The sequence below is a fragment of the Nostoc sp. genome (genome assembly GCF_036917935.1).
Classification (GTDB): Bacteria; Cyanobacteriota; Cyanobacteriia; order Cyanobacteriales; family Nostocaceae; genus Nostoc.
The window spans coordinates 1-57,671 of record NZ_JBALEL010000063.1 but is presented as its reverse complement, the minus strand read 5'-3'; the positions used below and the strand labels follow the sequence as shown (position 1 = coordinate 57,671).

Annotated in this window: 48 protein-coding genes, 1 tRNA gene and 2 pseudogenes; 26 read left to right on the top strand and 25 right to left on the bottom strand. The window is 43.3% G+C overall.

The genetic code is table 11. The features are described 5' to 3' along the window. Window positions 1–106 precede the first annotated feature (106 nt). The 3 genes from V7K62_RS27990 to V7K62_RS27980 all read left to right on the top strand — a co-directional run bounded on the left by V7K62_RS27990 (window position 107) and on the right by V7K62_RS27980 (window position 2,362). Window positions 107–265 carry a hypothetical protein gene (locus tag V7K62_RS27990; protein ID WP_334869948.1) on the top strand — a complete coding sequence of 53 codons (159 nt, stop codon included), beginning with the start codon at window positions 107–109 and terminating at the stop codon, window positions 263–265. After that, complete coding sequence (gene mnmA, locus V7K62_RS27985; protein WP_334869946.1) at window positions 228–1,283, top strand: tRNA 2-thiouridine(34) synthase MnmA; 1,056 nt, start codon at window positions 228–230, stop codon at window positions 1,281–1,283. The genes V7K62_RS27990 and mnmA overlap by 38 nt, the downstream gene beginning before the upstream one ends. Window positions 1,284–1,993: 710 nt before the next feature. After that, window positions 1,994–2,362, top strand: a complete 369-nt coding sequence (locus V7K62_RS27980; RefSeq protein WP_334869944.1) for a hypothetical protein — start codon at window positions 1,994–1,996, stop codon at window positions 2,360–2,362. On the opposite strand, the gene V7K62_RS27975 is transcribed toward V7K62_RS27980, so the two are convergent. After that, window positions 2,359–2,988, bottom strand: a complete 630-nt coding sequence (locus tag V7K62_RS27975) for a Uma2 family endonuclease (RefSeq protein ID WP_334869942.1) — start codon at window positions 2,986–2,988, stop codon at window positions 2,359–2,361. The genes V7K62_RS27980 and V7K62_RS27975 overlap by 4 nt on opposite strands. Window positions 2,989–3,181: 193 nt before the next feature. Here V7K62_RS27975 and sat point away from each other — a divergent pair, with 193 nt between their 5' ends. Both sat and V7K62_RS27965 read left to right on the top strand, forming a co-directional pair. Beyond that, window positions 3,182–4,360: a sulfate adenylyltransferase gene (sat, locus tag V7K62_RS27970; RefSeq protein WP_334869939.1), complete on the top strand. Its 1,179-nt coding sequence runs from the start codon at window positions 3,182–3,184 to the stop codon at window positions 4,358–4,360. Window positions 4,361–4,508: 148 nt separating this feature from the next. Next, the gene (locus V7K62_RS27965) at window positions 4,509–6,671 is read left to right on the top strand and encodes a caspase family protein (protein WP_334869936.1); all 2,163 of its coding nucleotides are present in this window, start codon (window positions 4,509–4,511) and stop codon (window positions 6,669–6,671) included. Between the two features lie 18 nt (window positions 6,672–6,689). Here V7K62_RS27965 and hisC read toward each other — a convergent pair whose 3' ends face one another. The 3 genes from hisC to V7K62_RS27950 form a co-directional block, all read right to left on the bottom strand. Further along, complete coding sequence (gene hisC / locus V7K62_RS27960) at window positions 6,690–7,739, bottom strand: histidinol-phosphate transaminase (protein WP_334869934.1); 1,050 nt, start codon at window positions 7,737–7,739, stop codon at window positions 6,690–6,692. 230 nt (window positions 7,740–7,969) lie between these two features. Continuing rightward, a tRNA-Val gene (locus tag V7K62_RS27955) sits at window positions 7,970–8,041 on the bottom strand. A gap of 874 nt (window positions 8,042–8,915) precedes the next feature. Then, a complete protein-coding gene (locus tag V7K62_RS27950) occupies window positions 8,916–9,620 on the bottom strand; it encodes a Uma2 family endonuclease (RefSeq protein WP_334869932.1) in 705 nt (234 codons plus the stop codon). 337 nt (window positions 9,621–9,957) lie between these two features. Here V7K62_RS27950 and fbp point away from each other — a divergent pair, with 337 nt between their 5' ends. From fbp to opcA, 4 genes are all read left to right on the top strand, one after another. Further along, window positions 9,958–11,007, top strand: coding sequence for a class 1 fructose-bisphosphatase (fbp, locus tag V7K62_RS27945; protein WP_334869930.1), 1,050 nt, complete (start codon window positions 9,958–9,960; stop codon window positions 11,005–11,007). A 322-nt stretch (window positions 11,008–11,329) separates the two neighbouring features. After that, the gene (tal, locus tag V7K62_RS27940) at window positions 11,330–12,475 is read left to right on the top strand and encodes a transaldolase (RefSeq protein ID WP_334870010.1); all 1,146 of its coding nucleotides are present in this window, start codon (window positions 11,330–11,332) and stop codon (window positions 12,473–12,475) included. A 142-nt stretch (window positions 12,476–12,617) separates the two neighbouring features. After that, window positions 12,618–14,147 carry a glucose-6-phosphate dehydrogenase gene (gene zwf, locus V7K62_RS27935; RefSeq protein ID WP_334869929.1) on the top strand — a complete coding sequence of 510 codons (1,530 nt, stop codon included), beginning with the start codon at window positions 12,618–12,620 and terminating at the stop codon, window positions 14,145–14,147. 176 nt (window positions 14,148–14,323) lie between these two features. Next, window positions 14,324–15,694: a glucose-6-phosphate dehydrogenase assembly protein OpcA gene (gene opcA / locus V7K62_RS27930; RefSeq protein ID WP_334870008.1), complete on the top strand. Its 1,371-nt coding sequence runs from the start codon at window positions 14,324–14,326 to the stop codon at window positions 15,692–15,694. A 71-nt stretch (window positions 15,695–15,765) separates the two neighbouring features. Here the strand turns inward: opcA and V7K62_RS27925 are convergent, their stop codons facing one another. Further along, a complete protein-coding gene (locus V7K62_RS27925; RefSeq protein WP_442937346.1) occupies window positions 15,766–16,401 on the bottom strand; it encodes a glutathione S-transferase family protein in 636 nt (211 codons plus the stop codon). Between the two features lie 243 nt (window positions 16,402–16,644). Here V7K62_RS27925 and V7K62_RS27920 point away from each other — a divergent pair, with 243 nt between their 5' ends. Continuing rightward, complete coding sequence (locus tag V7K62_RS27920) at window positions 16,645–18,030, top strand: cobyrinate a,c-diamide synthase (protein ID WP_334869925.1); 1,386 nt, start codon at window positions 16,645–16,647, stop codon at window positions 18,028–18,030. 154 nt (window positions 18,031–18,184) lie between these two features. Here the strand turns inward: V7K62_RS27920 and V7K62_RS27915 are convergent, their stop codons facing one another. From V7K62_RS27915 to V7K62_RS27885, 7 genes are all read right to left on the bottom strand, one after another. Beyond that, a complete protein-coding gene (locus V7K62_RS27915) occupies window positions 18,185–18,607 on the bottom strand; it encodes a tellurite resistance TerB family protein (protein ID WP_334869923.1) in 423 nt (140 codons plus the stop codon). Window positions 18,608–18,664: 57 nt separating this feature from the next. Then, a complete protein-coding gene (locus tag V7K62_RS27910; protein WP_334869921.1) occupies window positions 18,665–20,140 on the bottom strand; it encodes a 16S rRNA (cytosine(967)-C(5))-methyltransferase in 1,476 nt (491 codons plus the stop codon). Between the two features lie 76 nt (window positions 20,141–20,216). Further along, a complete protein-coding gene (locus tag V7K62_RS27905) occupies window positions 20,217–21,668 on the bottom strand; it encodes a glycoside hydrolase 100 family protein (RefSeq protein WP_334870006.1) in 1,452 nt (483 codons plus the stop codon). 839 nt (window positions 21,669–22,507) lie between these two features. Further along, a complete protein-coding gene (locus tag V7K62_RS27900) occupies window positions 22,508–23,125 on the bottom strand; it encodes a Uma2 family endonuclease (protein WP_334869919.1) in 618 nt (205 codons plus the stop codon). Between the two features lie 57 nt (window positions 23,126–23,182). Beyond that, the gene (locus tag V7K62_RS27895) at window positions 23,183–24,922 is read right to left on the bottom strand and encodes a DnaJ domain-containing protein (RefSeq protein WP_334869917.1); all 1,740 of its coding nucleotides are present in this window, start codon (window positions 24,920–24,922) and stop codon (window positions 23,183–23,185) included. Next, window positions 24,906–25,715, bottom strand: coding sequence for a PspA/IM30 family protein (locus V7K62_RS27890; protein ID WP_334869915.1), 810 nt, complete (start codon window positions 25,713–25,715; stop codon window positions 24,906–24,908). Before V7K62_RS27890 ends, V7K62_RS27895 begins: the two co-directional genes overlap by 17 nt. 284 nt (window positions 25,716–25,999) lie before the next feature. Further along, on the bottom strand, window positions 26,000–26,179 hold the full coding sequence (locus V7K62_RS27885) for a type II toxin-antitoxin system HicB family antitoxin (RefSeq protein WP_334869913.1): 180 nt from the start codon (window positions 26,177–26,179) through the stop codon (window positions 26,000–26,002). 360 nt (window positions 26,180–26,539) lie between these two features. Between V7K62_RS27885 and V7K62_RS27880 the strand changes: the two genes are divergently transcribed. Next, on the top strand, window positions 26,540–28,225 hold the full coding sequence (locus tag V7K62_RS27880; RefSeq protein WP_334869911.1) for a SulP family inorganic anion transporter: 1,686 nt from the start codon (window positions 26,540–26,542) through the stop codon (window positions 28,223–28,225). 529 nt (window positions 28,226–28,754) lie between these two features. Here V7K62_RS27880 and V7K62_RS27875 read toward each other — a convergent pair. From V7K62_RS27875 to tnpA, 3 genes and pseudogenes are all read right to left on the bottom strand, one after another. Beyond that, the gene (locus tag V7K62_RS27875; RefSeq protein WP_334869909.1) at window positions 28,755–29,387 is read right to left on the bottom strand and encodes a pentapeptide repeat-containing protein; all 633 of its coding nucleotides are present in this window, start codon (window positions 29,385–29,387) and stop codon (window positions 28,755–28,757) included. A gap of 283 nt (window positions 29,388–29,670) precedes the next feature. Beyond that, window positions 29,671–30,345: a cadmium resistance transporter gene (locus V7K62_RS27870; RefSeq protein ID WP_334869907.1), complete on the bottom strand. Its 675-nt coding sequence runs from the start codon at window positions 30,343–30,345 to the stop codon at window positions 29,671–29,673. Window positions 30,346–30,952: 607 nt separating this feature from the next. After that, window positions 30,953–31,315 (bottom strand): annotated as a pseudogene (tnpA, locus tag V7K62_RS27865) (IS200/IS605 family transposase); the annotation flags it as partial. 82 nt (window positions 31,316–31,397) lie between these two features. Between tnpA and V7K62_RS27860 the strand changes: the two are divergent. After that, on the top strand, window positions 31,398–32,576 hold the full coding sequence (locus tag V7K62_RS27860) for an RNA-guided endonuclease InsQ/TnpB family protein (protein WP_334869905.1): 1,179 nt from the start codon (window positions 31,398–31,400) through the stop codon (window positions 32,574–32,576). Between the two features lie 84 nt (window positions 32,577–32,660). Further along, on the top strand, window positions 32,661–33,101 hold the full coding sequence (locus V7K62_RS27855) for a Crp/Fnr family transcriptional regulator (protein ID WP_334869903.1): 441 nt from the start codon (window positions 32,661–32,663) through the stop codon (window positions 33,099–33,101). A 129-nt stretch (window positions 33,102–33,230) separates the two neighbouring features. On the opposite strand, the gene psb35 is transcribed toward V7K62_RS27855, so the two are convergent. Next, the gene (gene psb35, locus V7K62_RS27850) at window positions 33,231–33,461 is read right to left on the bottom strand and encodes a photosystem II assembly protein Psb35 (RefSeq protein WP_334869901.1); all 231 of its coding nucleotides are present in this window, start codon (window positions 33,459–33,461) and stop codon (window positions 33,231–33,233) included. Between the two features lie 431 nt (window positions 33,462–33,892). Then, window positions 33,893–36,172, bottom strand: coding sequence for a transglycosylase domain-containing protein (locus V7K62_RS27845; RefSeq protein WP_334870005.1), 2,280 nt, complete (start codon window positions 36,170–36,172; stop codon window positions 33,893–33,895). Window positions 36,173–36,514: 342 nt separating this feature from the next. On the opposite strand from V7K62_RS27845, the gene folK reads away from it, so the two are divergent. The 11 genes from folK (at window position 36,515) to V7K62_RS27790 (ending at window position 47,333) form a co-directional block, all read left to right on the top strand. After that, complete coding sequence (folK, locus tag V7K62_RS27840; protein ID WP_334870003.1) at window positions 36,515–37,030, top strand: 2-amino-4-hydroxy-6-hydroxymethyldihydropteridine diphosphokinase; 516 nt, start codon at window positions 36,515–36,517, stop codon at window positions 37,028–37,030. Window positions 37,031–37,098: 68 nt separating this feature from the next. Continuing rightward, complete coding sequence (locus V7K62_RS27835) at window positions 37,099–37,647, top strand: NUDIX hydrolase (RefSeq protein WP_334869899.1); 549 nt, start codon at window positions 37,099–37,101, stop codon at window positions 37,645–37,647. 7 nt (window positions 37,648–37,654) lie between these two features. Then, window positions 37,655–37,783 carry a hypothetical protein gene (locus V7K62_RS27830; protein ID WP_334869897.1) on the top strand — a complete coding sequence of 43 codons (129 nt, stop codon included), beginning with the start codon at window positions 37,655–37,657 and terminating at the stop codon, window positions 37,781–37,783. Window positions 37,784–38,453: 670 nt separating this feature from the next. Further along, on the top strand, window positions 38,454–38,720 hold the full coding sequence (locus V7K62_RS27825) for a hypothetical protein (RefSeq protein ID WP_334869895.1): 267 nt from the start codon (window positions 38,454–38,456) through the stop codon (window positions 38,718–38,720). Window positions 38,721–38,927: 207 nt separating this feature from the next. Beyond that, window positions 38,928–40,283, top strand: coding sequence for a serine/threonine-protein kinase (locus tag V7K62_RS27820; protein WP_334869893.1), 1,356 nt, complete (start codon window positions 38,928–38,930; stop codon window positions 40,281–40,283). A 252-nt stretch (window positions 40,284–40,535) separates the two neighbouring features. Next, window positions 40,536–41,387 (top strand): STAS domain-containing protein, encoded by an 852-nt coding sequence (locus V7K62_RS27815; protein ID WP_334869891.1) that lies wholly within the window; start codon window positions 40,536–40,538, stop codon window positions 41,385–41,387. Window positions 41,388–41,397: 10 nt separating this feature from the next. Next, the gene (locus tag V7K62_RS27810; protein ID WP_334869889.1) at window positions 41,398–41,802 is read left to right on the top strand and encodes an STAS domain-containing protein; all 405 of its coding nucleotides are present in this window, start codon (window positions 41,398–41,400) and stop codon (window positions 41,800–41,802) included. Next, window positions 41,789–42,187: an anti-sigma regulatory factor gene (locus V7K62_RS27805; protein ID WP_334869887.1), complete on the top strand. Its 399-nt coding sequence runs from the start codon at window positions 41,789–41,791 to the stop codon at window positions 42,185–42,187. The genes V7K62_RS27810 and V7K62_RS27805 overlap by 14 nt, the downstream gene beginning before the upstream one ends. A 1-nt stretch (window position 42,188) precedes the next feature. Then, window positions 42,189–43,193 (top strand): ATP-binding SpoIIE family protein phosphatase, encoded by a 1,005-nt coding sequence (locus V7K62_RS27800; RefSeq protein ID WP_334869885.1) that lies wholly within the window; start codon window positions 42,189–42,191, stop codon window positions 43,191–43,193. Further along, complete coding sequence (locus V7K62_RS27795; protein ID WP_334869883.1) at window positions 43,190–45,364, top strand: ATP-binding protein; 2,175 nt, start codon at window positions 43,190–43,192, stop codon at window positions 45,362–45,364. Before V7K62_RS27800 ends, V7K62_RS27795 begins: the two co-directional genes overlap by 4 nt. Further along, window positions 45,357–47,333 (top strand): hybrid sensor histidine kinase/response regulator, encoded by a 1,977-nt coding sequence (locus tag V7K62_RS27790; protein WP_334869881.1) that lies wholly within the window; start codon window positions 45,357–45,359, stop codon window positions 47,331–47,333. The genes V7K62_RS27795 and V7K62_RS27790 overlap by 8 nt, the downstream gene beginning before the upstream one ends. Window positions 47,334–47,927: 594 nt before the next feature. Here the strand turns inward: V7K62_RS27790 and V7K62_RS27785 are convergent. The 7 genes from V7K62_RS27785 to V7K62_RS27755 form a co-directional block, all read right to left on the bottom strand. Beyond that, on the bottom strand, window positions 47,928–48,413 hold the full coding sequence (locus V7K62_RS27785) for a hypothetical protein (protein ID WP_334869879.1): 486 nt from the start codon (window positions 48,411–48,413) through the stop codon (window positions 47,928–47,930). 388 nt (window positions 48,414–48,801) lie between these two features. Next, the gene (pstB, locus tag V7K62_RS27780; protein ID WP_334869877.1) at window positions 48,802–49,581 is read right to left on the bottom strand and encodes a phosphate ABC transporter ATP-binding protein PstB; all 780 of its coding nucleotides are present in this window, start codon (window positions 49,579–49,581) and stop codon (window positions 48,802–48,804) included. Window positions 49,582–49,618: 37 nt separating this feature from the next. After that, window positions 49,619–50,500 (bottom strand): phosphate ABC transporter permease PstA, encoded by an 882-nt coding sequence (pstA, locus tag V7K62_RS27775; protein ID WP_334869875.1) that lies wholly within the window; start codon window positions 50,498–50,500, stop codon window positions 49,619–49,621. A gap of 72 nt (window positions 50,501–50,572) precedes the next feature. Next, window positions 50,573–51,559, bottom strand: coding sequence for a phosphate ABC transporter permease subunit PstC (pstC, locus tag V7K62_RS27770; protein ID WP_334869873.1), 987 nt, complete (start codon window positions 51,557–51,559; stop codon window positions 50,573–50,575). 88 nt (window positions 51,560–51,647) lie between these two features. Then, a complete protein-coding gene (gene pstS / locus V7K62_RS27765) occupies window positions 51,648–52,691 on the bottom strand; it encodes a phosphate ABC transporter substrate-binding protein PstS (RefSeq protein WP_334869871.1) in 1,044 nt (347 codons plus the stop codon). 343 nt (window positions 52,692–53,034) lie between these two features. Beyond that, window positions 53,035–53,709 (bottom strand): Uma2 family endonuclease, encoded by a 675-nt coding sequence (locus tag V7K62_RS27760; protein ID WP_334869869.1) that lies wholly within the window; start codon window positions 53,707–53,709, stop codon window positions 53,035–53,037. Window positions 53,710–53,980: 271 nt separating this feature from the next. Further along, entirely contained in the window at window positions 53,981–54,967 is a 987-nt protein-coding gene (locus V7K62_RS27755) for a stage II sporulation protein M (RefSeq protein ID WP_334869867.1), read from the bottom strand. Window positions 54,968–55,047: 80 nt separating this feature from the next. On the opposite strand from V7K62_RS27755, the gene V7K62_RS27750 reads away from it, so the two are divergent. Together V7K62_RS27750 and V7K62_RS27745 are read left to right on the top strand one after the other, a co-directional pair. Continuing rightward, the gene (locus V7K62_RS27750) at window positions 55,048–55,893 is read left to right on the top strand and encodes a hypothetical protein (protein WP_334869865.1); all 846 of its coding nucleotides are present in this window, start codon (window positions 55,048–55,050) and stop codon (window positions 55,891–55,893) included. A 45-nt stretch (window positions 55,894–55,938) separates the two neighbouring features. Continuing rightward, window positions 55,939–56,724, top strand: coding sequence for an RDD family protein (locus V7K62_RS27745; RefSeq protein WP_334869863.1), 786 nt, complete (start codon window positions 55,939–55,941; stop codon window positions 56,722–56,724). A 175-nt stretch (window positions 56,725–56,899) separates the two neighbouring features. On the opposite strand, the pseudogene V7K62_RS27740 reads toward V7K62_RS27745, so the two are convergent. After that, a pseudogene (locus tag V7K62_RS27740) lies at window positions 56,900–57,601 on the bottom strand (chloride channel protein); the annotation flags it as partial. Window positions 57,602–57,671: the final 70 nt, after the last annotated feature.

The following is a 57,671-nucleotide window of genomic DNA, read 5'->3' as shown; positions in this document are numbered from 1 at the left end:
ATTTAGTTCACCGTTGTAGCAACTATATAGCGTTAACGTAAAGTTAGCTCATCTGCGTGGCAAAAAATACATCTGTAATTAATCTTAGATGAAAGAGTGAATAGCGATGTCTACGATGGGCTACGCCGACGCTAATTCAGTGACTTTAAAACTGAAGCGCTTTGGTAGCAAGGCAATGAAAGAGTGTGTGCTACAATTGGACAACCACGCAGCTTGTCGTGCTTTGTATGAAAAAAGTCGTCGTTGGTCTTTCTGGTGGCGTTGACAGTTCCACCGCCGCAGCTATCCTGCACCATCAGGGCTATGAAGTGATTGGTTTGACTCTTTGGCTAATGAAAGGCAAAGGTCAATGTTGCTCTGAAGGTATGGTTGACGCGGCTGATCTCTGTGAACAATTGGGCGTTCCCCATCAGATTGTAGATATTCGGGATCTGTTTCAGACGCAAATTGTCGATTACCTGGTAACTGGTTACAGTGCTGGGATCACGCCTTTGCCTTGCTCCCAGTGCAATAAAACGGTGAAGTTTGGGCCAATGGTGCATTATGCTCGTGAAGAATTGGGATGCGATCGCATTGCCACTGGTCATTATGCCCGAATTAGCTATGACGAAGCAACTGGACGTTACCAATTATTAAGGGCTGTTGACCGCAACAAAGACCAGTCATACTTCCTCTATGATTTGTCTCAAGATTTACTTGCAGCAACTATATTCCCTTTGGGCGAACTAGAAAAAACTGATACGCGCCGGATTGCGACTGAATACGGACTAAAAACTGCTGATAAGCCAGAAAGTCAAGACTTGTGCTTAGTGGAAAGTAACGGTTCCATGCGGGCATTTCTGGATAAATATTTAGCTCCCAAAATAGGCGATATTGTAGATATCACAGGCAAAGTTTTGGGACAACACGATGGTGTCCATCACTACACCATTGGCCAGCGCAAAGGCTTGGGGATTGCTGCTGCTGAACCGTTGTATGTGATTGAATTAGATGCGGAAAATAATAAAGTAGTAGTAGGCGATCGCACTAAGGTAACTCAACCAGAATGCACTGTAAATCGGGTAAATTGGGTTTCTATTGCTGAACCATCCACCCCAATTCATGCCGAAGTGCAAATTCGCTATCGTTCAACCGCTACACCCGTGACGGTGATTCCGTTGGAAAACTCCCGTGTGCGTTTGGTGTTTGATGAACCCCAAATCAGCATCACCCCCGGACAAGCGGCGGTGTGGTACGACGGCGAGAAAGTGTTAGGTGGCGGAATAATTGAGCAATTTAGTTGAAAATAACTCTTACCCTGTTTTGGCATAAACCAAAACCACCCTTCCTCGCTTGTAAGGAGGGGTATTTTTATTTTTAAATTGGATATATGCCGGAAGAATCTATATCTGACCAGTTTTTGATACAGTTATTAGAAAGCTATACTTCAGCAGAGGCGGCAGAGATTCAACAATACATAAGTGATATCATGTCCGCTTAATAACTTACGATAGTCGTTGCGAGTGCAACGAAGTGGAACGTTCGCAATGACAACTAATCAGCCGGACATGATATGAGTCGGATGCTGCTACTTATACGAGTGTTGCCCAAAGTATCTTAGAGGATGTTTGAAAAGTATTTGGCTGTGATTTTAGGCACTTTGATCCCCCCTAACCCCCCTTAAAAAGGGAGGAACCGGAGTGAAAGTCCCCCTTTTTATCGGGGGATTTAGGGGGATCTAAAATATTTTGATACCGACAAGAGGACTTTTCAAACAACCTCTTAGACCATGCTAATAGAAAAGGAATTTAACCCTTAAAGTATCTACGCAAAGCTCATAACTTTAATAAAAAAGGAGCAATTCGAGTTCCCAAAATTCGATATCGTGGCGATAGTTCGGCTGTATATCGTAAAAGCAATGAATATCTGATTGTCAGACCTGACCAATATGGCACTGAAAAGATAGTAACTTATGGAGTAAATGATGACTAAAGCAATTTTAAATGAGCAATAATTGACTAAGAAAAATATTGTTCAATTGTTAACACAGTTGACTAACGCATATCAAAGTACTCGCACCGAACGACAAGAAATTGCTATTCAGTTTCCACCCGAAGACGAAGAGTTTTCTCTGTTAGAAGAACTTGAACTTTTAACAGTAAATCTCAGAGGTTATGCTAGTCAATTTCAATCCACAGGTCGAATTGTAAATAAAGACCATGTAATTGAGCAATTACAAGCTATGCGAGTTTTAAATGTACCTCAAACTGCGAGTTTTTATTTTGCCAGTAATAACAGTTATGAACAGATAAAGAGTTATATTAGAACGCTAGATTACTTGCGGTTACTGCTGTTGGAATATTTACAGTTTCAGAGTGACTAAAAAAACTCTTTCAAAGCTTGTACGGTTCCAACTTGCCAAGCTCTTTCAACTGTAGCGGCAATAATTTGAGTTAGAGGGATATTTGGAAAGTTAGGACTGTTATCTGATTCGATGTAATGTCCATCCCTGAGTAAATAAATCCTCAGCTTTTTACTATCGTAAATCCATAGTTCTGGAACTGCGATCGCAACGTATGCATCAAGTGTTGTTTTTGATGTCACATCTGTTTCAATTGCCAAATCAGGAGGCGGATCATCTCGTTCTAGTTTGCGACGACCAATCATTCTTTGGTAATTCTGGATGTAGAAGCAAGCATCTGGTTCTACCCCTGCTGTATTTTCCCGCTTGCAGGTGGTTGAACCGAAGGGTTCATAACTTTTCCCGGCGATCTTCAGTAAGATTTTGACAATATCCGAAATTAAGTCCTTTGATTTTTCGTGTTCGGGTAGAGGAACCATAATTTCTAACGTAGACTTGCTGTAAGCAACTCGTAGCGATCGCTTTTCCCCCAATTCCTGCAAAATAGACTCAAATTCCTCCCAACTGATATCCTGGATATTCACTGTACTACCAGGTGTTAACCGCATTTGGCTAACAGGTTTAACAACGGGGGATACAGCAGTCATAAGCATTTTCCTTACAAAGGAACTATTCTGAAACTTGAGGCTGGATTAGCTTTAGCCTAACCTAATCAGATTGCCCAGAGGCTAGTTGCAAAATTTTCCTCCATTCCTCAAACTCTTTTTTTCTCAGTACCAGCATTTGATAAGTTAGTACATAATCTGAAACAATAACAGTTAATACAAAGAGGGGATTACGTTGAGTCACAATCCAGATGCCATAGCCCCCCACGGTGGACAGTTGGTTAACCGTATCGCCACACCAGAACAAAGAGCAGAGTTTCTCTCAAAAGCTGACTTTTTGCCGCGAGTGGAACTTGACGATCGCGCCGTTTCTGATGTAGAAATGATTGCGATCGGTGCTTTTAGTCCCCTGACGGGTTTTATGAACCAGGAAGACTACGATCGCACTGTTACAGAAATGCGATTAGCTAATGGTCTTGTGTGGTCAATCCCGATTACACTATCGGTCAGTGAAGAAGTAGCTTCGCCGTTGCAAGAAGGCAGTTTAATCCGTCTGGATAACTCCAGAGGCGAATTTATCGCAGTTTTGCAACTCACCCAAAAATATCACTACGACAAAACCCGCGAAGCAATAAAAGTCTACCGCACCGATGATGTCAATCATCCCGGCGTACAGGTACTCTATAACCAAGGGACTGTACATCTGGCGGGTGATATTTGGCTGTTGCAACGCGAACCTCATCCCCAGTTTCCCACTTACCAAATTGATCCCGCCGCCTCACGGCAACTATTTAAAGACAAGGGTTGGAAAACCATCGTTGGCTTTCAAACTCGCAACCCCATCCACCGCGCCCACGAATATATTCAAAAGTGCGCTTTAGAAATCGTTGATGGTCTATTTTTGCACCCTTTAGTCGGGGCGACAAAAGAAGACGATATTGCCGCCGACGTGCGGATGCGCTGTTATGAAATTTTGCTGGAACACTACTACCCCTTAGACAGGGTAACTTTGGCAATCAATCCAGCCGCAATGCGCTATGCTGGGCCTCGTGAGGCCATATTCCATGCTTTAGTCCGCAAAAACTACGGCTGTACTCACTTTATCGTCGGACGAGATCATGCTGGCGTTGGTGACTATTATGGCACTTACGATGCTCAGTATATATTTGATGAATTTGCGCCAAGTGAATTAGGCATTGTGCCGATGAAATTTGAACACGCTTTCTACTGCACGCGTACTAAGCAGATGGCAACATCTAAAACTAGTCCTAGTAAGCCAGAAGAACGCATTCACCTATCAGGGACAAAAGTCAGGGAAATGCTGCGGCGCGGTGAATTACCTCCACCAGAATTTTCCCGTCCAGAGGTGGCGGCTGAGTTGGCGCGGGCAATGCGGATAGAAGTGCCGGCTTAGGGTATTGGGCATTGGTTATTAATTATTCTTTCCTGCTGCCTCACTCTTTATACTTTGATCAACAAGCAAACAGCATAAACTGTAACTTTACAATACAGAGTTCAGCCCTGTAAGCTGCTAACTGATAGCTGAGGGCTGATAGCTAATTATGAGACGGCGCACGTTTTTACAGAGAATTGGCTCAATACTCGCGGTATTGGGGGTAACTGAAGCTGAGTGGTTGTCTTTGGGAAATCGCTATTATCAGGCTTTGGCACAACCTAGTCCGCGTAAGTTGGCCTTGTTAGTAGGTATTAACCAATACCCAAAATTTTCAGCACTCAGTGGTTGTCTGACGGATGTCGAACTACAAAGAGAACTTTTGATTCATCGCTTTGGTTTCCAAGGGTCAGATATCCTAACCTTAACTGAGGAACAAGCTAGCAGGGAATTCATTGAGGCGGCTTTTTTGGATCACCTGGGCAAGCAAGCTAAACCCGGTGATGTGGTCGTCTTCCACTTTAGCGGTTATGGAAGCCGTGTCAAATTGGAGACATCACCAGATACAATGCAAAATGCTCTAGTGTCAGCTAATATTAGTCGTGATTCACAAGATGGTAAAATAGTCAACTATATATTAGAAGAAACTCTACTGCGATTATTGCGATCGCTCCCTACAGACCGAGTAACAGCAGTATTAGATACTAGCTATTATGCGCCCAGCCCAGTCTTAGGATTAAAAATTCGCGCCCTTCAGGAGTCAGTAGAGGCAAAGTTAGCAGCAGAGGAACTCGACTTTCTTCAACAACTTAAAACTCAGAAGGTATCCAGCAGTGCGATTGTTTTAGCAGCTACCTCAGAACCAAAGCAGCCGGCAAGGGAAGGACTATTTTCTGGTTTTAGTGCTGGGTTATTTACCTACGCCTTGACACAGTATTTGTGGGAATTTACCCCAGCCACCACAATTCAAGTCGCCCTCTCCGATGTGGAAAATTCTCTATCCAAATTGGGTAGTAAACAGCAGCCAGGGGATATGGAAAACCTCTCTCCTCAGAGGAGAGAGGCTTTGAATTCTCCCCCAACGCTAGTAGGAAAGGGGGCTGGGAGGTTAGGTTTTCCAGATGATGTCGATGGTATGATTGGTGCAGAAGGCGTAGTGAGTGCTATTGAAGAAGACGGCAAAACAGTCCATCTGTGGTTGGCAGGATTACCTCCACAAGTGCTGCTATACTACGGAGTGAATTCTCGATTTAGCCTAGCAACAACAGAGCAATTAGTATTGCGATCGCGGACTGGGTTAACAGCAAAAGCCCAAATTTCCCAAATTGAAGGTGCAAATTCCCTACAAGTCGGGCAATTTGTCCAAGAAGCAGTCCGGGTTTTATCCCGAAATATCCATTTAATAATTGCTTTGGATACTGGATTGGAAAGAATTGAGCGGGTAGACGCCACAAGTGCCTTTGCTGGATTTTCCCATGTCTCCACCGTAGTAGTAGGGGAAAAACCAGCTGATTATCTATTTGCCAAATTACAGCAAACACCTAGTCGCTATGGTCTATTTTCTCTGAGTGGCGAACTAATTCCCAATACCACCGGGGAAGTAGGAGAAGCAGTAAAATTAACAGTGCAAAGGTTAGCGCCAAAATTATCAACCTTGCTAGCAGCCAAGTTATGGCGACTTACAGAAAATCAAGGTTCTTCCCGCTTGGCTCTCAAGATAACCTTAGAAATAATTAATGACATATCACCTCGCGTCATCATGCAGCGCGAAACAGTACGAAATTTCAAAACTGAAACTCCGATTAAAAAATCACTCCCCACTCCGATTGTCCCTATCGGTAGTCGAATGCAATATCGGGTAGAAAACCAGAGCGATCGCCCAGTATATTTAATCTTGCTGGGATTAAACAATAATCATACAGCGATCGCCTTCTATTCTTGGGAAACCCCACAAGAACCAAACACTGTTGACACCAAGCCCCTCCTCAAAGAAGTCGTCATCGCTCCAGGTGAAACCCTTACCCTACCCCAAACTAATACTGCTTCCGAATGGGTGGTTTCAGGGCCAGCTTCTGAGTGCGAACACCAACTGATTTTTAGTACTGCCACCTTTAACGGAACTCTCGCCGCCTTGAACACTGCCAAGTATTCCACAGCCGAACAAGGGCCAATTGGCCGATTGTTGAATTCCTTAGACGTTGTACAAGCCTTGCTACAAGACCTACATAACGCTAGTACCCTCAAAACGGAGATGAACGGTACACCAGCCGATTCACATAGCTTGGATGTGAATAATTGGGCAAGTCTTAGCTTTAGTTTTCAGGTGGTGTAAGTACGTGGGTGTGAATAATTAAAGGTTTGTAGTTAGTGCCTCTACTAAAGCCTGATTTTGCTCATCAGTACCAATAGTGATGCGTAATTTATCATCTAGTCCAGGCTGCTTGAAATAGCGGATTAAAATTCCCCGTTCCTTCAGTTTTTGATAGAGATATTCTGCGTTTCCTTTTTTTGGCTGTGCCAGCAAAAAGTTAGCTTGGGAATCCCAAATATGAAAACCTAATTGTTTCAAGTCTGTTGCTAACTTAGTCCGTGATGCCTTAATCTTTGCTACACAAGCATTTTTATAAGCTTGATCAGCGATCGCAGCCGTGCCAATTGCACAAGCGATCGCATCAATGTTATAGCTATCTTTAACCTTAAACAATCCCTGCAACAGTTTAGGATTCGCCACCCCAAAGCCCAATCGTAATCCTGCCAACGAGTACCCTTTAGATAGTGTCCGAATCACGATGACGTTTTCGTATTCCTTAACCAAAGCCAATGCATTCTCTTCGGTAAAATCTATGTATGCTTCATCAATCACTAAAACTCCAGATAACTGGCTGGCTAATTTTCGCAAGTCATCTGTTGTTACCAGATGCCCCGATGGACTATTAGGCGACGCAATAAATGTCACAGCCCCATCGACAGCAACCAATTGTTCCAAGGGTAAGCTGTAGTCGTCGCTGTAGGGAATCTCAATCATTTCCGCCGCTTGCATTTCTGTTAATGTGCGATATAGCACGTAAGTAGGCATTGGGTAAACTACCTTCTTCCCAGGTTCTGCACAGGCTCGAATGATCACACTCAACAATTCGTCACTGCCATTTCCGACAATTATCCAATCACTAGGAACTCCTAAAACTTTACTTGCAGCTTCCCGGAACTCCTCCCCGAAAGGTTCTGGATACCGTCGCAACCACTCACCATCAATATTCTGTAGCACAGTTAATGCCGCAGGGGAAGGAGGATAGGGGTTCTCGTTGCTATTAAGTTTAATGATCTGTGTACCGCGTTGGGGCTGCTCACCTGGGACATAGCTAGCCATTACATCAACATTGCAGCGAAAGTAGTTGGTCATGCTAATTCATAATTCATAATTCATAATTATGCCTTCTAGTAATAGGCAAAAAATATTGATGCTACATGGTTTCTGTACTTTATAATTACTAATTCATAATTAAATAATGGGCACTGTAGTCCACACTAAATCAAAAATTTAGTGGTCAACTTGACCACAACTAGCATGAACTTGCATAAATTCAGGTTAAGAGACTGAAGCTAGTTGGCTGAAAGTCTTGCTGTAATAAGTGGGCGATACTGGATTTGAACCAGTGACCCCATCCGTGTGAAGGATGTGCGCTACCACTGTGCTAATCGCCCAAGAATTTTTATATTATCATAACTTACTAAGATTGACGTAATCTTGCTCAGTACTACCTCTATTAAATAGCGGTGGGTAGAGCAACATCAGCTGAAATACCCAAAATCGTATTATCTATGCAATATATATATCCAAGCATCAATTAATTTCAGCCATAAAATACCTTGCTTGCAAGCAGGAACGTTTATGTTTGCTTACAAATAAGGTATTTACTATAGCGTTTCTCGTTTGTGTGAGGTACACCCGTAGGGGCACGGCAGTGCCCATTGGTGTCAACTTAACGTGAAAGCTAGTTCTAGACTAGCTTTTAGATTGCCTCGTTAAGAGTCTCCGACTGGGAATGCTCGTCCTTGAGGCTCCGCCTCTCTTGCTGGCGGCAGAGCCGCCAGGAGCAGCATTTCTAGCCAGAGGCTAGAAACGAGGTTTTAAAGGAGTTTCAGCTTAAGTTGACACCAATGGGCAGTGCCGTGCCCCTACACCCCGTGATAAATGTTGTACCGCATCTGAATGGGAAACGCTATATATGAGTTTAAAGTCGCTCATAAAGCTAAAAAGTGATGCCATCTCTTTCAAGTTTTCAATTTTAAAGCCACTGGGATCAATATATAAATCTTCTAAATTGCTGTTATTAAGATACAGTCTTTTAAACTTTTTAATTTTTCCTTTTACTCTAGAACCACCCTACGTATATTTCAAAAATCAAATATGAGTCCTATACAGTTTCTTAATTCTTGAGCATTAAGAGAAACTGATCTGTTATTAGGTCTTCCAAATACTTCAAATTGTATTGCTGGATGGGTATCATTTTCAATGATAATGATATTGATTTGGCGTTCCCAAAACAGAATCTAGGTTTGGATATTTGCAGTTTATTTAGAGATTATTCGGGTTGATTCCCTTTTGTTGTAATCTAGCTAAAAGTTCCTGAAGCTGTTGTTTAGTTTGCTCTAGTTGTTGCTGTTGCTGAACTGTTACTTCTTCTGGTGTTGAGTATCTATTACCATTTTCGTCATACCAATACAACCATTCTCGCGTGATTCCTTGGTAGGTTCCCCGTTCACGTCCAATACCTAAACCAATTTCTGCCATCCAGATTTTATCGCCTGGTTGTAAAATATATTCACCATTAACTAAGCGATAAACTTCTAAACGCTGACGCTTACGACGTAAGCGGGTTGGTGCATAAATGACATAATACAAAATGCCTAATTGGGCATAATCTATTTTCTTTTGTTCGTATTCAAAATTATAAGTTTGGGAAACAATTTCTAACGATAAGATTGGGGAAATGCCATCTTCTTCCCAAAATACATAACTAGAACGCCCATTTTCTCCAACAAAACGTTCTACACCCAAACTGAGAAACCCATCGGGGACAATCGCAGGTTTATTCGCTGTATAATAAATTCCCATGTTGATCCCAAAAAACCAATCATCACGGGCTTGCCAAATAGCAGCTAATATAGCTAACAATAAGTTGGGAATTAATATTTGCAGTTCGTTATCCACAGGGATGTCATTAGAATCTGGCAATTCTGCTGATGAAGGTAAGCATTCTAATGGATTGTAGTTGAACATAAGCAGTTCTCAATCCCAAATGATAAATCTAAACCTGTTTTTCTATAACTTCAGGGTAGCTCAGGCTGCACATAATACTTAATGGTTTAGTTGCCTTTATTACTTTCTGTAGTCATTTGATTTAGGTAAATCATTGACTCAATATTGGCAATAGCTACGGTAAGGCGACTACGTATCTTTGCTCTGGGCGTGGGGCCACCGAAGATTCATTTCTTTAGTTTATCTAAAGTCGCATCTAAGTTATCAAATTACCTTTCTAAGATAGAGGCAGCAACTATAAGTTGCCATACGCTGACTAAAACCCAACTAACAGCTAGTGGCTGTGCATAACACAAAAATGGATAAAGCGCCAGAATCTTTAGACTTATCTATCTACGAAGCTACAGACAGAGCTTTAGATCGTGATTGTACAACTTTATCCCGTCACGTTTTACAACAACTTCAGAGTTTTTCGCCAGATGCACAAGATTTAAGTGCGCTGATGAATCGCATCGCCCTGGCCGGCAAACTAGTTGCTCGTCGCATGAGTCGCGCCGGTTTAATGGAAGGCGTTCTCGGATTTACTGGGGAAGTTAATGTCCAAGGAGAATCCGTCAAAAAGATGGATGTCTATGCCAATGATGTATTTATCTCAGTGTTTAAGCAAAGCGGCTTAGTCTGTCGCCTAGCTTCTGAGGAAATGGAAAATCCCTACTACATCCCAGAAAATTGCCCCATTGGCCGCTACACTTTGCTGTATGACCCAATTGATGGCTCATCCAACACTGATAATAATCTCAGCTTAGGTTCCATTTTCGCCATTCGCCAACAAGAAGGAACTGATAGCGATCGCAAAGCAACTGACCTCCTCACCAATGGACGTAAGCAAATTGCTGCCGGATACATCCTGTATGGCCCTTGCACAATGCTGGTTTATACTATAGGTAAGGGCGTTCATTCCTTTGTCCTTGATCCCAGCTTAGGAGAGTTTATTCTCACAGAAGAAAATATCCGCATTCCTAACCACGGTTCTGTTTACAGCGTGAACGAGGGTAACTTTTGGCAGTGGGAAGAATCGATTCGAGAATACATCCGCTACGTTCATCGCACAGAAGGCTACAGCGCTCGTTATAGCGGCGCAATGGTGAGCGACATCCATAGAATTTTGGTTCAAGGCGGCGTGTTTCTCTACCCCGGCACAATTCAAAACCCAGAAGGAAAATTGCGCTTACTTTACGAAACCGCTCCTCTGGCATTTTTGATTGAGCAAGCAGGCGGTCGTGCTACTACAGGACTGGTAAATATCTTGGATGTGGTGCCAAAAAAACTGCATCAGCGCACGCCTTTAATTATTGGTAGCAAAGAGGATGTAGCCAAGGTGGAATCTTTTATTCAAAACGGACACTAGTGTTAAAAAGCAAAAGACAGGAGAAAAAAAGCTTGTAAATTACACTTTTGAACTTTTTTCAACTGGATAGTTATTTTTGCCATGCTGGACTAGAAGACGGTAACAAAAGTATCAAGGATGCATCTAGCATCTAGCATTAATTAAAAGTTAATCATGGTGATTTAGGATTGGAATGCAGAGTAGCAGTTCTTGAAGATCAATTAAAGATTATCTCAGCTGGCCGATGCGATCAGTGATTGGCAACGCCACAATTCAAAAGTCACCATCAACATTTGATGGGTTTTGCCAACTTCACCATACAGGAGTGAAACAAATTAGAGCTATGGCTACCAATCATCTACTAGAAATTAAGCAATACGGTCAAAGTATCTGGATAGATAATTTGACCCGTGACATTATTCAATCAGGCGAACTCAAAGACCTGGTTGAAAATCAAGGCATCTCTGGGATTACCTCTAACCCAGCTATCTTTGAAAAAGCGATCGCTGGTAACGTTATATATGATGCCGATATCGAAGCCGGAGTTCGGGCTGGCTTACCGATAGACAAAATTTACGAATCCCTAGTTTTTGCAGACATCCGTAATGCTTGTGATATTTTACGCCCTGTTTATGAAGCCTCGAATAGACTAGATGGTTATGTGAGTATTGAAGTACCGCCGACCATTGCCCAAGATACTGAAGCAACCATAGCCGAAGCTAGGCGCTATTTCCCAGAAATTGGTCGGGAAAATTTGATGATTAAAATTCCCGGTACAGAACCGGGCTTGCCAGCAGTGGAACAGGCGATCGCTGATGGTATAAATGTCAATATTACGCTACTGTTTTCTGTAGAAAGCTATGTCAACACAGCTTGGGCTTATATTCGGGGCTTAGAAAAACGGGTGGCTGAGGGTAAAGACATCAGTAGAATTGCTTCAGTTGCTAGCTTCTTCCTCAGCCGGATCGATAGCAACATTGACGCCAAAATAGATGCTAAGTTGAAAAAAGGCGTTGATGATATTGCTCTGGAAGCAAAGCTCTTAGCTGTTAAAGGGAAAGTAGCGATCGCTAACGCTAAGATTGCATATCAAGAATACAAGAAAATCATTGAGAGCGAGCGTTGGCAAGCCTTGGCAGCAAAAGGGGCCACAGTACAGCGGCTACTTTGGGCTAGCACTAGCACCAAAGACCCCAACTACAGAGATGTGATGTATATCGAAGAGTTGATTGGCCGTGATACCGTCAACACCGTACCACCAGCGACGATTAAAGCTTGTGCCGATCATTGTAACGTAAGCGATCGCTTAGAAACGAATGTGGAAAATGCTTACACGCTGATCGAAAACCTCAAAGATCCCGACATCAACATCGATCTCGATACCGTAATGGATGAACTGTTAGTCGAAGGTATTGACAAGTTTATCCAGCCCTTCCAGTCCTTGATGAACTCTTTAGAAGAAAAGATCAAGGTATTGTCACCAGTGTAGGGACTGGGGAGTGGGAATTTTGGATTTTGGGTTTGCAATTTTGGATTGGACTTCAATCTAAAATCCAAAATCTAAAATCTAAAATCCTTTCCAATGCCCCAATACCCAATCCAAAATCCAAAATCTAAAATCCAAAATTCCTATGGTTAGTCTGCTAGAAAATCCCTTGCGCGTTGGTCTGCAACAACAAGGGATGCCCGAACCCCAAATTATAGTCATTTTTGGCGCTTCTGGTGATCTCACCTGGCGCAAACTAGTGCCAGCACTTTACAAATTGCGGCGAGAACGGCGTATTCCACCAGAAACCACCATTGTCGGTGTGGCACGTCGAGAATGGAGCCACGAGTACTTCCGTGAACAAATGCAAAAGGGCATGGAAGAAGCACATGCTGATGTCGATTTAGGCGAACTCTGGCAAGATTTCTCTCAAGGTCTGTTCTACAGTCCGGGGGATATAGACAACCCCGAAGGCTACCAGAAACTAAAAAACTTATTGGGTGAATTAGACGAAAAACGGGGCACGCGAGGTAATCGCATGTTCTACCTCTCAGTTGCCCCCTCATTCTTTCCCGAAGCGATTAAGCAGCTAGGAAGCGCCGGGATGCTAGAAGATCCCTACAAACATCGTCTAGTAGTTGAAAAACCCTTTGGTCGCGACTTGGCTTCTGCCCAGAGTCTTAACCAAGTGGTACAGAAATTTTGTAAAGAAAACCAAGTATACCGCATTGACCACTACTTGGGTAAAGAAACAGTCCAGAATTTGCTGGTGTTTCGCTTTGCCAATGCGATTTTTGAACCATTGTGGAATCGTCAATTTGTTGACCACGTGCAAATTACCGTGGCAGAAACCGTGGGAGTGGAAGACCGGGCTGGTTACTATGAAAGCGCCGGCGCACTACGGGATATGTTGCAAAACCACTTAATGCAACTTTACTGCCTAACGGCGATGGAAGCACCCAACGCAATGGATGCCGACAGCATTCGTACAGAAAAAGTGAAGGTACTCCGAGCTACTCGTTTAGCTGATGTTCACAATCTGTCGCGGTCAGCAATACGTGGTCAGTATAGTGCTGGCTGGATGAAGGGTCAAGCAGTCCCAGGGTATCGGACAGAACCAGGCGTTGATCCCAACTCCACCACACCCACCTACGTCGCAATGAAGTTTTTGGTAGATAACTGGCGCTGGAAAGGTGTGCCTTTCTACTTACGTACCGGGAAGCGGATGCCGAAAAAAGTCAGTGAGATTTCCATCCACTTCCGCGAAGTTCCGTCTCGGATGTTCCAATCTGCCGCCCAACAGACAAACGCCAATGTTTTGACGATGCGGATTCAGCCAAATGAAGGTATTTCCCTGCGTTTTGATGTGAAAATGCCGGGGGCAGAATTCCGCACCCGTTCTGTTGACATGGACTTTAGTTATGGTTCCTTTGGCATCCAAGCAACATCCGATGCCTACGATCGCCTATTCCTTGATTGTATGATGGGTGATCAAACATTGTTCACCCGCGCCGACGAAGTAGAAGCAGCCTGGCAGGTAGTAAATCCAGCCCTTTCCGTTTGGGATGCACCCGCCGACGCAAATACTATTCCCCAGTATGAAGCCGGTACCTGGGAACCAGCAGAAGCAGAATTCTTAATTAACCAGGATGGCCGTCGCTGGCGCAGACTCTAACAATTTTAGATTTTAGATTTTAGATTTTAGATTGGGGACGGCGAAATCGGGAATAGGTAATAGGGAGTATGAAAAACTATTACCTATTACTAATTTCTAAATTACCAGTTCTTAATCCAAAATCTCAAATCAAAATCCAAAATCCAAAATCCAAAATCCAAAATCCAAAATCTCCTATGGCTCCCCAAGCTTCGACAATTTATTCACTTCAAGCCCCAAAAGATATTTCGCTTGACGAATTAGACGCGGAACTTCATCAAATTTGGCAAAGCTACGGCATTACTGGCGAGGACGGCGGGCTTCCTGCTGCTACTCGCGCTACGACATTTACCTTAGTGGTTTACGAACCGGAAGAAACCCAGTATCTTTTGGCCACTTTGGGATTTTACAACGGCCCGCTTGACGGGATTTTAGGGCCTCAGATGGAAGCTGCCTTGCGGCAAGTGCAAATAAAAAATGCACTGCCAGATACTGGAAAAGCAACACCTCAAACCCTGGCTATCTTGAGAGAAGAATTCATCAAACGTCAAGGAAACGGGGCTGCGGGGGATAATGCTTCTGTTCAGCTTCCCAGCATAAATGCCCCAAGCCCCAGAATTGCCGATGAAATCGCCCTCCGCAACCCCTGCCGCATCATCGCGCTATTTCCCATTGCTGGCGAAGATCAAGGGGTCAAAGCTCAAGTTTCTGCCTATTGCCCCATCCAAAAGCAATCGTCAAGTACACTAATCTGCTGCGAATACATAACTCTCAGTGGTACTGCTGCTGCCTTGGAACGCATCGGTGGCATGATTCCAGCATTATTGATTGGCGGCTTACCAAAGTTTCTTTGGTGGAAAGCAACACCAGACCCAAATAACCCTCTATTCAAGCGCCTGGCAGCCGTCTGCAACAATGTAATTGTGGATTCTTGCCGGTTTAACGAGCCAGAAAGTGACTTACTCCGCCTCCAAGAATTGGTGGAAAGTGGTGTACCCCTGGCTGACCTCAACTGGCGTCGCCTCTCAGCATGGCAAGAATTGACAGCTGAAGCTTACGACTCACCTCACCGTCGCGCTGCCCTTCGGGAAGTTGACCGAGTAACTATTGATTACGAAAAAGGCAACCCCGCACAAGCATTATTGTTTTTGGGTTGGCTGGCAAGTCGTCTAGAATGGCAGCCAGTTTCCTATCAAAAGGAAACCGGAGATTATGACATCACTCGCATTAACTTTATTGCCCAAGACCAACGGCAAGTAGAAGCCGAATTAGCGGGTGTTCCCCTTGCTGATGTGGGTGAAATTGCTGGCGACTTGATTGCTTTGCGCCTCAGTTCGACCAATCCGAAGGCAGACTGTGGTACAGTAATTTGCTCGGAAACTGGTGGTTGTATGCGGATGGAAACCCACGGTGGTGCCCAATCTGCTGGTCTGTTTCAACAGGTAACTTCACTTTCGGAACAAAAGGCGGAAGCATTGCTGAGTCAGCAGGTACAACGCTGGGGCCGCGAGTCACTTTTTGAAGAAAGTCTGGGAGTGACAGCGAATATTTTCAAATTGGCGAATTAATTCAGACCGAACCCCTACGTCCCCCCTTTCCGACGCAGAAAGGGGGAATTTTTTTAATTATTTATAGTTGTTTATTGAAAGGATACGTTGTATTTGCCTCCACGCTCAAGGGCACGTTTGTAAGCAGGTCGCGCATGAATGCGCTCGACAAATTCTTTGAGCTTTGGCCGACTCTCGACCTCTTCTCTTAGCGGGGCGACTACTTCCAGGGGAAAGCTCATTTGGATATCGGCGGCGGTAAATTCATTGCCGGCAAACCACGTATTTTTATGGAGTTCGCCTTCTATGTAGTCAAAGTGGAGTTTAATCTGGGGGGCGACGAATCCGCTAACCACGCTGCTGTCGCCTGCCCCGAAATTGTTCAATATCACCCGCATTACTAGTGGTGGCATTGCAGAGCCTTCGGCGTAATGCAGCCAATACTTATAGCGCAGATGCTCCGGCGTACCGGATGCTGGGACTAGCCGACCATTACCGTAGCGATCGATTAGGTATTCGATAATTGCACCCGACTCAGCGATCGTCAAGTCTGCATCTGTGATTACTGGTGATTTGCCGAGGGGATGAACTTGGCGCAGCGACTCCGGTGCCATCATCGTCTTTGGATCGCGTTCATAGAATTTGATCTCGTATTCGACACCTAATTCTTCAAGCAGCCACAGCACACGCTGCGATCGCGAGTTGTTAAGATGATGCACAGTGATCATAAAACGTTCCTCTTCTGGTAGCTTATTGCTATCTGAGTCTTGGCTAATCTCCAACTATATTATTAGACAGAATTTTTCAGCCTAACTCCCCTAATTGGCTGGTTTTCTTGTTTCTAATTGGTATAAGTTTGAGTTAGTTGGTTTGAGGAACTGGTGTATCTGCTTTTGCAAAAAGCGACGATAGACAGACACACAGCCAATAGTCAAAATAGTTGCTGCATAAAAACCTAATTTGTTTCATTTATGGCTTTAGTTATTGCCGGGGAACGTAGTGGGGTGGGTAAGACAACAGTCACGCTCACCCTTTTAGCATCTTTACGCCGTCGCGATCGCTTGGTGCAATCTTTTAAGGTAGGCCCAGACTACATTGATCCGATGTTTCATCGACACGTAACTGGTCGTGCTTGTCGGAATTTAGACCCCGTACTGACTTCCGAAGCCTACGTTCAGCAATGTTTTGCCCGCCATAGTCATCTGAGTGAATATGCCCTAGTGGAAGGGGTGATGGGATTGTTTGATGGAATTGGGCATGGGCAAGAAAAGCAAAAATCAACAGATTTTGCAAGTACGGCACACATCGCACGGCTTTTAGATTTACCTGTAGTGTTGGTGATTGATTGCAGTCGTTTATCTGGTTCTGTAGCTGCGATCGCTCACGGCTATCGATCTTTTGATCCCCGAATTAAAATAGCTGGGGTAGTATTAAATCGCGTCGGGAGCGATCGCCATCTCTCTCTCCTCAAAGATTCTCTAGAACCCTTACAATTACCTATACTCGGCGTACTGCGGCGTCAAGATAACATCACAATTCCCGATCGCCACTTGGGTTTAGTACCCACAGCCGAACTTCCCGAACTCAATGCTTTAATCGATCGCCTCGCCGATTTAGGAGATACTTGCTTCGACTGGCAACGCTTATTACCTTTGTTAAAATCAAAACCTCTACCTCATCCTCCTCATCCTCTTCATCCCCCTTCTCTGGTTAGGATTGCAGTAGCCCGCGATCGCGCTTTTAATTTTTACTACCAAGACAATCTCGATTTGCTGCAACAGCTTGGCGCAGAATTGGTTTTCTGGAGTCCCTTAGAAGATGCTGGTATACCAAAAGATGTCCAGGGAATGTATTTTGGCGGTGGTTTCCCGGAAGTTTTTGCCCAGCAACTAGCAGAAAATTCTAGCGTTCGTGATGCAGTGAAAACGGCAATACTTAAAGGAATGCCTACAGTTGCCGAATGCGGAGGATTGATGTATTTGTGTGAGCAAATTATCGATTTTGAAGGTAAATCTTGGTCGATGGCGGGAGTACTACCAACATCTGCTGTGATGGGTGGGCGTTTAACTTTGGGCTATCGTCGTGCAGTAGCTTTGCAAGATAATTTGTTAGTTAAAGCAAATACAACTGTTTACGGACATGAGTTTCATCGTTCTCATTTAACCTTAACTCCGACTCAACCCCTATTTAAAACTTCTCGCTACGATTGTGAGGAAAATATGGGATGCGAAGGATGGGGTTTACCTGCAAATGTTCATGCTTCTTATGTTCATCTGCATTGGGGAGAAAGTGCAGAAATTCCCCAGCAGTTTCTTAAAGAATGTCTAAAAGTAGCATCTTCAGGGATGTGGATTTAAGCAAGCGCAAAACCCAGTCAGGTAAATTACAGCAATTTTCAGATAAAAATTACCTAAAGAGGTGCGGATATTTCCGAGGGTATGGGGACGAAGAGACGCAAGGAGGCAGTGAATTATCTCACTGCCTCCTCTTGGATCAACTCATAGCTCTATGTTAGTTTTGCACTTCAACCCAACGGCGGTAAAGCTTTTGAATTTGTTTGAGAAGCGCAGTGTGAGCTGGTTGAGTTGAGTCGTTCTGCTTCGCTATATCCTGCAATTCTGTCAGGAGTCTGGCTTCTTCAACGGCAACTTCACCATCGCTATAAATTAAGCCACTGATGGCTTCAATCAGATTTTCACAATCTTCAAGACTGGGGCGATCGCCTAAATACTCCCGCACCCAGTCGTAGCATTCTTTTGGCTGCACAGGAACTAATTCGTACAGCCAAGGCTTAATTTCAGGATCGTTAGCTAAACCTTTAGCTTGAGCTATTTCGCGGAGATATTGCCGTTCTTCTGGCTGGATTCTGCCATCGATCCAGGCTGCTCCAATCAGGATTTTAACTAAGTTTTTCACATTGGAAGGGGAAACCATTGCTGCCTCCTCTGGTAGATTCAGGCCTCCACCAAATCGTACAATCCCAAACAGTATTCACTCGGAATTATTGGTTTTTCTTAAGCGCACCATAAAAAAACCATCCATGTCCTGCCGATGGGGCCAAAGTTTAAACCAACCTTGAGGTGTACTATCGGTAGAATCAGGTAACTCAACGCCACTGGGAGACTCAATTTGCCACTGAGGTGACTCAGCTAAAAATGCCGAAATTACTTCCTCATTTTCTGCTGGATGCAATGTACAGGTGGCATAAACTAGTACACCACCTGGTTTGACAAAAGTTGATGTATGTGTTAATAATTCTCGTTGCAGATCCGAAAGTTCTCGGACAGATTCTGGTGTCTGTCGCCAACGCGCATCAGCATGACGGTGCATAGTTCCCAAACCAGAACATGGAGCATCGAGTAATACCCGATCTGCGGTGTTTTGAAATTGGGCAGAGTGGCGACTGTCGCCAGTGTAAATTTGAATAGATTGTAAATTCAGCCGTTGAGAATTTTCTTGGAGTTTGCGAAGACGAGAGGAAGTGCGATCGCAAGCCCAAATTTTCCCTTTATCTGCCATCAATTCAGCGATGTGGGTTGTTTTACCCCCTGGTGCAGCACAGGCATCAATTACTACCTCACCTGGCTGGGGGTCGAGCAAATGACCTACCAATTGAGCGCTACTATCTTGTACAGTCCACCAACCTTCTCTAAAACCCGGTAGTTTTTGAATTGCCCCAGTATTACCAATAAATCGTAAAGCTTGGGGTAAATGAGGAATCCGTCTCACCAAAATACCAACAGATTGCAAAGCCGCCTCAACTTCCTCAATGGAAGTGCGAAGTGGGTTGATACGCAAGTCAATTGTTGGTGATTGGTTCATCCATTCACACAGTTTTTCGGTGTCGGCCAAACCCAATTGTTCTAACCAAACTTGAATAATCCAGTCAGGAAAGCTGTGTAAAATACCCAAGCGTTCCACTGCGTTTTCTGGAAGTAGTAACTGATCAAAATGGGGGATTGGGTCAGGTGGGGCCCCCTCTGGGGATAAGGGGTAATGCGGACTCTTAAGAGGCAGAGGGGCAGGGGGCAGGGGGCAGGGGGAAGTAATTCCCTCTCCTCTACTCCCCGCTCCCTGCTCCCCTGCTTTTCTGAGATACTGGCGTAATAGACCGTTAACAAAACCCGTGAGTCCAGAAAAACCGTTTTCTTTAGCTAGTTGGACTGTGGTATTAACAGCAGCTGAGGCGGGAATACGCTCTTGATAACGCAGTTGGTAAAAGCCTAGATGTAAGATGGTGCGTAGGTCTTGTGGTTGTTGATGAGATTTCTTTTTAGCGAGTTGATCGATGAGAGTATCAAGAGTGCGCTGCCTTCTGACACTCCCATAAAGCAATTCTGTCACTAAGCGGCGATCGCAATCAGGCAAATTAAATTTTTGCAGTACTCTATCTAGGGCAATATCAGCATAAGCCCCCTTATGAACATCTCGCAGGGCGATAAAAGCTAGTTGACGGGGGTTTGTCATGTAAACATGATTCAGGAGTCAGGAGGCTTTTGTATTCTAACTCCCAACTCCTAACTTCTAACTCCTAACTTTCCTATCAAGACATATATGGGTCTACAGTAGCGATTTCAAGCTCACATGCTCTAGAAACTTGTTCTGCGGGTAATTTTCCAAAGCTAATTAATGGCAAATAACTGTGGTTTGCCATCAGTTCTTTTGCTAATAAGAACCCAGTTATTGTCCAAGTTTGATATTTCCTCGCTTGTTTCCCAATCAGTCGTCCTTTTTTACCATCGTAATATTCTGGCCATTCATCTGTACTAAGGCGTCCTTGGGCAGTTTCAATCGCCTTTTGTGCAAGATTTGTTCTATTAGTTTTTACAGCCGCCGCCGCTAACATCCACATTAAAACTGGCCAACTACCAGCATTATGATACGACCAGGGTATATTTTTGGGGTCACATCCAGTTACAATTCTGTATTCTTCATGTTCCAAAGCTGGGAAACAAATTTTCATTGGCATATCTCCCACCAGGTCATCCCATCGTTCCTCAATGAGAGTCATAATCGCTTGTGACTGTTCTTCGGTGGCTAAGTCGGAAATGATTGCCATTAAGTTTCCGAGTGAAAAGAAGCGAGTATCTAGCTGCGACGGGCCAACATTACCTGCTAGATAACCACCTTTTTTTGGTAGCCACTTGTCCAATTCATAATAGGGAACAGAATCTACATATATGTTGAACAGATTAACAGCAGCCTTGCCATATTCTTCACTTTTGAAGCGATAAATTGCATTCAGGCGATTAATATCTATCCAATAATGCTGGCGAATATGAGCGCATAAAAGAGGCAACCGATTATCAATGGCTTCAACAATATCGGAATTACCTTGACAAATTAGCAGTTCACGAGATGCACGCAATGCCGTGTAAAAAAGTACTTGTAGTTCTAGAGGATGCCCATAAATGCCCATACGACGGTCAATCATACAAGCACCATCTGGAACCAACAGCGTTGGGTACATATCAAAACGATTTGCCAAGCAGATTTCCATGATTAACCTGATACCATTTTGGAATTCAGGTTGATAGACTAGAGAAAAATCTTCTGTGGCAATTACATAAGCACGCAATAAAATAATCCACCATAAACAAGAATCTACAGGTGTAACTCTAGCGATCGCATGTTCTCCAAAGTCTGCTTCTAAATATTCTTGTCCATTCTCTGATACTACTTTAAAGCTAGCTGGGATTAATCCTCGTCCTGGCTTATAGGCAGCTAATGCTTTTTCTTTAGGCTGTAACTTTAAGGTTTCTTCTAAGAAATTACGAACAATATCGGTTCTACCTTTAATCAGAAAAATTAGAGCCGAAGAAACAAAATCGCGGACAAAGCACTGATCGTAATTGAGCGCCTCTACAGAGCCATCATAAGCGGCTACTGTCCCAACGGGGCGTCCTTGATAGTAGAGAATTGATTTTTCTAGTGCTAGCCACGCTTCTTCCACTTCTTTTAAATTCTCAGTAGTTTCCAATTCGTTTAGGTGCATCGCCAGAATAACTCCATAAGGATTGTGAATTTGTGGTAGATGCGTCTTCATTTATTATTTTTGCTATTCTCAGCATAACAAAAACGATTCTTTGAATAGCAAATATAATTGGGGAAAAATTAATCAATTAACAATTAATAAATCTGCTGACATTTAGGCAACTTTATTGTTAGTTAATTGCTTGTAATCTATTACTCTTTTGGTGAATTATAGTTTTTGTTATCCACCGCAAGTAGTAACATAAGTAGGTGGGCGGGAAAATTTATAACTATGTCATTGCGTTCGCCCTTGGCGTTCCCGCAGGGTACGCAACGGAGTGGAGTGTTCGCGTAGCGTGTCGTAGACAAGCAATCGCAAGGTTTTCACCGCTTTTACTTTTCGTTACATAGTTAGGTTTATTTGTGCCTACCTACTTAATTCCTAAAAACAGTCACATAAGATATATTTTTAGATTATTTATTATTCCCTTGTCTGCCCGGAATCATTGGTTTACCAAACAAAAACATATCTTCAGTGCTGTTTAGGGTTTGTGTGAAGTTAAAACTGGTTGCGGTATATTTACTTGAGCAGGATTAGTTTTTGACACTAAGAAGTCAGATCATTCCCCTATTATCTAATAATTTATAACGTTTTTTCAGAATATGCAAGATGAACTCTCGAAATTTTTAATATGTCAATACTTCTCAAGGGTTAAATATCTTACCCTGCTGATAGATAATATGGGGTGTTTATCGGAGTATAGCCAAAAATAATCAAGAGTGCTGAGTTGAAAGACCGCCCACAAGGGACGGGGCATGTACCAAGTAGATAAGTACTGAGTATTAGCAAAGTGATGTTCATTACTGTTCTCCCAAAGCAGCCTTAAACACTTGTTCAGCAGTTAGATTTAGCTCTATTAAACTTGGCGATTGAATGCGCTCGTTACCACGAAACTGAGTTACTTGGTACTCACCTTCCACTAATCTGTAAACTGATATTGTCGGTTGTTTCAGATTGCCAATAAACCGTTTTCCACCAAGAGCAGCATAATCAACAATCCAATATTCTGAAATCCCAATTTCCTCATATTCACCGAATTTGAGAAAGTAATCATCTCGCCAATTTGTACTTACAACTTCTACTACCAATGGAATTGATGCGGCTTGAGTAACTGTTGATGATTTTTTCCAAAGTGGTTCATTAATTAAGTTAGGGATATTCAATACCAGCACATCTGGAATATAACCAGATTTTTTATCAACAGATTTGACTAATGCTTGAGCAGGAATCGAATAAGCTAGGTTAAACCTCCGAATCTCAAAATTGAGTTCTCTAATCAGAAATGCTCTGATTAACTCATGTTCCCCTGTCGGCTGCATTTCAACTATTACTCCTTTATATAATTCATATCTGCCGTTCTCCGGTTTCCATTCGACGAATTCTTCAAAATTTATCGCTTCTACTAAATGTTGAAACATAACACTATTTCCTCAAATATTATTCATATTTTGACTAGCATCGATAAACTGCTAACTTCATGTTACCTGCTGCTGGAATTCTTTATAAGCTTGATTAATTGCTTGCATTGAGGCTTTTGCGATGGCAGAACTATTCACATCAGGATGATACAATCTTGCTAATCGGCGGTAAGCAAGTTTAACAACATTGGGGCGATCGCTCTGATTTACGCCCAAGACTTCCCACCATTCCCCAGATAATCCAGAGTCGAGAGTAAATATATTCCAAATCTTGATGCTTCCGGCATTACCGCCACTTACCAGCGTTTTACCATCAGGACTGAAAGCAACGGGATTACACCCAGAAAGATTTTGTAGTAGTTCCCCAGTGTCGAGGTTCCAAAGTTTTATCATACCGTCTTTGCTGGCACTGGCAAGGGTTTTTCCATCGGGGCTGATGGCAACAGACAAAATCGCCGCTGTGTGTCTAGTTAAAGTGGAGAGTAATTCTCCAGTTTGGAGATTCCACAGTTTTATTGTGGCGTCTGTGCTACCACTAATAAGAGTTTGACTGTTAAGACTGATGGCGACTGTATTAACTGCTGCCAAATGTTCACAGAGAATGTAGCGCTGTTCCCAAGTTTTGGTATCCCAAAGCCTAATAGTTTGATCGGCACTACCACTTGCAAGGATTTTACCATCGGGACTGATGGTGACAGATAAAATTGCATCTGAGTGTCGATTCAAGGTGCGTTTTACTTTTCCCGTGTAGCGTCCCCAAATTCTAATCGTCTTATCAGCAGCACCACTAGCAAGAATTGTTCCATCAGGACTGTAGGCTAACGAGTTGACAAAACCATTATGACTATAACTAAAGTTTAAATAAAAGAATGTGCGGAGAAATTTTTTTGTGTCTATCTGCCAACTGCTGATTTTGCAATCGACACTACCACTTGCAATCTGCTGTCCATCAGGGCTGATAGCAACAGATAAAACTGCCTCTGCTTGTCCAGAGAATGTATAAAGCCATTTTCCGGTTTTCAAATTCCACAAATTAACTTGTCTGTCATCACTGCCACTGATTAAGGTAGTACCATCAGGACTGATTGCGATCGCATTAACTGCCGCTAAGTGTCCTTTGAGTGTGCGTACACATCTCCAAGTTTCAGGTAGCTGGGTTGTCAGAGATATTCTTTCTGGTTCAATATTGGGAGTAGAAGGTTTAGGGGTAACAAATTCTGATTTTTTCTTGAATTCAGTCTTAAGCGCCTGTAACTCATCCTCGACTTCCAAAACAGCAAATTTTTGGTTGAGATCGTCACCAGATAAAAATGCATCTAATTCCATCAATGCTTCGGAATAGTAGCCCATCTGCAAGACTTTTTCTTCCATTCGCTCAAAAAGCTCTGCTGGAGTTTCGCTAATTCCAGATTCGTCTAACAGTTTGGCAATACCATAGGCGGCGAGTCCCACCATTGCACCAATTCCCGCCATCGGTACTGCACCAATCCCAAATGCCAGCCCTACTTTAGGTGCTAATAAACCCATACCACCGACGACGCTATAAACACCAGCACCGCCGACTGCACCAATTCCCATTGTAGCGATCGCAACAGCATCTTTTTCTGCTATGGCTTTAAAAGCGCCATAAGCAGCTGCACCAGCCACAGCGCCAGCAGCGACTACAGGAGTTGCACCAATGCCAACTGCACCAAATCCGCCAGCTAGTCCCATTCCGCCTACCGTTGAGGAAACACCAACACCTGTTATGGTTCCACCTGCGATAAAAGCCGCACCTGTTTTAGAGTTTTGTGTCACTGCCTAATGTTTTCTTGAAATTTTCTAGAGTTATCAGATTTTGTTTGAGTACAGCTACTATTGCTTCCTGCTGTTGAAGCTGAGTTTGAAGAATAAGTACAATTTTATTTTGAACTTTTTTATTCACTACAGATTGAAGGGTTAAATCATCATCATTGTTTCTCAAAGCTGTCTGAGCTTTTTCGTTCCAGTATTTAGCTTCTTTCTGGGCTTTTTTAGAATCTTTATCAATACCTTCTTGATTAGCAACAGCGCTGTTGACAGCTTTTTTTTTCTCATGGATAGCTTCTGCTAAAAGCACTTTGCTATCTTTTTTAGCTTTAGTTTGCTCTTGAGGTTTAGGTGGTAGCAATAGTGCTTCTTTAAGTCGCTGTAATTCATCATCAATCGATACATCAACATCTTTATATTCAAAGCTGATGAATGTTGGTGAGAACTCACTGTTGTTAGGACTACTACGTAATACTTCATTCTGTGCTTCTGAAACCTTTTTCTCCCAAGATTTCAAATTACTTTTAATTGCATCTACTTGTGGTTGTTGCTCCTCAACCAGGGTTTTTAGTCTACTAGCAATTGCTTGGTATCGTTCCTTTTGAAATTTTGCTTGACGAATTAAATCCTGATTACTTCCTTTCAAAGCAAGTTGATATTGTTGTTTCCATTTATCAGCTTCGGCTTGAGCTTTCGCATAGTCTCGTTGAGCAATTTCTTGGGCTACTCTGGAGTGGCTTGCTCCTTCGCGTAACTTTCGTAGCGCATCCTGTGATGATTGATTTTGGTCGTAAAGTCCCATAAATTTATCTGAGTAGCCTTATTACCCAGAGCGTAGACTAATTAATACTGTTACGTCTTCGTAAAAATTACTTAAGCCTTCATTTTTGCTTTGAATGCTACATCATAAAAGTCTCAATACAATATTTCATTAATTCGTAGCAAAATAAATTAGGCAAAACTCTGCTTTCCTACCCTGCGGGAAGGCGTTCGCGTAGCGTCTCGTAGAGAAGCGCCTATGCGTTTACTTTGCGTCCCTCTGCGTTTAAAAACATTACGATTTACGCAAAGCTGTACTTAGCTATCCTAACTCAGCCTGACTTCCCCATGTTCCAGCTTATCTGCCAACACACGCAGAGCTAATGCTTGAACTCTAACAACTGCTTCTTCTCGTGTCTGCCCATAAGTCAGTACACCAGGAAAATCAATCACTTCAGCTAGAAAGCGTCCATCCTCTTCTTGTTCAATCTCTATCGTGAAGTTCATAGCGTCTTTTCTGTTGATTGTTCATGCCCAAAAAACATACCAAACCGTATTATCTGCTTTTGGATTCTCGACCGTGCTTGTATGCTTTGCATCCCATCTTGAATTCCCCTCTGTTTGGATTAACGCAGAAATTTATCTCTGTAACTAGACTCTAGCTAGCGATCGCACACCATACACTACACACTATATTCATTATGTCAAGCAAGTCTGCACTTTTATTAATCAGCAAATAGGCGAACTTGAACCAAAATCCATACGCAATTAGGGAATTTTCGACAACCCTGATGAAATCTACCGAAAAGATGGAATAACATTTGTGTGTGATTCAACAAATTGTATACAAGAGTTGAAAATGACGATATGGCAACATCTGATATCCTCAAAGAACCATTGCTTTTGCGTCTGAGTCGCTTGTTTAGTGGACTGCGTGGCGATTTGACGGGAGGACTAACAGCAGCAGTAGTAGCATTGCCTTTAGCTTTAGCCTTTGCGGTGGCCAGTGGTGTGGAACCAAAGGCGGGACTTTACACCGCGATTGTGGCGGGAATTGTCGCCGCAATTTTTGGTGGTTCGTCAGTACAGATTACAGGGCCAACAGGTGCAATGGCTGTGGTTTTGGTGGGAATTGTCGCCAAGTACGGCCTTGAGAAAGTTTGGATTGCTGGGGTGATGGCTGGAATTATCCAAATTGCCTTGGGGGTTGCCAAACTGGGACAGTTAGTAAAGTTTATTCCCTATCCGGTGACGGCAGGTTTTACTAATGGTATTGCCGTCATTATTTTTTGTGGTCAGTTAAATAACTTCTTTGGTTTAAAATTACCACGTAGCGAGCATTTTTTGCCGGCACTTTGGCAAAGTATAACTCATGTAGAAGCTTTAAATTGGGCAGCAGTTGCCTTGGCTGTGGTGGTGATTGCAACCAATGTTTTGTGGCCCAGGATTAATACGACAATACCAGGTTCTTTAGTGGGACTGGTGTTAGCAACTGCGATCGCTTCTGCTTTCCATTTAAATGTACCAACAATTGGCACGATTCCTCAATCTTTACCAATGCCTCAAGGTATTCCCCACTGGAATGATTTTAGTGTGATTCGAGAACTAATTAACCCGGCTTTGGCTTTAGCTGCACTGGGAAGTATTGAATCGTTGCTATCGGCGGTGGTGGCTGATGGGATGACAGTCAGCGAGAAACATAATAGCGATCGCGAATTAATTGGTCAAGGTTTGGCTAATATGATTGTGCCATTTTTTGGGGGCATCCCCGCCACAGGTGCGATCGCTCGGACTGCTGTTAATGTCCGTTCTGGCGGGAAAACTCGACTATCTGGGGTAATTCACGGGCTGGCCTTAGCGATTATCGTCTTAACTTTAGCACCCCTAGCAGCACAGATTCCTTTAGCTGCACTTGCTGGCATTTTGATGGTGGTTAGCTTGCGAATGATTGAGTGGGAAGCCATTGGTTTATTGATGCGTGCTACCTACTCAGACTTTGCTGTGATGATTCTCACTTGGCTAGTGACAATCTTGTTTGACTTAGTTCTCGCTGTCGAAGTGGGATTGATTGCAGCCGGAGCCTTATTCATCAAACGGATGAGCGATTTAAGCTTAGTTAAAATACCTGAAACCGAAGTATTTCCCCCTGGTACACCTCTGGAATTAGGTAAAGAAATTGCCGTTTATCGGGTAGATGGCCCCGTATTTTTTGGTGCTGCTGAACGGTTTGCTACCTTCCTCCGCGATGAACCGGAAGTAAAGTATTTAATTCTCCGGTTGCGGTTTGTGCCAAATATGGACACAACTGGGTTAGTAGCCTTAGAGGATATTTATCACGACTTGGAACGGCACAATTGCCGATTAATTCTTACAGGTTTACAACCCAAAGTCCAACAAATACTAGAACGTTCAGGATTGTTAAAAACAATTGGGTTATCCAATTGTTTTGAAACAACTACAGATGCGATTTGCTCTATCTCTCCTCAGATTGCATGTTCTCAACCTGTAGCGGCTGATTTGAAAACAAAAGAATTGATGGAATTAAATGACTGATAATAAACCCCACCCCGCCCCCTCCCCAAAGCATCGGCTACGGTGTACACACAAGTCCTAAAAACCTTGCGTGATTTGGCTTGACTCGTTCCCAGGCGGAGCCTGGGAATGCATTCATTGAGTCTCTGACTCAATGTCTAACTGGAGGCAGCAGCCCCTAATCAGCCATTCCCAGGCGGCAGCCCAGGAACGAGAAAACAATGAGAATCGAGCTTTTTTCGACTTGTGTGTACACCGTAGCCTTAGTAAGGGGAGGAGATTAAGGGGTCGGGTTCTCCGGCTTTACAGCAGTTTTCATGTATTTAGTACCACAATTATGAGACCTAACCCCCAGCGCCTTCCCTACAAGGAGAGAGGAATGGAAGTGAGGTCTATTTGTGGTTCATTTACTTGAAAATCGCTTTAATAAGTAATCAAGCGAACATGATATGAAAAGTCGCAAACTAGACTAGAAAATAAAGCCTGTATTCATTACTGAATCAGGCTTTTGAGGTTTTTTATTAAATTTGTAGGCAGAACTTCAGTTTAATTATTGAATAGCGAATCCTTCCGGTCTGATAGCATCTTCCAAATCAACGCCCATCAAGTTAGCTCCCTGGATGTTTGCATTTGTGAGATTTGTTTTTTCCAAGTCTGCGTTTTGCAGGTTAGCCATTTGCAGGTTAGCTCCCAGGAAGTTGGCTTTCTCTAGGTCTGCATCAAATAGGTTTGCTCCCGCCAGGTTTGCTCCCAAAAGGTTTACCTTGCCTAAATCTGCTCCTTGAAAGTTAGCCCCTTGTAAGTTTGTTTGCTGTAAGTTAGCTCTTTCTAAATCTGCATTTTGTAAGTTAGCACCCTCCAAGTTTGCTGCTTGCAAGTTTGCGTCCTTTAGCATTGCCCCAGCCAGGTTACAGCCGATACATTCATTGGTTTGCAATAAATGTCTAACGTTTGCTGCTACAGACACGATTGGGGATACAACCGGGGATATGACTGGTGCTGTTACAGACTCCATTGGTAATTCAACCGGAGATATGACTGGTGCTGTTACAGGCTCCATTGGTATGGATGGTGTTAATGCTCTAGCGCTGGGCTGGATAAGCAGAGTAAATCCCGCTACAACTACCAGAAATACTGCTGTTACGAGCCATTGAGTTAATTTTTTAGAGTTTGATTGATTCATGAGTTCCTTCATAAACTGATTCGTAGTAGTGGGCTTGCTTTTATAAGAGCCATCGATAATGTGCTTGATTCTCACTTTAGATAAATTGATTGATAACATCAAATATTATTTTGATTCAAATCGATAAATTCAAGTGATTAATAAATCTTTTTGGATGGGAAACGATCGCTAAATTTTTTTGGTTAGATCGGGGACATAGCACCCATGAAGAATTTCGAGTTTTCAGCAACCCCTACGTAGGCGTAGCCCGTCGTAGACATCGCACCAAGCGATCGCCTCATACCTAATTCCCAAGCATTGCCAGACTAGGTAAAAGTCGATATGTTTCACTTTTAATTAAGATAGAGAGTCCTAAGTAAATTAAGACAAAGGGGAAGATTTTTCGACCATAGCGAGTTAAAACGGGAGTCATCAGAGGATTACGAGTCAGGTTGTAAGAGAGAAAGCACCACGCCCCAACAGTGAAATAGCAAACACACAGAATTACACCCAAACTTGGAAGATTGCTACTGGCAAATAACGGTACATAAATTCCAATGTTATTTCCTCCATTGGCAATGGTGACAGTGGAAACGCGGTAAGTTTGAGGATCGCGGATGGTTGCGAATAGTGATTTCTTCTGGTGTCCAGATTTGATCGCAGAGGTTAAGTCAACTGATACAGCTTGCACTGTCTCTTCCTCTTGTTCTCGACTGATGAGATTACTAATACCAATGGCGACGGGAAGCAAACCCAGCAAACCAATCCAGGTGCTTGGAATAATCAGACCGCCGAAGAAACCAGGGAGACTAGCACATACTAAGGTAGTGAATCCCAGAAATTCACCGATAACAATATGCTTAGGACGAAAGCTACGATTGACTTTTCCGAAGAAAGCTGTCAAGTATAAATTGTCATCAAAAGTGGTTGCAAAAGCGGCAGAGATTCCAATAAGTAATGTACTAATTAGCCAAGTCATAATTGTTGCTCACGATAATTCAATGCTGTTTGTCTTAGTCCTTCTCTGCTTCTGGCAATGAGGCAGGTTAGGAGATTTTGTGACTGTTTTACCTAACGAGAACCGATCAAGGTTCGTTAGTAATCAGCTAATTCGCCAATTTTGAGAATTTTTGCAGGCGATGCCTACGGCGATAAACTACGCCTCTAATCAAATTGGTGATTTTTTTCTCAGCAAGGTACCTTGGGAGTTCATGGAGTCAATATTATGGCTTTCAACCAAATAAGATCAAATACTCTTGTTTCTTAAAAGGATAAATAAAAGTGATTGACAACTTTACTAGATGTTTTGGGCTTTCTACCCATCAACACTCGTGACATCTGGTGAAAAACAGACGTAGCACTGCTACGTCTCTACAAGAAACCTCTTGCATAAATCAAAAATAAAGAACCCCACCCCGCATTTGAGTAAAGCAAACGCTCCCCAAAGCATCGGCTACGGTGTACACACAAGTCTCAAAATTCCACCTAATACTTGGTTTTGTCCCCCTAGCTCTCAAATTATGGCCAGAAGTGGAGTTTTCAGTCCCCAATATTTGGGTATTTAGGGGGCGAAAAGACTTGAAACGTATGTCTAAAGTCGCACCGCCAACAGTGGACACAAAGTAAGAATTAGTCCACAGCGATGGCAAGCGACTTTTTAGCTCTGGAAATTCCAACCGCAAATATCTAGATGTTACACCCTTGAACCTTTTCACTGCTCTGTGTATTCCAAATTGAGGATCAACGTCTATCAACAGATGTAGATGATCTGGCATTATCTCCATTTCTAGGATTTCAACTTTAATTTCAATAGCAATAGTCGCAAGCAACTCTTTGAGTCTGGATGTAACAGCATTAACCAGTACTTTTCGTCTGTATTTGGGGCAAAAAATAACATGATACTTGCAAGAATAGACAATATTGTTGTTTGATTTAAATTTTTCAGTCATTCTGGTAACATTAGTTTACTACGCCACATCTATATGAGAGAATAGTTCAAACTAATAAACAAACCAAGGAGGTGATTTAAGAGTGTTGGTACTGGAATATAAAGCAGTTGTTAAAAAAGCCCAATCAACGGCAATAGATGAGGCTATTCGTACAAGTCAGTTTGTGCGAAACAAAGTGCTTAGATATTGGATAGATAATCGCGGTGTTGGCAAAAAAGAACTGTATCAGTACAACACTCAGTTACGTTCAGAATACAAATTTGTTAATGATTTAAATAGCCACGCTTGCCAAGCGTCTGTAGAAAATGTAGAACGGTCTATTAATAGATTTTTTGATAACTGCAATCAAAATAAACCGTGGAAAAAGGGTTATACCCGGTTTAAAAAACATTCCCGTTCTGTCGAGTACAAAGTTTCCGGTTGGAAGTTACACCCAACAAAACGCCGAATAGATTTCACGGATAAAAAAGGTATTGGCGGACTTAAACTATTAGGTAAATGGGATATTCATCAATACCCTCTTGAACTAATTAAACGAGTTCGGATTGTGCGTAGATCCGATGGGTGCTATGTGCAATTCTGCGTGAAAGTTGATAACCAACAAACAGCACCATCTAGTGATTCTGAGGTCGGTATCGATGTTGGCTTAGAGTACTTCTACTCTGATTCAAAGGGCAACCATGAAGAGAACCCGCGCTTCTTCCGTAAGGCTGAATCAGACATCAAGCGGGTTCAACGCAACATTTACAAGAAGAAAAAGGGGTCATCTGGTAGAAGAAAAGCTCGTGGTATTTATGCTCGAAAATGTTTGAGAGTAACACGACAAAGGGAAGAACACGCCAAGAGATTAGCGCGTAACTTAACCCTGGCTAACGCTATGGTGGTCGTGGAAGACTTGAATATTTCCGGCATGGTGAGAAACCATAAGCTAGCCTTGAGCATTAGTGATGCGTCTTGGTATAACTTCCGCCAGTGGCTCGAATACTTTGGTGAGAAGTTTGGGCGGGAAATCATTGCAGTCCCTCCCCACTTCACTAGCCAAGAATGCAGCAATTGCGGCGCTAGAGTTCAGAAATCTCTAAGCACTCGCACTCATTCTTGTCCACATTGCGGATACGTTGAGCAACGCGATGTGAATGCTGCCAAAATAATTTTAAGTCGTGCAAGCGGTAGGGGTGGGCAACCCCAAACTAACGCTAGTGGAGATGTTCTCACTACTTCTATTGGACGCAAGTCCTGTAAAAGCAAAGAACGTCAGTGATGCTAGAATCCCCCGCCTTTAGGCGTGGGGAGTGTCAATTGAGTTTTGAGATGTTCAGTAATGTTGGATTTTTAAATTGTAATTATGCTAACCAGTGTTGACCGTTTATTATTTGTCCGGCGAGTCCCAATTTTTAAGGAATTGCGGGATGATTTTATTGTGCGGCTCACTTCAGTGATGAACGAATTGTCATTTCCAGCTAATTACACCATCTTTCGACAGGGAGAAGAAGGGCGATCGCTCTATATTGTCGTGTCAGGCCGAGTTAAAGTTCATATTGGGAATAAACAGTTGGCAGAGGTGGAAGAGGGAAAATACTTTGGTGAGATGGCAGTATTTGATACTCAACCTCGCTCCGCCACCGCAACGACTCTGGAACCTTGTGAATTTTTAGAACTGACGCAAGAACAACTGTATGATGCGATCGAAGAAACTCCCGAAATTGCGGTGAATATCATTCGTGAGTTATCCCGTCTGATTCGCAGATTGAATGACGATATGAATGTTACCTCTTTGCGGAGTTAATAGACATAGCAGAATGTAGAGATGTAGCAGTGCTACGTCTCTACAAGGGTTCTGGATAACGCAAGATGTGGTTCCAAATAAATGAAAATTGCTGTAAGTTTGACAATTAAACTCAGCACTCATCACTGCTTATGGTTTCGGTTCACCCAGACCAGGAGTTTCTTCTTTATCAACTTTAGGCACAAAATCAGGACGCTCTTTGCTTTCCCAACCTGCGGGGCGTTTCGAGTTGTACCAAGCTATTGACCCAATGGTGACAGCGGCAATAAAACCAACGACATACACCAAGGTAAAAGCAAAGGGAAAATGAGGGGCAGCATCTATAGCTGGTGCTGCTGTTTGCATAAATAATAAATGCATGAGTATATTCTCCACAGTTAGGTAACACTATTTAACACACTATAAGATGAGCGTATCACTTAACATCCCCCTGTAGTTTAGTTTGAGCAACTTGATATTGCATAAAAAAGGGCAGAAGGGGATGAGAGAGGACGGGAGTAAGAATTTTAGATTTTAGATTTTGGATTTTAGATTGAAATTTATCGGACTTACGCACTGTACAAATGCCTCGTGATGTGAATTAACGATGCTCCCGGTTGTTTCAGGCTTTTCTTAATTATCCTGCGATCGTCAATAGACCAAAATACCGGGGCACAGCAATACTGTGCCCTTACAAAAGATGTGGTTTTTAAACTTATGCATATTTGGTATTTATTGTCAATGCGTAAGTCCTAATTTAATCCAAAATTATCAATCCAAAATCTAAAATTGAATTGCCCAATGCCCACTCCTCATTCTTTAGGAGGTCTAAGTTTATCCCGCCAGGATGGTTGTGACGATGAAGAACCTGAAGAACCAGAATTATTTGCCGGAGACGACTCTCGGCGAGTTCTTTGAGGCGGGGGAGAATCAGATTCTACTCTTCTAGATCGTCGCCGTGGAGTAGATGATTCTTCAGAAGAGTTATTGGAACTTGATTCGCTGCGTAGGCGTAGCCCGCCGTAGGCATCGCGCCTTCTCCGTCTTGGGGTAGAATCGCTTGACTGCTGTTCTTCTTGAGCATAGCTTCTCCTGCTTCTACGTCTTCTAGATGAACCACTCTCCTCAGAATTAGAATTTCTAGCACTTTCCCCTTCTGAGTCATCATCAGAGTCAATAGAACGATTCAGCACTTGCTTGGGCTTGATAGACTGGGCTTTGATTGTGCCTTTGCGACCTTCTAACTTGGGTCGTTTGGGAAACTTTTCTACGGGCATACCTTCTGCCGCTTTTTCCATAAATTCGTGCCAGGTATAAGCGGCACTACCACTACTGCCATCAGTGGGGCGGTTATCATCATTACCTAGCCAGACCCCTGTCACCATCTGGGGAATGTAGCCAATAAACCATAAATCGCGGGCTTCGTCGGAGGTGCCGGTTTTGCCAGCAACTGGTCTATTATCTAATTGGGCAGAACCACCAGTTCCCGCTTCGACGACGTTGCGTAGCATCCAAGTCATGATGGCGGCACTGTCAGCGTCAAGGGCCCGTTTTGACTTGAAATTAGCTGACCAGATAACTTTGCCTTGGCGGTTGAGGATGCGAGTAATGCCATGAGGTTCTGTATGCAATCCAAGAGTTGCAAAACTACCATAAGCGCTGGTCAACTCTAGCAGATTGACTTCATTTGAGCCAAGAGCCAAGGAGTAGGTGGGCTTGAGTTCAGATTTTATCCCCATATCATGGGCAAGTTTAATCGTTGGCGTAAACCCCACATCAATCAACACCTTTACCGCAATAATATTAACAGAGCGGGTGAGGGCATCTCGGATGTTCATTGAACCGTGGAAATTTTCACTATAATTTTTCGGTTCATAGCCGTCTACGACAAAGGGCGCATCCTCGTAGCTATCGTAGGGGCTTTTACCGCTAGCGATCGCAGTGGCATATACAAACCCTTTAAATGTCGATCCTGGCTGCCGTTGTGCCTGAGTAACCCGATTAAACTGGTTTTTACCAAAGTCTTTCCCCCCCACCATTGCCTTAATTTCACCGCTGCGGGGGTCTATGGCTACCATTGCTGCTTGCTTAAAGTTCTCCCAGCGTCCTTGATTTCGCAGTGTTTTGGCAACTGCCTCTTCTGCCACCTTCTGCCAACTTGGGTTGAGCGTAGTTTCCACTACTAGACCCCCACTTTTTAGGACGTTGGGAGAAACGTACTTGGGCAATTCTTTTTGGATGTAGCTGGTAAAGTAGGGTGATTCTACTTGGACTCGTTTGGGTAAACTGCTTTTGAGCGTTAATGGCTCTTGAAGCGCTGCTTGCCTTTGCTCTGGTGTAATAACTCCGTCTTCTTGCATCCGTAGCAATACTAAGTCCCGCCGCCGTTTTGCCGCTTCGGGATTTTTGTCTGGGGCGTATAAGCTAGGGGCAGGAGCTAATCCCGCAATCGTTGCCATTTCCGCGAGGGAAAGTTGATCTGGCGATTTACTAAAGTATACCCAGGCTGCATCTGCCACACCATAAGCTCCAGATCCCAAATAAACCAGATTCAGATAACGCTCTAGAATCTGATCTTTGGTTAATTCTTGCTCCATTTTTTGCGCTAGGCGGACTTCCTTGAGTTTGCGCCAGATTGTCTGCTCTTGTTTCAAAAAGAGAATCCGCGTTAGCTGTTGGGTGATGGTGCTACCACCTTCTACCACACCTTGCGATCGCAAATTATTCAAACCCGCTCTGACAATCCCTTGCGGATCAACTCCGTTGTGTTGCCTAAATCTTCTATCTTCTGAGGCGATGAAAGCTTTTTTTAAATTATCTGGTATTTGTTCCAGCTTTAGCTCTTCTCTGGTCGCTTCACCTTGTTGTTGTAATATGGTGCCATCAGCAGCTTTAATAGTCAGCGTTTGCTCTCTAAGCACGGCATTCAACTCGGACTGATTTGGCAAAGTCCGATCGATTAAACTGACGCCGTAGATCAAGGCAACTATCCCACCACTTATACCCAAGCCGGCCCAAAACCAGATGCGGCGATAGAGTGGTTTACCGCCAGTTGCCCGATTGGCCTTCATCCTAGATGGTAAAATTTTCATTTTGCTCAGTAACTGCCTCGTCTGCTCCAGATGTGCTGGTGGTAAGCTCTCATTTGTTCCTCCTTGTCCAGAGTCAGTCAAATTAGTTAGTCTTCGCTTGAACTAGGAGGTAAGCTTCCCTACGTCAGTTCCTCGCTCAAAGTAGTAAGCAACTATACACCATCAATCAACTTTGGGGTTATAGCACTACCATTGTGTTAGTATAATATCCTATAAATAATTAACTAAATTCACCATAATAATAATGTTTTTTAAATTTGGTTAATTTAGTTTTGTAAAAACGCTGCAATTTTGATCGCTACTGGGAATATAAAAGCTATTGGCTTACTTAAGGAGAGGATGATGCCTACACTGGGCTACGGCGAAGCAGAGCTAAGACGAACCGCCCTCGCCCTTGGTAGTAATATCGGCGATTCACAGACAATATTAGAAGCAGCTATAGAGACTTTAGCCCAAACGCCAGGTATTCTCTTAGAAGCCAGATCCAATTGGTATCAAACCAAAGCTGTTGGGCCACCACAGCCAGATTACCTAAATGGCTGCGTCACATTGCAGGTAGAAATCCGCGCCCAGCAGTTATTAGAAATTTTGTTAAGAATTGAACAACAATTTGGGCGTGTGCGTCAGGAACGCTGGGGGCCACGAATCCTAGATTTGGATTTGTTATTATATGATGACATGATTGTGGATACACCAAATCTCCAGATTCCCCATCCCCGAATGCGGGATCGGGCCTTTGTGTTAGTACCACTGGCAGAAATTGCCCCAGATTGGGTAGAACCAGTTTCTGGGTGTGTTATTAAAGAACTGCTGAAAGAGGTAGACTGTTCTGATGTACATTTATGGATGGGCAATTAAAAATACCATCCTTAAAAGTAGAAGAACGCTGATTTTGCCTCTGTATTCACAGATAATCAGATTTTACTATGCCATTAGGTAGAGAATTACCACAACTGCTGAAACAACGCCTGTTTTATAAAGGACGCAAATTTGATTTTGAAGTTAATCGCTTGCGTTTGCCGAATAAATCGGAAGGAGAATGGGAATGTATTCGTCACCCTGGTGGTGCCCTAGCTGTGCCGGTAACGCCAGAGGGTAAACTTGTACTGGTGCGCCAGTATCGTTTTGCAATTCAGGGACGGATATTAGAATTTCCGGCGGGAACTGTGGAAGCAAATGAACAGCCTTTAGAAACAATACAACGTGAAATTGCCGAAGAAACTGGCTATAGTGCCCAAAAATGGGACAAACTAGGCGAATTTTTCTTAGCTCCCGGCTATTCTGATGAAATTATCTATGCTTTTCTGGCACGAGATTTAGAAAAGCTAGAGACACCACCACTACAAGATGGAGACGAAGATATCGAAACTGTGTTTTTGACTCCTGAAGAATTAGAAAAAGCTATTCTGGAGGGAGAGCCGGTAGATGCTAAATCAGTTTCTAGCTTTTTTCTGGCGCGTCCATTTTTAGTTTAATAGCAATATGCTGCTAGAGTTAGCGATTGCAGATGCCTACGGTGCAGGCTTGGAATATGCTGATGAGATGATCGTTAACAATGATTTGAGTCGATACCTTGAACATCCGCGTTTTCGACTAATTCCTGGGAGCTAACCGACGATACCCAGATGAATGTTGCCATTACTGAGGTGATTGTTGCTCAAGCACCGTGGACGCCAGAAGTTTTAGCTGATAGTTTTAATTAGATAGATAGAGCGATAAATCGCTCACTAGGAACATTTGTCGTTGCCACCCAAGCTTTGCTTTCTAAGAGGATGTTTGAAAAGTGTTTTGGTGTGACTTTAGGCACTTTTAGATCCCCCCTATCCCCCCTTAAAAAGGGGGGAACCGGAATCAAAGTCCCCCAATTTATCGGGGGATTTAGGGGGATCTAAAATATTTTGATACCGACAAGAGGACTTTTCAAACAACCTCTAAGGAATAAGAATTAAATAACATACAATTTATGTCCTTGGCTTACCTCACCCTCAATCCCTCTCCTGATAAAGGAGAGGGATAGTGAGACAGGATGAAGTTTTGCATTTTATTTAATCCACGTTTTTAAGCATCAATTAGACGTTGACGTAGATCCTTGGAGTCGGGGGCAGGCATAAAAGAGCGAGTATTTTTACTGCATCTCTAGTGTACTAAATTTGTAGTCTACTCAATTAAAAACTGCTGTAAAGGCATCAGTTAGTAAAAAAAATTAGTGCCAAATTCTGGAATTGGAATTTTACGCCGTGTATTTAACTCACGAAGAAAACCAATTTTATAATCTATCTCTATGAAATCTCTCACCCCAGAAATAATTCGGGCTATAACTCCCATGTTTATGGCAACTATTGGAGCGGTCATTGGTGTTGCTGTTTTAGTCTCGCCAAATATCACTGATGCCAAATGGTCTGCTGGTCTTGGACTGGCTGGAACGGCGATTGCTGGTGCTGCTGGTCTTGCTCAAAGTAGTAAAAATGAGCCGGACTTTTCAGTAAAGAAGCGGGGGGACAACTTGGAAGTTGAAACTCCATCCTCTAAGGGAAGTGACCAGCATTAGGTGTTGCAGCTTTCCATAGAAGATATTTTGATGGCGGCGTTCTCACCGGGGATATCGACTCTACCATTCCAACCGATTAAATGTTGACCAAACTGAATCTGGGTCAAGCCGCGACTGAATTCGAGATACTATTTAGGATTAGTAAGAGGGGCGTTCGCATGGGAATACTTTATATATAGTAATTGCAACAAATAGTACTCCTATAGTATGAGCTACTGTACCAATATTGATTGCCTGCGTCCACAAAATTCTGACAGTTCTCGTTTTTGTAATAGTTGCGGTCAGGAATTGTTACTCAAACAGCGATATCGCCCACTTGCTATCATTGGACGCGGTGGCTTTGGGAGAACGTTTTTAGCTATTGATGAACATCTTCCAGATCAACCCAAATGTGCGATCAAACAGCTATGTTTCCAAGAGGGAAATACTGAGGTTTGGCACAAGGCAGTCAAACTATTTCACCAAGAAGCGCTTCGTCTTAATGAATTAGAACACTCTCAAATACCCAAATTACTAGCACACTTTGAACAAAATCAAAAGCTTTATATCGTCGAGGAATTAGTAGATGGACAAACACTCGCCCAGGAATTACAACAAAAAGGCGTTTTTCAAGAACCGCAAATTTGGGAGATATTAAAAAGTTTATTGGTAACACTGCAATTTATCCATTCCCGACAAGTAATCCACCGAGATATTAAACCGGAAAATATTATGCGTCGTTCGGTTCCAGGAGACCTGGTTTTAATAGATTTCGGAGTGGCTAAATTCGCCACTAATATGAGGCAACTTCGTACAGGCACAATAGTAGGTAGTCCAGAATATATTGCTCCCGAACAAATGCGGGGAAAGGCATTACCAGCCAGCGATCTTTATAGCTTGGGTGTAACATGTATTTATTTACTCACCGCTGTTTCTCCCTTTGATTTGTTCGATATTACTAACGATCGCTGGGTATGGCAAGAACATTTACCAGCCAAGCATACTGTTAGCGATCGCCTCTGTGAAATCTTAGATAAACTTTTACAAAATGCGATTTCGCAACGCTTCCAATCTGCAACAGAAGCATTGCAGACACTGGAACAAGAACCAAAAAAGTTGCCAAATATTCCTAATTATCAGAGATTAACTCCTATTAATTACACGCCTTTGCGTGATTTATTAGCAAAAGGAAAATGGCAATTAGCAGATCGAGAAACTTGGGATCTGATGTGTCAGGCACTAGCAAAGCCTAGAGGTAGCTATATATTTAGTAGTGATATTGATAAATTTCCCTGTGAAGATTTAGAGACTATTAACCATTTATGGGTAAATTACAGTCATGGACGCTTTGGTTTTAGCGTGCAAACACTTATTTTCAAACACGTGAATGGAGACTATGGAATTTTTTGTCATCAAGTTGGTTGGCATATATACAATTCTAGTTATGCCAACTCGGGATTAAATTTTAGTCTCAAAGCACCAATCGGTCATTTACCCTCACGCATTTCGATTGGTGGTTCTCAACCGTGGCGATACCCCAATGCTTTAACTGTAAAACTAGCAGCCTGTGGTATTGGGGTTTAGCCGGCATAGCGCAAAATCGGACTGTATAGCAAAGTGCTGAGTATAAACCCAGTTATTTCCAGACTTTGAGCAATCAACACTGTCCTCACATCTCTGACTACAGCTACAAGTAATCAAGAATCACGATCGCCAACGGCAGGATGTTGCCCATCTCTGCGAAAAAAATCGCTCTTCAACTTCAGCTTTCAGGTTGGACTGAATCGTCATACACTGAATTTTGGACTAATGAAAGCGGTTGCCCTTATAGGAACAATGAGCGAAAGTAAGATACCAGAAATTCTGGAAACCTTCGAGGCAGACCTGCTATCGGAGTGGACTCAGGAGTTAGCCACTGTCAATATTCGCAGAGGCTTGATTAAAGAAGCCGAGTTAAAGGAGGAATGTCGGGAATTCCTTAGCTTGTTTCGGATCGCCGTTGGGCAGGGCAAGTTGAGCAATATTCAGGCAGGGGCGTGGGAGGAAATGCGGGAGATACTGACCAGCATTTCTCGATCGCGATCGCAACAAGGCTTCACACCGGCGGAAACAGCTACATTCGTCTTTTCCTTCAAGCAACCCCTTTTCAACCGGATGCGCCAGCAATTGAAAGACCCGATTGAATTAGGTGAAGAAATCTGGCTAGCCACCAAGTTACTGGATCAGCTGGGATTGTTGACAATTGAAGTGTATCAAAAGGTACGGGAAGAGGTGATTTTGCGGCAGCAGGAAGAGTTAATGGAGCTGTCTACCCCAGTGATTAAACTCTGGGAGGGAATTTTGGCATTACCGATTATCGGCACCCTGGATAGTGCCCGCACTCAAATGATGATGGAGTCGTTATTGCAGAAGATTGTTGAAACCGAGTCAGAGGTTGCCATTATTGACATTACCGGAGTTCCCACCGTCGATACCCTCACCGCTCAACATCTGCTTAAGACCGTTACTGCCGCCCGACTGATGGGAGCTGATTGTATGATCAGTGGCATTCGTCCGCAAATTGCCCAAACAATCGTTTATCTCGGCATTGATTTGACAGATATAATCACCAAGGCAACCTTAGCCGATGCCTTTCTCACGGCGCTAAAACGGTTGGGAGTGACCATTACCCGCTCTCAACCCAAATAGGTGGACAGAAATGGAACGCATTCCTATACTCAAAATGGGCAATTTCCTGCTTGTGACCATCCAAGTCGATATGCACGATCGCCTCGCCATGACCCTACAGGATGACCTGACCAACCGCATAACTCAAACTCAGGCTCACGGTGTCTTGATCGATATTTCTGCATTAGACATTGTTGATTCCTTCATTGGGAGAATTTTAGGGAACATTGCCAGAATGTCACGGGTGCTAGATGCTGAGACAGTTGTGGTTGGGATGCAGCCTGCTGTGGCCATTACCCTGGTGGAATTGGGGCTGTCGCTGTCGGGTATTCGCACTGCCCTAAACGTCGAAAAGGGAATGGTGCTGTTGCGATCGTCACTCAATGAAGCCACAAATCAGGTCAAATGGCGTGCAGATGACGATGCAGAAGACTGAAACGCTTAACATTCAATCTTCTACAGATGTAGTCTTAGTTCGGCAAGCCGTGCGCCATCTGGGTGTGGAGATTGGCTTTGGCTTAGTAGACCAAACTAAAATTGTCACCGCCGCCAGTGAGTTAGCCCGCAATACCCTAGAGTATGGGGGAGGTGGCACAGTCAAGCTAGAAACGCTTCAGGAAGGGAGACGAAGAGGACTCCGGCTGACCTTTGAAGATCAGGGGCCGGGAATTGCCGATATTGAATTGGCGTTAAAGGATGGGTTCACCACCGGGGGCGGGTTGGGTATGGGACTGGGCGGTGCCAAACGACTTGCCAACGAGTTTGAGATTCAGTCTGCGGTGGGAGAAGGGACACGGATAACAATTGTACGATGGAAATAATATGAGAAAATCTGTCGTCATTCCAATTACTGAATCTAGCCAGACTGGGGAAGCCCGACGGGTAGCGATCGCTTTGGCAACTCGGCTCGGCTTTCAGGAAACGCAACGGGGCAAGGTTGGCATTGTGGTGACAGAGATGGCGAGTAATCTGATCCAGCACGCTCAGGGTGGGGTATTGTTGCTAAGATTGATCGAAGACGATTCAGCCATCGGTATTGAAGTCTTGTCGCTAGATAAAGGACGGGGCATGGTTGATGTGGATGAGTGTTTGCAAGATGGCTTTTCCACCGCCGGAACCTTAGGCAATGGACTGGGCGCTATTCGTCGCCTCTCTGATTTCTTTGATATTTACTCCATTCCCAAGCAAGGGACGGCGCTCCTGGCCCATCTCTGGTCAGACTCGGCACGCCATTTGCCTGAAAAGACCTTAGAAATTGGGGTGATCTGTTTGCCGAAACGAGGGGAGGAGGTTTCGGGAGATGGCTGGGCATGTCAAATCGATCATTGCCGCAGCCTGTTACTAGTAGCCGATGGCTTAGGGCATGGGCCTGCGGCTGCCGATGCTGCCTCACTTGCCGTCAGAATCTTTCAAGAACACGATCATTCTCCTGGTGCGATCGTCGAAGCTGCCCACGCAGCCTTGCGAAGTACACGAGGAGCTGCACTCGCCATTGCCGAAATCGACTTTGAACAACAGTCTGTCCGCTTTGCCGGCATTGGTAATATCGCTGCCAGCATTTTCTCCTTTACTGAACACCACCATCTGCTGTCTCACAACGGCACAGTCGGATATGAAATCCGCAAAATTCAAGAGTTTAGCTATCCCTGGTATGCCAACGGACTTTTAATTATGCATTCTGACGGATTAGATCCTAAGTGGCAACTCGATCGCTATCCCGGCTTGAGTGAAAAACATCCCAGCCTGATTGCAGGTGTGTTATACCGAGACTTTAACCGAGAGCGGGACGATGTGACGGTGTTAGTGGCTAAAGGAATAGGCAGATGACAATCGTTTTCACCCTGGAAATCCACTACGAACAGGATGTTGTCCAAGCTCGACAACGAACTCGTGAGATCGCCGAGCAATTGGGCTTTGATGCTCAAGATCAGACCCGATTGGCAACGGCAGTTTCCGAAATTGCCCGCAACGCCTTTCAGTATGCCAGAGGTGGAACGGTTGAATTTGGTGTGGCAGGAGAGCCTCAGACGTTTCTGATTCGGATTCAGGATCGGGGTGGGGGCATTCCTCATCTGGCAGAGGTGTTGGCCGGACCCTACACCTCTGACACCGGAATCGGGCTAGGCATTATGGGCAGCCGCAAGCTGATGGATTTCTTTGAGATAAAATCGCTGCCGGGACAGGGAACAACGGTGGTGATGAGCAAAAAGTTGTCGAAGCGCACACCTACTTTCAGCGATTCGCAATTGCAGCAGATTCGAGAAACCGTGATTGGGCGATCGCCCCAAAATCCCTACGATGAGATCCAGCGACAAAACCAGGAATTACTGCGGGCAATGTCAGAGTTACGCAAGCGCGAGGAAGAACTGACTCAGCTCAACCAGGAACTGGAAGATACGAATCGTGGTGTAGTTGCCCTCTACGCGGAACTGGATGAGAAGGCAGACTCTCTGCAAAAGGTAAACGAGCTAAAAACCCGCTTTCTCTCGAACATGAGCCATGAGTTTCGTACACCACTCAATTCGATTCTGTCGTTATCTCAGATGCTGCTGGCACGGATGGATGGCGATTTGACCGTTGAGCAAGAAAAGCAGGTGACATTCATCCAAAAGGCGGCAAGCGGATTATCAGAAATGGTCAACGACTTGCTGGATTTGGCCAAGGTGGAAGCTGGAAAAATTGAAGTGCGTCCCAGTTCCTTTGAAGTCAGTGACTTGTTTGCCACGCTGCGGGGAATGTTGCGCCCATTATTGGTTCAAGGCTCCTCTGTGGCGCTAATTGTCGAGGAACCTGACGGCATTGGGCAGATATATAGTGATCAGGGCAAAGTCGCTCAAATTCTGAGAAACTTTATCTCGAATGCGCTCAAATTTACCGAGCAGGGAGAAGTGCGTGTAAGCGCTGTGCAAAGGGGTGATACCGTGACCTTCTCTGTGTCCGATACGGGCATCGGCATTGCTTTAGCCGATCAAGAGCGCATTTTTGAGGATTTTGTCCAAATTGAGTCTTCTCTGCAAAAGCAGGTCAAAGGAACCGGGTTAGGATTGCCGTTATCGCGCAAGCTAACGGAGCTACTCGGCGGCAGCATTTCAGTTAGAAGTCAGCTGGGTCAAGGCTCCACATTTACGGCATCGATGCCGATTATCTACCCATATTCGACCGAATTTCCCACCCAACTGCAACCGATGACCGATCGTCGGTGGGAGACCATCGCATCACTTGAGTCAACTCGCTTGCCGATTCTGGCGGTTGAAGATCATCCAGAAACGCTATTTATTTACGAAAAACACCTCCAGGACTCAACCTATCAATTAATTGCGACCCGGACTTTAGCTCAGGCTAGGCTTGTCTTACAACAACTTCAACCGGCGGCGATTATGCTAGATATTATGCTAGAAGGGCAAAACGGTTGGACGTTCTTGCGAGAAATTAAAGGAGATGAAACCACCCGCACCATCCCTGTACTAGTTATTACGATCATTGATAACGAGAAGCAAGCACTGGCGCTAGGAGCCAACGGTTTTCTAATTAAGCCGGTAGACAGATTGCAGTTATTGAACAAACTTAATACGCTAATTAATCAAGACAATCCTCAAAAAATCTTATTAATTGACGATGACCCCGCCTATCGGTATTTGGTGAAACAGTTGTTGGTAAATACACAGTTGAGTATTTTAGAAGCCATGAACGGATGGGAAGGATTAAATTTGGCCCAACGCGAGCAACCGACCGCGATCGTTCTTGACTTGGAGATGCCAGAGTTCAACGGGTTTGATGTACTCACGCAGCTTAAAAGCAATGCCGTCACTCAGTCGATTCCTGTGATCATCCACTCATCTGCCCAACTGGATGCAGCAGTACAGAGCCAATTAGCCAAAAAAAGCATCGCCATTCTTTCCAAAGAAACAGGCTCTCAAACGGCAGCGATCGCCCAACTTCAAGATGCACTGATCAAAGCCGGACTTGTTCTAGATGGTTGCGAGCAAAGTCATGTCTGAGCCACGGGTTACGATCCTGCATGTTGACGATAACGAAGCCAATCGTTACATTGTCACCCGAATTTTGCAAAATGCAGGTTTTACCGTCGTGGAAGCGGCAACTGGAGCCACAGGATTAAAGGCTGCTGTTGAACATCAGCCGGCTCTGGTGATTTTGGATGTCAAATTACCAGATATCAGCGGCTTTGAAGTCTGTCGCCAAATTAAGGCAAACCCCGAAACGGCTTTTATTCCGGTGCTACACCTTTCTGCAAGTTTTATTCAAAGTCAGGATAAGGCAGAAGGTTTAGATAGTGGTGCCGATGCTTATCTGGTGCAACCTGTTGAACCCATTGAACTGCTTGCTACGGTGCGATCGCTGCTGCGAATTCGCCGCGCGGAAGAAGCTGCTTTATCCTCAGCACGGGAGTGGCAAACCACTTTTGACTCGATCAAGGACGGTGTATGTCTGGTAGACCGGGAAGGTATAATTCTGCGCTGTAATCGAGCGATGATGCAGCTTTTTTCCAAGCCCTCCCACGAAATCTTAGGTTGTGTTCACCATGAGTTGATGGGCGCAGAATTGGGAATCGGCGATGGCGCTTGCTTTCGCCGGGCGAAAGAAACTCATCAACGGCAAGTTCTAGAATTTCAGTCCACAAGACGGTGGTTTGCCAAAACCATCGACCCGGTATTTAATGGGTACGGGACTCTCACAGGTGCCGTTTTCATCCTGTCTGATATCACCGAACGTAAGCAAGCATCAGCCTTGCTGCAAGAGCAGAACGAGCGCCTAAATCGGCTGATGGTTTCTTTGCAGCAACAAACTGAACAAGCGCAACAAGCCAATCGGATTAAAGATGAGTTTCTGGCAGTGCTGTCTCATGAATTGCGATCGCCCTTGAATCCGATTTTGGGATGGGCAAAAATTCTCCAAACTAGCCGCCAGGACGCAGCCAAAACTCAGTATGCACTCGAAACGATCGAGCGTAATGCCAAGCTGCAAGCGCAACTGATCGAGGATCTGCTCGATGTGTCGCGCATTCTCCAAGGCAAGTTGAGTTTGAATACAGTTCCAGTCGGTCTAACTTTTACTATCAAAGCTGCCCTGGAAACCGTGCGCCTCGCTGCTGAAGCTAAATCCATTCAGATAAAAACAATATTTGAACCGAACGTTGGGCAAGTGTTGGGTGATTCTGGTCGCCTGCAACAGGTTGTTTGGAATCTACTTGCCAACGCGATTAAATTTACCTCACAGGGTGGTCAAGTAGAGGTGCGGTTAGAAAGGATTAAAGATGAAGGTGAAGGGATGAATAAATCAGAATACACTCAAATCATTGTCAGCGACACTGGTATGGGGATCTCTGCTGACTTTCTCCCCTACATCTTTGATTACTTCCGCCAAGCTGATGGGACAACGACCCGAAGATTTGGAGGGTTGGGCTTAGGGTTAGCGATCGTGCGTCATTTGGTTGAATTGCATGGAGGAACCGTTCAGGCAGCAAGCCCTGGAGAAGGGCAAGGAGCAACGTTTGCAGTTAAGTTTCCACTCATGGCTGCGGCAAAACTGAATCAACATGATACTGTTTTTCCTAATCGCTCAGACTTCAATCTGAATGGATTGCAAGCGCTGCTTGTAGATGATGACAGAGATTCACGGGAGTTCATCGCCTTCCTGCTAGAACAGTACGGGGCACAAGTGACTGAAGCTCAATCAGCCAGTGAAGCTCTGAGCAGTTTGGAGCGTGCAAAATTTGATTTGCTAATCAGTGATATTGGTATGCCCGATATGGATGGCTACACACTAATTCGTCAAATTAGAAAGCAGTCGCCTGACCGGGGCGGAAACATTCCGGCGATCGCCCTCACTGCTTATGCCGGAGAGATTGATCAACAACTTGCACTAGCAGCCGGATTTCAACAGCATATTTCCAAACCAATTGAGCTAGAGGTATTAATGAAGGTTATTTTAACTATAGTAGGGGTATAGCAAGGATTGGTGAAATATTCTGCCATACCGATATCTGCCCCAACTTTACACTTGCAAAACAGCAACTCTGTTGAATCGGGTGGAGCTACCTGCAATCCAGAGCGCTTGTAGAGTGCAACTACTCAGAATCTAGATTACTGCGTCCTCTTGTTTTATCTTCACCACTTTACAGTGTCAAGGAAGATCGTGATTTTAGTCTATAGGACTTACGCACTGTACAAATGCCTCGTGATGTAAATTAACAATGCTCCCGGTTGTTTCAGGCTTTTCTTAATTATCCTGCGATCGTCAATAGACCAGAATCTAGGGGCACAGCCATGCTCATTAGTGTCAACTTAAGCTGAAACCCTTTTCAAATCTCGTTTCCAGCCTCTGGGCTGGAAATGCAGATCAAAAGCGGCTCTGCCGCAAGTCTTGAGGCGGAGCCTCAAATAGGCATTCCCATTCAGAGACTCTTAACGAGACAATCTCTAAAAGCTGGTTATAGGCTGGCTTTTATCTTAAGTTGACACGCATGAGCTTTTTCTGTGCCCTTACGAAAGATGTGGTTTTTAAACTTATGCATATTTGGTATTTATTATCAATGCGTAAGTCCTAGTCTAGATAATCTGTTGGTAGTTGCTCTTCAACAGTGTTATCTGAAACTATTGGGCGGCTACCATCTATCTCTAGAGTATCCTGAACTTGAAAATTACTCTTAGCGATCGGACGTTGACCATCTATATTAAGAATGTCCTCAACTTCTAAATCACTAGGGTCAATTGGACGTTGACCGTCTACAGTTAGCATGTCATGTTCTTGAAAAGCGCTCTTAGCAATGGGGCGTTCACCATCTATATTGATTGTTTGATCATAATGATTTTCATCCTTCACAATGGGGCGCTGACCATCTATATTGATTGTTTCCTTAATTTGAATCTGACTCGGATCAACTGGACGGGAACCATCTAGATTAATTGTTTTATTTATCTGTATCAGTTCGTTAGATGATGAAGATGTATCAGTTTCTGTCCCTATAGTCTGCGGCTCCGAATTATTTTTAGTACTATCAGCTTTTTTAGTGTTATCGATGTTTTCCATTGTTCTTCTAAGACTATTTACTGCTAACAATATGACCTTAAGATTTGTTGATCTCTAAGTAAAAGCGACTGGGATTAGAGGAGGTATGAAAAGTCCTTATTGATGTATCAAATACTCTTAGATCCCCCTAAATTCCCCTTAAAAAGGGGGACTTTGATTCCGTTTCCCCCCTTAAAAAGGGGGGCTAGGGGGGATCGATAAGTGCCTGATATCACAGCCGACCACTTTTCAAACAACCTCTTAGATAAATATCTAGAAAATTATGATTTATCTAATAATTCGTTTATTTAGTAGGATACTGAAGTAGATTCAAAAAATCTTCTACCACAGCACAGAATGCATCTCTAACTTGAGAGGGATTTGTGATTAAGTCACGCTAGAACATACTTTAACCGAAACGCCCTGAAATGTAATCGCGGGTGCGGGGGTCTAGTGGGTTGTTAAAGATTTGCTCTGTAGGGCCAAATTCAATCATTTGACCAATCCGACTTTCATCGGTGCTGAAAAAAGCCGTAAAATCAGAGACGCGAGCGGCTTGCTGCATATTGTGGGTAACGATCGCAATTGTCAACTCAGACTGTAAACTATGGAGCAGTTCCTCAACTTTCATCGTCGCGATGGGGTCAAGAGCCGAGCAAGGCTCATCCATCAGCAGAACTTTCGGCTTGACTGCTAAAGCACGGGCAATACATAATCTTTGTTGTTGACCACCAGAAAGCCCTAAAGCTGATTTATCTAGCTTATCTTTCACTTCATGCCAAAGAGCAGCGCTTTTGAGTGCAGATTCGACAATCTCATCTAATTCTAATTTGGAATATCTGCCTGCTATTCTCATACCGTAGGCAACATTTTCGTAAATGCTGATCCCAAAAGGATTTGGTTTCTGGAACACCATACCAATTTGGCGGCGTAACCGATTGATGTTGACACGAGGAGCATAAATATTCTGACCAAAAAATTCTACATCTCCTTCAACTTTCACGGGGCCTTCTAATTCGCTAATGCGGTTAATAATTTTGATGAAGGTAGATTTACCACAACCACTAGGGCCAATAATTGCGGTTACTTGGTTCTGATAAATATCTATTGAGACACCTTCGATCGCTTTTGTTGTGCCATAGTAAAAGCTGATATTTTTAACTTTGATAGCTGGAATTAAGTTACTCATGCTTTCCCAAGGTGCGAAATAAAACAAAAATTTATTTTTACTTTATCCTTTTCTGTCTAATAACTAAGCGAGAGAGAATACTGACACATAAAATTAAGCTGAGTAAAACTATCGAAGTAGTCCATACTAATTGGCTTTTTTGCGGATCGGGGTCGTTGTAGAGGTTAAAAATTAATACTGGTAAGGAAGCTGTTGGACTTAATAATCCTTCTGACCAATCTAGACTAAATAAAGCAGTAAAAATTAAGGGTGCTGTTTCACCAGCAGCACGAGCTACAGCTAATAAAATTCCTGTGGTAATTCCGGGGATTGCAGCAGTTACAATGATCCGAAAAGTAGTTTGGAAGCGAGTTCCCCCCAAAGCAGCGGAGGCGAGGCGTTGAGATATCGGAATAAGTTTTAAAGATTCTTCTGTTGTCAAGATAATTACAGGTAGCATAATCACGGCTAAAGCAAAACCACCTGCGATCGCACTAAATCCTTTAGTTACCAAAACTATCACACCGTAAGCGAATACGCCTACAACAATTGAAGGCACACCTGTAAGAATATTGGTGATAAAACGAACAAGTCCAGCGATTAGATTGGTTTGACTAAATTCCGCCAAAAAAATTCCGGTCATTATCCCTGTGGGAATGCTTAAAACACCACCAATTAATACCATGATTATGGTTCCCAGGATGGCATTGCCAAAGCCATTGTCAATCACTGCTTTGACAAACATATCTGATTTCAGTCCAGATATTCCTCGGATGAGAATTTCCCACAAAATTGATAATAAAGGAATGAGTGCTAGACCTGTTAAACCAAAGGCGATCGCATTCATTGCATAAGTAAATATTACTCGTTCTGTTGGCAGAGGACTGCATAATTCTCTCGCCAGAGATTCATCCGTTTCTGACTGGATGTAACCACTCATATTTTTTACAAGTTTTGATTGATAAATGTCTTGCTAGACTAAGATTTGTCACAAACTTAAACTTAAATAAAATTATTTGTTTTTTCTGCCAACCCACTTTACTAATAGTACAGCACCAATATTTACCGTTAGAGTTAACCCAAACAAAATCAATGCCAAATAGCTTAAAGCGCCTATATGCAATCCTGGTTCAGCTTCGGCAAATTCATTAGCTAATACAGAGGGAATTGTATAAGCTGGATCGAGTAAAGAAGCACTGATTTGAGCAGAGTTACCAATCACCATAGTGACAGCCATTGTTTCACCCAAAGCACGTCCTAATGAAAGCATTGCTGCACTTACCATTCCAGAAAATCCGGCTGGTAGCAAGACTCGAAAAATCGTTTCCCAACGGGTGCCACCCAAAGCCATAGATGCGCTACGTAATTCTTTAGGGATAGCCATTAAGACATCACGAGTAATTGCTGCCATTGTGGGCAAAATCATGATGGCTAGAATAATTCCAGCAGTTAACATATTAGTCCCAGAAGGGTCTTCTGTATTAAAGAGTGGTATCCATTTAAAATTGCTGGCTAGCCACTTTTGCAGAGGTTCGAGAACTGGAATAAAAACAAAAATTGCCCACAAACCAATAATGACACTGGGAATTGCTGCAATTAATTCAACAACAAATGCTAAGGTTATTCGCAGCGATGAAGGTAAGAAATTTTCACTCGTGACTAAGGCTACTGCTATTCCCACTGGGACAGCAAATAAAATAGCGATCGCACTACTGATCAAAGTTCCATAAATATAAGGTAGTGCGCCAAAAATCTGATTACCTGTATCCCAATCTTCACCCCACAAAAACCCTAGTCTAAACTCCTGAATGGCTGGTAGAGCTTCGTGTAAAATTACCCAACTCATCAAAAATAGCACTACAACAGTAATCACGGCAAAAAAGTATACTAGCCGTGTAAAACTTTGGTCAAACCAGAAATTTGTGCCGCCGATAGCTGTGAGATTAAAACTTTCATCATCTGATGAATTTCTGTCGGTTTGTTCCGATGAATTTGCCATTACAAATCAATCAAATAGATTTTTTTATTCCTAGTAGAGTGAGTTGTCAACTTACCCTACTAGGAGAGGAAAGTAGTAAGATTACAAATTAAGGCTTGACAGAGCTATTCACTGTCTGAAGCACCCGATTTACCACATCAGATGGAATTTTGGTGTAGTTGAGGTCATCGTTATACTGTTGACCGTCTTTTAATACCCAATTAATCCATTTTTTAATAGCATCAGCTTTAGAAGCATTAGCATACTGTTTGTAAACCATAATCCAGGTAAGACCGACGATTGGATAACCTTGTCCTGGATCTCCTACGAAAACGCGGTAATTGTCTGGAAAATTCACAGTTGACAACGCTGCATTTGCAGATTCTAAAGAAGGAGCAACAAATTCTCCTTTCTTATTTTGTACCAGTGCTGATTTCAGGTTATTTTGGACAGCATAGCTGTATTCTACATAACCAATAGAACCGGGAGTACGAGATACTAAGGCAGCTACGCCTGGATTGCCTTTGCCTCTGAGGACATTTGGCAGATTCCATTTGGGAGCAGTGTTAACTCCAACTCTGCCTTTAAAATAACCACTGGTAGTACTCAAGTGATTGGTGAAAATGAAAGTTGTACCGCTACTATCAGCGCGAACAACAAATTTAATTGCTTGATTTGGGAGATTGGCGTCTGGATTATCAGCTTTAATTTTTGGATCATCCCATTTGGTAATTTGACCTGAATAAATTGCTGGTAGTGTAGCGCGGGACAATTTAAGATTATTAACGCCTGGAAGATTGTAAACAACAGAAACGGCACCGCCTGCTGTGGGTACTAAGATTACACCGTTCTTGACTTTAGCGATTTCATCATCTTTCATTGCAGCATCACTACCACCAAAGTCAACGGTTCCAGCAGTGACTTGACGAATACCGCCGCCGCTACCAATTGCTTGGTAGTTAATTTTCAAATCTGGATATTTCTTCTTAACTTCACGAGCATACCGTTCGTAAAGCGGAGCCGGAAAAGTTGCTCCTGCACCATTGAGCGTTTCAGCCTGTGCGATCGCACCAAAAATTGGACTAAGTGCAACAAAAGTTGTCACCACTGAAGTAGCGACGACACGATTCAAGATGGTGGTCGAAAAAATCATATTACCTCTGACTAAAGGAATACTTTCCTGCTGTAATTCCAGCCTTAAACTAACTTACATTTTTTATAGTTAAGGATAAATAAACAAGAGATTAATATCTAATTAAATCTTCCTTTTAAACATAGCTTAATTTTTTATTTATTCATATTTGATTAACTAGATTAGTTTAGCAAAAATATGCTGATGATAAATAGTTCGGTGATGATGCGTTTTGGCATATCATTTATGCGTCTTGGCATATTTCGGTGGAAGAATAGTAGATTGGGTTGAACGAAGTGAACAGAATTTATTCTGTTACTCTTGGGCTAAAACATTAATGCTAAACTAATCTGATTAATATTTATTACGCAGTCACCTTTAACCACCCAAAAATATCACCTACCGTCAACTGTAACCCCTGACAAAATTCTGGCACTGGTAAAATAGACTCAATTTCTTCAAAAGGTAAAGGTTGTTGTCCCGCAGGATAAGCAGCAATGAATCGCTCATCAGGGTCAATTAACCAACCCATTTGAGTCCCGTGATTAAGAGCGTGTAAGATTTTTTTTGTAACTTTTGTATGGCTTTGTTCAGGGGAGAGAATTTCGATTATCCAGTCGGGTGCTGCGGCAAATGTATTGGCAATATCATCATTTTCGTCTACAGGAAGCCTTGCCCAAGAGAATACAGCGACATCGGGAACTATAGAACATCCTGCAAAAGTGCAACGTAATTCTGGAAAAGCCCAACCCATTTTTTGTACTTTGACAACAGAATTGATTGCCGGACAGAGTTCTCCTTGAATAGTGCTATAGCGGTTCTCAGTTGAGTGAGATACAAGAACCCCACCCCCAGACCCCCTCCCCGCTTGCGAGGAGGGGGCTATGACGTACCTCATGTGATTAGGAAACGCTATATATTTTCCTTGAGGCATAGGTTTTGGAATAATTTTACCGTCAATGTACTCGCAATACAGTTGAGTTTCTGGTAGTGCGAGAAACTCTTCTAGGGTCAATATTCTATTTGGTGTTTGTACCATGATTATCCTAGCTTAAACTTAGAGGATGTTTTAAAAGTCCTCTGGTTGGTAGCAAAAGCTTTTAGATCCCCCTAAATCCCCCGATAAATTGGGTGACTTTGATTCGGGCTCCCCCCTTAAAAAGGGGGGTTAGGGGGGATCTAAAAGTGCCTAAAATTACAGCAAATCACTTTTAAAACATCCTCTGATGATGAATGATTTTTTTACATAGTTAAGCCCTAACTGGTGAAGTCTTAACTGAAAATGATTTACCTTATTCTAAAATACTTTTTCAATTTACCAATCGGCTGTCACCTAAATTTTTTAATGTTTGCTTGCGGCTACAATACAGCACCAAAAGTATAAATAATCCGATTCCAGCCAGATATTTAATTGCATCAGGTACATTAGGATTAGGTGAAAAGAAGCCTTCGATCGCACCAGCAATAATCAACATTGGTACAATCCCAAATACTAGCTGCACCGCCTGAAAACCATAAAATTTCAGTGCATCCCCACGGCGATATTTACCAGGAAATAAAATTGCTCTTGCTAATAAAAATCCTGCACCCCCAGCAAAAAATATCGCAGGTAATTCTAAGGAACCATGCGGAAATACAAAGGCCCAAAAAGGATAAGCCAGATTATTTTGACCAACTAAAGTACCAACAGCACCAATTAATAAACCATTAAATACCATCAAATAGGCTGTGTATGCCCCAGCCGCCATGCCACCAGCGACAGCCCCAAAAGACACCGACAAATTATTGATCGTGATCCCACTGGATGCCAGAGGTTCAACACCGACAATTGACCCCATCCATAATTTATGCTCATCTCGCACCTTGGTAATCAAGCTTTCAGGTACAATCAAAGCCATAAAGCTGGGGTTTTGCCAAGAATACCACCAAGCCACTAGTGCGCCTAGTAGAAACAGCGCCGTTGCCGCCGCAATGTATAAAAATGCTTTCTGGACTACAGATGGTAATCCCCAACGGTAAAATTCTTGGATTGCCTGCCATTCCTGTCGCCGCGAACCTTGGTAAATCTGCGTGTAGGCACGAGTTGTTAAAGATTGTAAACTTTGGATCAAAGTATTGCCGATTTCCTGAGTGCGGGCACGGGCCAAATCTGCTGCTACTGAACGATATAAACTCGCTAACTCTCTAATTTCTGCTGCCCGTAAGGACTTTAATCCTTTTTTTTCTATCTGCCTTAATAGGGCATCCAAACGCTGCCAATTTGGTTCTCGTCGCGCAATCCAACGTTGAATATTCATGAATTTTGGGAACACTCAGTTTAACTTAGCTTAAGATAGCCTCAAATTCATCTCCGTAGTTTCAAGGAAAATTTACCATTATGTCTGAAAACTTTGGATCTTCCGGTCAGATACAACCACTGAGTGTAGGAAATGTTGTCAGTGCTGCGGTACAGTTGTATCGTTCTCATCTAAAGACTTATCTTAATCTGGCTGCGATCGCTCACTTGTGGATTCTAGTTCCTGTGTATGGTTGGGCGAAATATGCAGCCATTTCTGGACTAATTTCACGCTTGGCTTTTGGAGAATTGATTTACCAACCTGAAGGTGTTGAAACTGCCAGAAGCCATATTAATCCACGTCTTTGGTCATTTTTGAGAGTTGCTTTCCAAGTCGGCATATCTTTAGTTCTAATTTATTTGGGACTAGCGATCGTCGGTGGTGTAGTAGCTGGCTTAATCGGAGTAGTATTAGGAGGAATATTAGGGACTTCAGGCATTGTAGTCGCAACCACATTGGCAATAATTGTGACGGCACTCATTGTATTATTAGGATTAACCTGGTTCTACTCCCGTTGGATAGTAGCTGAAGTGCCTTTAGCAGTTGAGGAAAATATCAATGGTGGCGAAAGTGTTGCCAGAAGTTGGGAGTTAACTAAAGCCTCAGTATTTCGCATTCAGGGCGTTGTTTTAGTTGCTTTTATCGTGACATTGCCCTTGGTGTTTGTATTAAACTATATACCTAGCTTATTCCTAATAAGGCTTGAGCCTGGTTCTGCTATCTACTCGATTGTGTATATTATTTCTTTGATTGGAAGCTTGATAGGTGGAGTTTTAGTCATGCCATTCTGGCAAGCGTTAAAAGCTGTTTTATACTTGGACTTGCGTAGTCGGCGTGAAGGTCTAGGTTTGCAATTAAGAAAACCTCCCTCACAAGATTTGCGTTAACTCAACACCTTAATCCAACTCTATTAATTTTGAATTAGTTAAAATATGCGCTTTTTTAATCGCATCGCATTCCAGACTCCAGAAAGTGTAGAGTTGGAATTTACTTTAGCAGGAATCGGTAATCGAGCTTTGGCACTGCTGATTGACTATACAATCTTGATTGTAACCTTGCTGGTGTTTTTGCTTACCTGGACTGTTTTTTCGACGCAAGTCTTCAATTTGTTTGAGGACTTGATTACAAATGCTCAGAATTTAGGAATTTGGTTAATAGCAATTTTCTGCCTGATTGCCTTTGCAATTTACATCGGCTATTTTGTATTTTTTGAAACCTTATGGTTTGGGCAAACTCCTGGTAAAAGGGTTGCTAAAATTCGCGTAGTTCTAGATGATGGTAGACTCATCGGGCTACAACAAGCAACGCTACGTGCCTTATTGCGACCCTTTGATGAAACTTTGTTTATTGGCGCTTTTTTAATTATGTTGGGTAGCCGCGAAAAGCGCTTAGGTGATTTGGCTGCTGGCACAATTGTAATTCAAGCCCAAACAACGACTGCATCAGCGATATTGACGATTTCAGAACAGGCTAAGGTACTTCATGAACAGTTAGTACAGAGTGCCGATTTATCACCATTGATGCCAGATGATTTTACTGTTATTCGTGAGTATTTGCAGCGTCGTGGTGTAATGTCGTTAAAGGCAAGAGCCTCATTATCTCTCAAATTAGCCGAGCAAGTTGTAGCTATTATTAATTTAGAAAAGTTGCCAGAAGCTGTTACGCCTGATGTTTTTTTAGAAGCAATATACCTCGGCTATCAAAAACCGAAATTTTAGGCTGGAGATTTTATTTAGAGCATTCACAAAAAGCTCAGGGTAAGAGCATCTCAATAAGAAAAAGCGATGCCTTCTCTGCGAGACGCTACGCGAACGGCGAGCCACCAAGAACGCAAATATGCGTTCTTGGTGGCTAAATGAAAAATAATTGTGCGTAATTAACACAATACCCTAGCTACAATTCAGTAACTTCTCTCTGGGACTTTAGTTGAGATGCAATCAGGGGAATTTTGGGCGCAAGAAAAAATCCAATTAAACTGGCAAAAAGGATTGGTGTAAAAGGACTTAAGTTAGTCAGCTTTGACAGTAGCAAAGTCGTACTTATAGGTGTACGCGTTACGGCTGCATTAAGAGCCGCCATTGTACAAATCATGGCAAGGGTGGGATTAAGCCCCGGAATTAAGATTACTACTGCTTTACCAATACAAGCACCAGTGAAAAACAGGGGGATGATGAATCCACCGCGCCACCCACCAGTTACCGTCAAGCTAATGGCAGCCATTTTACCAAGAGCAAGAGTTAAGAGAAAAACAGCACCAAAGTTAGTAGTAAGGACTGACTCTAATTCTTCATGTCCAAAATAACGGGTTAGGGGTAATAAAACTGCTAAAGTGCCAAGCGCAAATCCTGCTAATGTTGTGCGTATATAAATGGGGCCCGGAATTCGAGCAAACAAGCGATCGCAGCCGCGAAAAATGCCCATAAAAATCCATCCCACCACCGCCCCAATGATTCCGAATATGATCGCGATCGCAAAATCATCGATCTTTTCTAGGTGGTATTGGGGAAAATGCCAAGTGGGTGCAATTCCCAAATGTGTAATTGCTGCAAATACCAGATAACTAGCGCAACTGGTTGAGTCGATGGCTGGTATTATCCAGCGCACCTCTCAGTTAGATCCGAACGTGAGACTTTCACCTCATTCGGCTCCCGATATTCTTAAGGGT

What these genes read in the sequence shown, in the direction of transcription:
- V7K62_RS27910 (WP_334869921.1), bottom strand. Translation starts at nt 20,140, where the DNA reads ATGACAAACCCCCGTCAACTAGCTTTTATCGCCCTGCGAGATGTTCAT.
- pstC (WP_334869873.1), bottom strand. Translation starts at nt 51,559, where the DNA reads ATGGCAAATTCATCGGAACAAACCGACAGAAATTCATCAGATGATGAA.
- V7K62_RS27905 (WP_334870006.1), bottom strand. Translation starts at nt 21,668, where the DNA reads ATGCACCTAAACGAATTGGAAACTACTGAGAATTTAAAAGAAGTGGAA.
- V7K62_RS27845 (WP_334870005.1), bottom strand. Translation starts at nt 36,172, where the DNA reads ATGAAAATTTTACCATCTAGGATGAAGGCCAATCGGGCAACTGGCGGT.
- V7K62_RS27975 (WP_334869942.1), bottom strand. Translation starts at nt 2,988, where the DNA reads ATGACTGCTGTATCCCCCGTTGTTAAACCTGTTAGCCAAATGCGGTTA.
- zwf (WP_334869929.1), top strand. Translation starts at nt 12,618, where the DNA reads ATGGTTAGTCTGCTAGAAAATCCCTTGCGCGTTGGTCTGCAACAACAA.
- V7K62_RS27800 (WP_334869885.1), top strand. Translation starts at nt 42,189, where the DNA reads ATGAGAAAATCTGTCGTCATTCCAATTACTGAATCTAGCCAGACTGGG.
- hisC (WP_334869934.1), bottom strand. Translation starts at nt 7,739, where the DNA reads ATGACCAACTACTTTCGCTGCAATGTTGATGTAATGGCTAGCTATGTC.
- mnmA (WP_334869946.1), top strand. Translation starts at nt 228, where the DNA reads ATGAAAAAAGTCGTCGTTGGTCTTTCTGGTGGCGTTGACAGTTCCACC.
- V7K62_RS27950 (WP_334869932.1), bottom strand. Translation starts at nt 9,620, where the DNA reads ATGTTCAACTACAATCCATTAGAATGCTTACCTTCATCAGCAGAATTG.
- V7K62_RS27820 (WP_334869893.1), top strand. Translation starts at nt 38,928, where the DNA reads ATGAGCTACTGTACCAATATTGATTGCCTGCGTCCACAAAATTCTGAC.
- V7K62_RS27990 (WP_334869948.1), top strand. Translation starts at nt 107, where the DNA reads ATGTCTACGATGGGCTACGCCGACGCTAATTCAGTGACTTTAAAACTG.
- V7K62_RS27785 (WP_334869879.1), bottom strand. Translation starts at nt 48,413, where the DNA reads ATGGAAAACATCGATAACACTAAAAAAGCTGATAGTACTAAAAATAAT.
- V7K62_RS27745 (WP_334869863.1), top strand. Translation starts at nt 55,939, where the DNA reads ATGCGCTTTTTTAATCGCATCGCATTCCAGACTCCAGAAAGTGTAGAG.
- tal (WP_334870010.1), top strand. Translation starts at nt 11,330, where the DNA reads ATGGCTACCAATCATCTACTAGAAATTAAGCAATACGGTCAAAGTATC.
- V7K62_RS27925 (WP_442937346.1), bottom strand. Translation starts at nt 16,401, where the DNA reads ATGATCACTGTGCATCATCTTAACAACTCGCGATCGCAGCGTGTGCTG.
- V7K62_RS27750 (WP_334869865.1), top strand. Translation starts at nt 55,048, where the DNA reads ATGTCTGAAAACTTTGGATCTTCCGGTCAGATACAACCACTGAGTGTA.
- V7K62_RS27965 (WP_334869936.1), top strand. Translation starts at nt 4,509, where the DNA reads ATGAGACGGCGCACGTTTTTACAGAGAATTGGCTCAATACTCGCGGTA.
- psb35 (WP_334869901.1), bottom strand. Translation starts at nt 33,461, where the DNA reads ATGCATTTATTATTTATGCAAACAGCAGCACCAGCTATAGATGCTGCC.
- V7K62_RS27855 (WP_334869903.1), top strand. Translation starts at nt 32,661, where the DNA reads ATGCTAACCAGTGTTGACCGTTTATTATTTGTCCGGCGAGTCCCAATT.
- V7K62_RS27825 (WP_334869895.1), top strand. Translation starts at nt 38,454, where the DNA reads ATGAAATCTCTCACCCCAGAAATAATTCGGGCTATAACTCCCATGTTT.
- pstB (WP_334869877.1), bottom strand. Translation starts at nt 49,581, where the DNA reads ATGAGTAACTTAATTCCAGCTATCAAAGTTAAAAATATCAGCTTTTAC.
- V7K62_RS27795 (WP_334869883.1), top strand. Translation starts at nt 43,190, where the DNA reads ATGACAATCGTTTTCACCCTGGAAATCCACTACGAACAGGATGTTGTC.
- V7K62_RS27915 (WP_334869923.1), bottom strand. Translation starts at nt 18,607, where the DNA reads ATGGTTTCCCCTTCCAATGTGAAAAACTTAGTTAAAATCCTGATTGGA.
- V7K62_RS27880 (WP_334869911.1), top strand. Translation starts at nt 26,540, where the DNA reads ATGGCAACATCTGATATCCTCAAAGAACCATTGCTTTTGCGTCTGAGT.
- V7K62_RS27810 (WP_334869889.1), top strand. Translation starts at nt 41,398, where the DNA reads ATGGAACGCATTCCTATACTCAAAATGGGCAATTTCCTGCTTGTGACC.
- pstS (WP_334869871.1), bottom strand. Translation starts at nt 52,691, where the DNA reads ATGATTTTTTCGACCACCATCTTGAATCGTGTCGTCGCTACTTCAGTG.
- V7K62_RS27830 (WP_334869897.1), top strand. Translation starts at nt 37,655, where the DNA reads ATGCTGCTAGAGTTAGCGATTGCAGATGCCTACGGTGCAGGCTTGGAA.
- V7K62_RS27805 (WP_334869887.1), top strand. Translation starts at nt 41,789, where the DNA reads ATGCAGAAGACTGAAACGCTTAACATTCAATCTTCTACAGATGTAGTC.
- V7K62_RS27870 (WP_334869907.1), bottom strand. Translation starts at nt 30,345, where the DNA reads ATGACTTGGCTAATTAGTACATTACTTATTGGAATCTCTGCCGCTTTT.
- opcA (WP_334870008.1), top strand. Translation starts at nt 14,324, where the DNA reads ATGGCTCCCCAAGCTTCGACAATTTATTCACTTCAAGCCCCAAAAGAT.
- pstA (WP_334869875.1), bottom strand. Translation starts at nt 50,500, where the DNA reads ATGAGTGGTTACATCCAGTCAGAAACGGATGAATCTCTGGCGAGAGAA.
- V7K62_RS27790 (WP_334869881.1), top strand. Translation starts at nt 45,357, where the DNA reads ATGTCTGAGCCACGGGTTACGATCCTGCATGTTGACGATAACGAAGCC.
- V7K62_RS27890 (WP_334869915.1), bottom strand. Translation starts at nt 25,715, where the DNA reads ATGGGACTTTACGACCAAAATCAATCATCACAGGATGCGCTACGAAAG.
- V7K62_RS27920 (WP_334869925.1), top strand. Translation starts at nt 16,645, where the DNA reads ATGGCTTTAGTTATTGCCGGGGAACGTAGTGGGGTGGGTAAGACAACA.
- V7K62_RS27900 (WP_334869919.1), bottom strand. Translation starts at nt 23,125, where the DNA reads ATGTTTCAACATTTAGTAGAAGCGATAAATTTTGAAGAATTCGTCGAA.
- V7K62_RS27815 (WP_334869891.1), top strand. Translation starts at nt 40,536, where the DNA reads ATGAGCGAAAGTAAGATACCAGAAATTCTGGAAACCTTCGAGGCAGAC.
- V7K62_RS27875 (WP_334869909.1), bottom strand. Translation starts at nt 29,387, where the DNA reads ATGAATCAATCAAACTCTAAAAAATTAACTCAATGGCTCGTAACAGCA.
- V7K62_RS27760 (WP_334869869.1), bottom strand. Translation starts at nt 53,709, where the DNA reads ATGGTACAAACACCAAATAGAATATTGACCCTAGAAGAGTTTCTCGCA.
- V7K62_RS27885 (WP_334869913.1), bottom strand. Translation starts at nt 26,179, where the DNA reads ATGAACTTCACGATAGAGATTGAACAAGAAGAGGATGGACGCTTTCTA.
- folK (WP_334870003.1), top strand. Translation starts at nt 36,515, where the DNA reads ATGCCTACACTGGGCTACGGCGAAGCAGAGCTAAGACGAACCGCCCTC.
- V7K62_RS27755 (WP_334869867.1), bottom strand. Translation starts at nt 54,967, where the DNA reads ATGAATATTCAACGTTGGATTGCGCGACGAGAACCAAATTGGCAGCGT.
- fbp (WP_334869930.1), top strand. Translation starts at nt 9,958, where the DNA reads ATGGATAAAGCGCCAGAATCTTTAGACTTATCTATCTACGAAGCTACA.
- V7K62_RS27835 (WP_334869899.1), top strand. Translation starts at nt 37,099, where the DNA reads ATGCCATTAGGTAGAGAATTACCACAACTGCTGAAACAACGCCTGTTT.